A 57671-nucleotide genomic window follows, 5' to 3' on the forward strand; every position below is an offset into this window, starting at 1 on the left:
CAAACATCAATGGAGCGTCTAGCTTCTGGCTCAAAAATCAACAGCGCAAAAGATGACGCTGCGGGTCTACAAATCTCGAACCGTTTGAACGTTCAAAGTCGTGGTCTTGATGTTGCTGTACGTAACGCGAACGACGGTATCTCTATTGCACAAACTGCTGAAGGTGCAATGAATGAGACGACTAACATCCTGCAACGTATGCGTGATTTGTCTCTACAATCTTCAAACGGCTCAAACTCAAAATCTGAGCGTGTAGCGATTCAAGAAGAAGTAACAGCGCTGAACGACGAACTGAACCGTATCGCGGAAACGACGTCTTTTGGTGGCAACAAGTTGCTTAACGGTACTCACGGTACTAAATCATTCCAAATCGGTGCAGACAACGGTGAAGCGGTAATGCTTCAACTGAAAGACATGCGCTCTGATAACGCTCAGATGGGTGGTAAGAGCTACCAAACTGAGAACGCGAAAGATAAAGATTGGAACGTTCAAGCAGGCTCTAACGACCTAAAAATGTCGTTCACTGATAACTTCGGTCAAGCACAAGAAATCGACATCAGCGCAAAAGCGGGTGACGACATCGAAGAGCTAGCAACGTACATCAACGGTCAACAAGACTCTGTTAAAGCGTCTGTAACTGAAGACGGTAAGCTACAAATGTTTACTGGTAACAACAAGGTTGAAGGCGAAGTGGCATTCTCTGGCAGCCTGGCTGGCGAACTAGGCATGCAACCTGGCAAAGACGTAACGGTTGATACTATCGACGTAACATCAGTTGGCGGCGCACAAGAGTCTGTAGCTATTATCGATGCGGCACTTAAGTATGTAGATAGCCACCGTGCTGAGCTAGGTGCTTTCCAAAACCGTTTCGACCACGCTATCAGCAACTTAGACAACATTAACGAGAACGTTAACGCATCTAAGAGCCGTATTAAAGAGAGATGAGCGCTAAACAGACCCAGCTTCGGCTGGGTTTTTTATTGCCTGCAATTTGGAGAAGGGGGGAGTTTTGGTGTTGGTCGTTGATTGGAAAGCGAGATTCCCTATCACGCTCGCTCCTCACTGTAGGGAGTGACGGGAATTGGGAAATGATGGTTTCCTCGCTTACTACATCGAAGCAGTCTTTCGTCACCCCAGAATCGAGTAGAACGAGATATCAGGGATCTCTTCTGACTTTATATTCAACACTACGCTCATTAACTTAAATAATGGGGCAACTTTAGCGAATGTCGCCCTATTAATTGAAGCCCGATCACACTTTCCTTTGTTGTTGAAAAGAATATGAAAAAAAGCGCATTTTTTATTAAAGCTTCTAATTAAGGCGCCGTTAAAGGGATTGAGAGAAATGATATGTACCAATGTAAGGTGAGAGAGACACTGGTGCATAAACAAAATTGATATGTATTTGTGTGAGGTGAGAGTCACATGGGTGCATTAAAAAAATGCCTAAAGGAGATCAACTATGGCGATTAATGTAAGCACAAATGTGTCTGCAATGACGGCTCAGCGCTACCTAAATAGCGCGGCTGAAGGTACTCAAAAATCAATGGAGCGTTTGTCTTCTGGCTATAAAATCAATAGCGCAAAAGATGATGCTGCAGGCCTACAAATCTCTAACCGCTTAACGTCGCAAAGTCGTGGCCTAGATATGGCTGTGAAAAACGCGAATGACGGTATCTCTATTGCACAAACAGCTGAAGGTGCGATGAATGAGTCAACCAACATTCTGCAACGTATGCGTGACCTTTCTCTTCAATCTGCAAACGGTTCAAACAGCAAGTCTGAGCGTGTTGCGATCCAAGAAGAAGTCTCTGCTCTAAACACAGAACTTAACCGTATCGCTGAAACAACCTCTTTTGGTGGTAACAAGCTTCTTAACGGTACTTACGGTAGCCAATCTTTCCAAATCGGTGCTGACTCAGGTGAAGCGGTAATGCTTTCTATGAGCAACATGCGTACTGACACTCAAGACATGGGTGGTAAGAGCTACGGTGTTACTGAAGGTAAAGATGCATCTTGGCGTGTAGGTGCGGGTGCTGATTTAACAATCAAATACAACGATAAGTTTGGTGAAGCGCAAGAGCTATCTATCTCTGCTAAAGAAGGCAACGATATCGAAGAGCTAGCAACTTACATCAATGGTCAAAGCCAAGACGTTAAAGCGTCTGTGGGTGAAGGCGGTAAACTGCAACTTTTCGCTTCAAGCCAAAAAGTTGAAGGTGATGTTGAGTTTGGCGGCAGCCTTGCGGGCGAACTAGGTATCGGTGCTGGTAAAGACGTTACCGTTAACGATATCGACGTAACTTCTGTTGCAGGTGCAAACGAAGCAGTATCTATCATTGATGGTGCTCTAAAATCTGTTGATAGCCAACGTGCTTCTCTAGGTGCTTTCCAAAACCGTTTTGACCATGCAATCAGCAACTTAGACAACATCAACGAAAACGTTAATGCATCTAAGAGTCGTATCAAAGATACCGATTACGCGAAAGAAACAACGGCAATGACGAAGTCTCAAATCCTACAACAGGCGAGTACTTCTATCCTAGCTCAAGCGAAACAATCACCATCAGCAGCTCTAAGCTTATTGGGCTAAACTTACCTCGGTAAGTAGCGGTAAACTCTACTCTGGGTAGAGTTTTACTGTATGGCTCATAAAGGAGGGAGGGAGAGTGTTATGGAAATATCATCCAACGCATCGAACATCCAGCCTTATGGCTCACCTAATGGCATTAAAATTGCAAGCGATGAAGGTAGTAGTGCGTCGAGTCTTTCGCGACTAAAAGAAGCAACATCTTATGACAAGGTAGAGAAATCGAAAGAGGAAGCTACCGAAGCGGCGATTCAATTAGCTCAACATAGACAAGAGTTAAATGATGAAGAGCGAGTCAAAATGGTGGAGAAGGTAAACGAGTTTATCTCCTCTCTCAATAAAGGTGTGGCTTTTAAGGTCGATGAAGAATCTGGGAGAGATGTGGTTACCATTTATGAGACCACAACCGGTGATATTATTCGCCAGATCCCTGATGAAGAAATGCTTGAAATTCTAAGACGCCTAGCAGCCCAAAACTCGAATAGTCGAATATTTGAGGTGAAGGTTTAAGTCGTATTATTGAGGTGATTTAATGAGTTTTGGCCCAATGGGGATTTCGTCTGGCATGGATATCAATTCCATGGTCAGCAAAATTGTTGATTCGGAGCGTGTACCTAAACAGCAACGAATCGACAATGAACGAATGCGAATCGATACCAGCATTAGTGCCTATGGAAGACTCAGAGAATCCCTTGATTCGATGAAAAACCTGATGACAAACTTTCGTCAGGAAAAAGCTTTTGCTGTGCGAACAGTGGAAAGTACCGATGAAGCGCTTGTCTCTGCAACCGCGACTACCGAAGCGATCGCTGGCAAATATGCCATCGATGTGTTGCAGCTTGCCCAAAGCCATAAAGTGGCTTCTGATGTACTGTCAGAGGACATGAAATTTGGCCCAGGTAAGCTGCAGGTTTCGCTTGGTGATGACAGCTTTGACGTGCAAGTTGGCGACAGATCGAGACTTATCGAAGTTGTTCGTGGTATCAACGGTGCAGATAGCAACCCAGGCGTTCGTGCATCTATTATCAACGATGTCGAAGGCCCTCGACTTATTGTTGCCTCGAACCAGTCCGGTTCCGATCAGCAGATCAGTATCAACGTCAAATCTGATGCTGCCAACCCTCTCAAAAAACTTGAATACAAAACCCTAGAAGAGCGTGTTAAAGCGCTAGAGAAAGCGCGCCTTGCCGCTCAAGACGTTCTTGCCCTGACTCCTGCAGGAAAAGCTGCACAACTCGTTGATGACGCGATTTCGAACGATGCCCCTAATGCGAGTGAAACACTCGATAAAGATGGCAATATCATCCCAGCAGCCCAAACCGATTCTACTTCAGATGTTGACGGAGACTCTAAAAGTCTCAGCTACGGTGAGCAAGCAGCCGCCGACGGCCAAGCCGCCCTAGACGCAGCTCAAGCGGCAAAGTCTGTGATGCCTGAAGATAATATCCCTGGCTGGACTGAAACCGCGTCAGGTACGCTTTTAGATTCTTACTACACACCAGAACTTGAGCTTGATGAAAAAGCGATAGAGAAGGCACCCGATGTGCCGGGGTGGTCAAATGCTGCCTCAGGTACTCTGACCGATTCATACGTGACACCGAAAGAAGCTCAGCAAAAGCTTGAGGCTGAGCAAGCGCGTATCGAAGAGAAGATTTCACAAGAAAAAGCGGAGTTGGCTGAGAAAGTTCAAAAAGGCGAACTCACCGCAGAGCAAGCCAAGAAAATTGAGCGTGCCAAATTAGAACCCGAAGAGCGCGAGCTCTTAGAGAAGGTCGATAAAGCGCAAGCAGATCTTGAACAAGCACAGCAATCTTTTGATACCTATAGTGGAATGACTGAAGTTCAGGCTGGCCAAGATTCTATGGTTGTCCTAGATGGTGTTGCTCAACTCTCTAGTAATAACAATGTGATTGAAGATGCCATTGAAGGTATTGATATTACGGTGAAAGGAAAAACGCCAAAAGATAAGCCGCCGGCAGAAATTGGTGTGGAGTACGACCGCAACAGTGTTCGCCAAGATATCGAATCCTTTGTGAGCTCTTATAACCAGTTCTATCAAGTGTCGAAAGACCTCGCGGGTGTTGATCCAACGACTGGTCAAAAAGGCCCGCTCTCTGGTGACAGTACAGTGCGTAACGCCGACTCCCGATTGAAAGGGGTGTTCTCATCAAGTATCGAAGGTGCGCCAGACAATCTAAAGTCTTTGACTGAATTCGGTATCACCACCACAAGACAAGGCTCGCTAGAAATCAACTACGATATGCTTGACCGTCAACTCAACAATAACTTTGATAAGTTGGGTGAGTTCTTTGGTGGCAACAACGGTTTCGCCAAAAAAGTGGAAGATGCGATTCAAGGTATCACAGGTATCACGGGTTCAATCCGTACTAGAGAAAAGAGCTTGGTCGAGCAAAACTACCGTTTGGTTGATGACCAAAGCGCGCTCGACCGCCGCATGGACAGCCTAGAGAGCCGTACCCACTCTAAGTTCACAGCCATGCAAGATGCGACCAGTAAGATGCAATCTCAGCTGGGCAGTATGATGAATGCGTTGGGCTAATAGATGAATAGCCAGCTACAAGAGCTTTGTGAACTCGATCAACTAATTATCTCTAAACTGGAATTTAGTGAAATTAATGCTGAAGAAATAACGCAGCTTGTCGATAACAGAGAACAGTTATTGCAAAACGTGCTTCAAATAATCGACTCACATCCCGACGTTAAGCAAAGTTCTGAATGGTTTGAAGCCATTACCAGAACCAGAAAATTAGTCGAATTGATGCAGTCTGAGACGAGTCGAGTAGGTAAGACCCTACATAAATACCGTCACGGCGCTAAATCAGTTCAACAATACAAAAAGTTTTTATAGAAGAGGTTTACTATGCGCGGTTCTTTACAGGCATATAAAAAGGTATCAGTGGATAGTCAGCTAACGGCTGCCTCACCGCATAAGATTGTACAAATGCTAATGGCCGGTGCTATCGAGCGTTTGATTCAAGGCAAAGCGGCAATGCAAGCAGGCAACATCCCAGTGAAAGGTGAGCGACTTGGTAAGGCTCTAGATATCATTATTAGCCTACGTAGTTGCCTATCTATGGACGATGGTGGCGATATTGCGAAAAACCTAGATCAACTTTATGAGTTCATGATCACGCAAATTTCTGCGGCAAATCACAAAAATGACCCACAGCCTATTGATGATGTTATCGATATTATTCGCGAAATTAAGAGCGCTTGGGACCAAATTCCGAACGAATATCACAACTTGACGTCCGCTGACGTAGGTATTTAAAGAAAAATTGCAGTTTTAACCAATCTCATATCCCTTAATTGGTTGGTTGCCTTATTTTTTTAATCAAATAAAATAGAAGCCATTAGATAGCCTAATGGCTTTTTTCGTTGCTGATTTCCTAAATTTGTCCACGTAGACCATAATCATTGATACTTTTCTCTGTTTTATCGATTACGTCGCTCACCGTTTTTCTGCATCGCACCAAAATAAAGGCAATAATTCCTACTTATGCAAGGTTTGGCAAAACTGCTTGTCGTCGACGATAACGCTCAAGATCGTCACAATTTAAGCACAATATTAGAGTTTGTAGGAGAGAGCTGCGAAGTAATCAGCTCTGAACAAGCACGTAAAGTTGACTGGTCACTACAGTGGGCCGGCTGCATTATTGGTACCATTAAAGGTAAAGGCTTCAACGCATTACTGAATGAGAAGCTTGTTCACGCCAATCACATCCCTTTACTGGTGATTGGCAAAAACAATCACCCGGTTGACGAGTTGACTAACTATGTTGGTGAGCTTGAACTTCCTCTTAACTACCCGCAATTAAGTGATGCATTAAGACACTGTAAAGACTTCTTAGGCCGCAAAGGTGTTCAAGTTGTGTCTTCGGCACGCAAGAACACCCTGTTTCGCAGCCTAGTAGGACAAAGTGCTGGCATTCAAGAAGTACGTCACTTAATTGAACAAGTCTCTTCTACGGAAGCGAACGTGCTGATTCTTGGTGAATCTGGTACAGGCAAAGAAGTCGTAGCGCGTAACATTCACTATCACTCTAAACGTCGTTCAGGGCCTTTTGTTCCTGTAAACTGTGGCGCGATTCCACCTGATTTGCTTGAAAGTGAACTGTTTGGTCATGAGAAGGGCGCATTTACTGGGGCGATTACCGCACGTAAAGGCCGTTTTGAATTGGCTGAAGGTGGCACACTGTTTCTTGATGAAATTGGCGATATGCCGATGGCGATGCAAGTTAAGCTGCTACGAGTACTGCAAGAGCGATGCTTTGAGCGTGTAGGTGGCAATAGCACCATACAAGCTGATGTTAGAGTGATTGCGGCAACCCACCGCAACCTTGAAGATATGATCGACGATGATTCGTTCCGTGAAGATCTTTACTACCGCTTAAATGTATTCCCGATTGAAATGCCGGCGCTTCAAGATCGTAAAGAAGATATTCCACTGTTGCTTCAAGAGCTGATGACTCGAATGGAAGCGGAAGGCAGCATGCCTATCTGTTTCACGGCTCGTGCTATCAACTCTTTGATGGAGCATTACTGGCCAGGTAACGTTCGTGAACTAGCGAACCTGGTTGAACGAATGGTTATCTTGTATCCAAACAGCTTGGTTGATGTGAATCACCTGCCAACTAAATATCGATACAGCGATATCCCTGAGTTCCAGCCAGAGTTTAATAGCTTTGGATCTGAAGAGGAGCAAGAGCGTGATGCACTTGCTGACTTATTCTCAGAAGATTTCAGTTTTGATCAGCAAGATGATATTGCCGACAATGCTAATGCGCCTCAAGAGTTACCGCCAGAAGGGGTTAACTTGAAAGAGCTACTCGCGGATATGGAAGTGAATATGATCAATCAAGCGTTGGAAGCGCAGGGCGGCATTGTTGCTCGTGCTGCTGACATGCTTGGAATGCGTAGAACCACTCTGGTTGAAAAAATGCGTAAATATAACTTGCAGCGATAGTGTCCAGTTTTCGATGAAAACGAAAAACTAGCACACACTTTTTAGCTATTTGGTAACTCTAGCTAAGTGAACAGATAAACCATAGTCGAGTTGTTGCTTGCTTAACTATGTGATAAATATAGCAAATAGCCTGACTCGTGTTGTACGTCTCAGGCTGTTTTAGTATTTGAGGCAAATTTTTGACATGCGCGTATCTAACGAACCAGAAAATCAATCACACCTAGATTCTGTTGAACAGCAGGTTGAGCGCTATAAGCAAGTACTCGACGTGATGCCAGCTGGGGTTATCTTGTTAGATACACACGGCGAAGTGAGAGAAGCGAACCCTGAAGCGCATCGTATTCTTGGTGTTGAGTTGGTTGGCGAGAAGTGGTTTTCAGTGATTCAAAGTGCCTTTGACCCAAAAGACGATGACGGTCATGAGATCTCATTGAAGAACGGGCGAAAAGTGCGTTTGGCGATTTCAGCCTCTACCACGGGTCAGCTGATTTTGATTACCGATCTGACCGAGACCCGACTATTGCAGTCTCGCGTGAGTGATCTTCAGCGTTTGTCTTCATTAGGTAGAATGGTGGCCTCGCTTGCCCATCAAGTGCGAACGCCGCTTTCAAGTGCGATGCTGTATGCATCAAACCTTGCCGCGCCAAATCTGCCGCCGGCAACAAAAACGCGTTTTCAATCTAAGCTTATGGATAGATTGCATGACTTAGAGAAGCAAGTGAACGACATGCTGTTGTTTGCCAAAGGTGGTGACAACAAAGTCGTTAAGCCATTTACTGTGGCTGAATTGATCACTGAATTTCACCCTATGGTGGAAGCGGCATTGAAAACTAACCAGATTGATTATTGCCAAGAAGTTGAGGGCGAACAGACTCAAATGTTCGGCAACGCCAATGCTATCGCCTCAGCGTTAAGCAACCTAGTGTTGAACGCGGTTCAAATTGCGGGTAAGGAATCGCAGATCGATGTGTTTTTTAGGCCCGTAAATGGCGAGCTTAAGATATCAGTGCAAGACAGTGGCCCCGGCGTACCGAAAGAGCTTCAAGGTAAAATAATGGAACCCTTCTTTACCACTCGTTCACAAGGTACAGGTCTAGGCTTAGCGGTTGTACAAATGGTATGTCGAGCACATGAAGGCCGACTGGAATTGATATCAGAAGAAGGCGACGGCGCATGCTTTACCATGTGTCTACCGCTTGAAAGAAGTGCTTCTTCTGAAGACTAATAAGTTTTAACTGAATTTACACTGGAGAATCCTATGGCTCAAAGCAAAGTGTTAATCGTCGAAGATGATGAAGGTCTACGCGAAGCCCTTGTCGACACACTCGCGCTTGCTGGCTATGAATGGCTGGAAGCGGATTGTGCGGAAGATGCTCTGGTCAAATTAAAATCGAACTCCGTTGATATTGTCGTATCTGACGTGCAGATGGCGGGCATGGGTGGCTTGGCACTATTGAGAAACATTAAGCAGCATTGGCCAAATTTGCCGGTATTGCTAATGACAGCGTACGCCAACATCGAAGATGCCGTTGCTGCAATGAAAGAGGGCGCTATCGACTATATGGCAAAGCCATTTGCGCCAGAAGTGCTGCTCAACATGGTCAGCCGTTATGCGCCTGTAAAGTCGGATGACAACGGCGACGCTATCGTTGCTGATGAAAAAAGTATCAAGCTAATGATGCTGGCTGATAAAGTTGCGAAAACCGATGCCAACGTCATGGTGTTGGGCCCGAGTGGTTCTGGTAAAGAGGTGATGTCTCGCTACATTCACAATGCTTCTAGCCGAAAAGATGGCCCGTTTGTCGCGATTAACTGCGCGGCGATCCCAGACAACATGTTAGAAGCGACCCTGTTTGGTTATGAAAAAGGCGCATTTACTGGCGCTATTCAAGCTTGCCCGGGGAAATTCGAGCAAGCGCAGGGCGGTACAATTCTGTTGGATGAGATCAGTGAAATGGATCTTAGCCTACAAGCCAAACTACTGCGTGTTTTGCAAGAGCGCGAAGTTGAGCGATTAGGTAGTCGTAAGAGCATCAAATTGGATGTTCGTGTATTAGCGACCAGTAACCGAGACCTTAAACAGTATGTTTCTGACGGGAATTTCCGTGAGGATTTATACTACCGCCTGAATGTATTCCCAATTTCTTGGCCTCCATTGTGCGAGCGTAAAGGCGATATTGAGCCTTTAGCCAAGCACTTAGTCGAGCGCCACTGCACCAAACTTGGTATGCCTGTACCCGTTATGTCAGCGCAAGCGATCAGTAAACTCGTCAATTATCCGTGGCCGGGCAATGTTCGCGAATTAGACAATGTGGTACAGCGTGCGTTAATATTGAGCGAACAAGAGAACATCTCTGGTGAGCACATTCTTCTTGAAGGTGTCGATTGGCAAGACGCAAGCAGCCTACAACAAATCGTTGAAGGCACTGACGTAGCTGCGCCAGAAATCAAGCCGATTGCCGAAGCAAACCCAATCAATAAAATCGCGGCTAGCAGCGAAGGGTTAGGTAATGAGCTTAGAGATCAAGAGTATGCGATCATTCTTGAAACCCTGATTGCATGTAATGGCCGACGCAAAGATATGGCTGAAAAACTGGGCATTAGCCCTCGTACACTGCGTTACAAGTTGGCTAAAATGCGCGATGCTGGAATAGATATCCCAAACTGAGGATAGATTAGTAGTGTCAGCTTTCTGACTAGTGTAATACGATATCTAGTCAATTAAATGTGTGGCACGCTAATTGCTCTGTCAATAATATAGCTAAATAGATGGTCATAATTTTGACTCCTGAGGTAGTAGATGAGAATAGATGGTTTACAAGGCGAAATGCAGGCAATGATGGTCGAAGCTGCCAGCGCGCGTCCCGCAGCAACGGGGCAAGCGGTCGGTGCAGATTTTGGCAACATGCTGACTAATGCCATCAATAATGTGAACTCATTACAAAAGACCTCAGGTGATCTTCAAGCTCGTTTTGATAGTGGCGACCAAAGCGTATCCCTAGCGGACGTGATGATTGCTCGTAATAAATCTAGTGTGGCTTTTGAGGCGACGATCCAAATTAGAAATAAATTGGTCGAATCGTACAAAGAGCTGATGAATATGCCGGTATAAGTTGGGTAGTTAAATAGTGGCAGATAATAGTCAAACAACAGATTTAACCGTAAGCGATAGCAACGACCATGCACTTATTGCAGGCTCTGAGCTAGACGGAGAAGGGCAAAATCCCGATCTAGGTGAACGCAGTTCATCGAAGTTCGATATGGCTGTCGGTGATCTTGATTTACTTCGTCAGGTCGTCTTAGTCCTTTCTATCTCTATCTGTGTAGCGCTGATTGTGATGCTGTTTTTCTGGGTAAAAGAGCCAGAAATGCGTCCATTAGGGGCTTACGAAACAGAAGAATTGATCCCCGTTCTTGATTACTTAGATCTGCAAAAGATCGATTACACGCTTGAAGGCAATACCATCTCAGTACCGGCGAGTGAGTACAACTCATTAAAGCTTAATATGGTACGAGCGGGTTTGAATCAAGAGCGAAACGCGGGTGATGACATCCTCATGCAAGACATGGGTTTTGGTGTATCACAACGTTTAGAACAAGAACGCCTTAAATTAAGCCGCGAAAGACAACTTGCCAAAGCCATTGAGCAGATGAAACAGGTGCGTAAAGCTCAGGTTTTATTGGCCCTGCCGAAGCAGAGTGTTTTTGTACGTCATAATCAAGAAGCCTCTGCTTCTGTATTCCTAACTCTAAAAACAGGTACTAACCTCAAGCAGCAAGAAGTTGATTCTGTTGTGGATATGGTGGCAAGTGCCGTTCCGGGAATGAAAACCTCACGTATTACGGTGACCGATCAGCATGGCCGATTGTTGAGCTCAGGCTCTCAAGACCCTATGTCAGCGGCGCGTCGTAAAGAACACGAGTTAGAGCGCAATCAAGAACAAGCGCTGCGTGAAAAAATTGACTCCATCCTGATTCCTATTCTTGGGTTTGGTAACTACACCGCTCAGGTTGATATCCAGCTCGATTTCAGTGCTGTGGAGCAAACCAGAAAACGTTTTGATCCGAATACACCGGCGACTCGAAGTGAATACACCTTAGAAGATTACAACAATGGAAATACGGTGGCGGGTATTCCGGGTGCGTTGAGTAACCAGCCTCCAGCGGATGCCTCAATTCCACAAGATGTGGCTCAGATGAAAGACGGCGCGATGACAGGTCAAGGCTCTGTTCACAAAGAAGCGACTCGAAACTTTGAGCTAGACACCACCATCAGTCATGAACGTAAACAGAGCGGCACGGTTAATCGTCAGACGGTTTCTGTTGCGATCAAAGACCGCCAATCCTTGAACCCAGATACGGGTGAAGTGGTTCATACGCCAATCCCGGCGAGCGAAATCAATGCGATTCGCCAAGTACTGATTGGTACGGTGGGCTTTGATGAAACTCGTGGTGATTTGCTCAACGTATTAAGCATGCAGTTTGCACCTCAAGTAACAGATGTTGTTGCTGATGTGCCAATCTGGGAGCATCCAAACTTCAATGATTGGGTTCGTTGGTTTGCAAGTGCCTTGGTTATCATTGTGGTGGTGTTGGTACTTGTTCGCCCTGCAATGAAGAAACTGCTTAACCCAGCAGCAGACAACGATGAACAGATGTACGGACCTGATGGCATGCCAATTGGTGCCAACGGCGAAACCAGCTTAATTGGTGGTGATATTGAAGGTGGTGAGCTGTTTGAATTTGGTTCAAGTATCGACTTACCAAACCTTCATAAAGACGAGGACGTGCTGAAAGCAGTACGTGCACTTGTAGCGAATGAACCAGAGCTAGCAGCTCAAGTAGTTAAGAATTGGATGGTAGATGGCTAACGAAATAGTTCCACAACAAACTGAAGGCGGTGAAGTGCTTGATGTCTCTAGCGTGGATATCGGCTCTATCTCAGGCGATGAGCGCGCTGCGATCTTGTTGCTCAGTTTAAATGAAGAAGATGCTGCTGGTATTATTCGTCACCTAGAGCCAAAGCAGGTTCAGCGTGTGGGTAGTGCGATGGCGCGAGCTACAGACCTATCCCAAGAGAAAGTAGGCGCTGTGCACCGTGCTTTCTTAGATGATATTCAGAAGTACACCAACATTGGTATGGGCAGCGAAGACTTCATGCGTAATGCGTTAGTTGCTGCTCTGGGTGAAGACAAGGCGAATAACCTTGTTGACCAAATCCTTCTCGGCACAGGTTCGAAAGGTTTGGATTCGCTTAAGTGGATGGATCCTCGTCAGGTGGCGAGCATTATCATCAACGAGCACCCTCAAATTCAAACTATTGTGTTGTCGTACCTCGATGCCGATCAATCGGCTGAGATCCTGTCTCAGTTCCCAGAGCGAGTTCGTCTGGATCTGATGATGCGTATTGCCAACCTTGAAGAAGTTCAACCTTCGGCGCTTGCTGAACTGAATGAAATCATGGAGAAACAGTTCGCGGGTCAAGCGGGTGCTCAAGCTGCCAAAATTGGTGGCCTGAAAGCCGCGGCTGAGATCATGAACTACATGGATAACAACGTGGAAGGCGTCTTGATGGATCAAATCCGTGACCAAGACGAAGACATGGCAACACAGATTCAAGATCTGATGTTTGTCTTTGAAAACCTTATTGAAGTTGATGACCAAGGTGTTCAACGACTACTACGTGATGTTCCACAAGATATTCTACAGAAAGCACTTAAAGGTGCAGATGAAGGTCTACGTGAGAAGATCTTCAAGAACATGTCTAAACGTGCTGCCGATATGATGAGAGACGATATTGAGGCGATGCCGCCAGTCAAAGTCTCTGATGTTGAAGCGGCTCAGAAAGAGATTTTGGGTATCGCGAGGAAGATGGCAGACAGTGGCGAAATTATGCTGTCTGGTGGCGCCGACGAGTTCCTTTAATACAGAAATCTCAAAAGCCCCACACTGTTGGGGCTTTTCTTTATCCAATCTCGAACCACAGATTAACTCAGTTTAACTGCTTGAATTCACAATACAGTTAAGCCACTCATAGATAGGTACTGATATGTCAGGTGATAGAAAACGCGGCTTCCTTCGCCCTGAAGAAGATAATACGGTTGCCCAACCTCAGAAATGGGGGCTGCCTGACTACACCTCTGACGTGAGCAAACAAGCCAAAGAAACCGCTTTTAACTACGACCCTAGTTGGATGCCAACGGTTGAAGAAGCCATTGAAGATGAAGAGCTGGTTCTGACTGAAGAGCAAATCGAGCTGATTAAACAAGGCGCTTATCAGGAAGGGCTGCATCAAGGCCAAGAGGCGGGCTTTAAGCAAGGCTATGAAAAAGGCAAAGAAGAAGGTTTTGCTGCCGGTCACGAAGAAGGCAACGAAGCCGGCAAGCTTGAAGGCGTAACCGCGGGTCAAGAGTACATTCAACAGCAGGTGGCCGTCTTCATGGGGCTGGCAAACCAGTTCGCTCAACCATTAGAGTTGATGAACGCTCAGGTGGAGAAGCAATTGGTCGACATGGTGCTTACCATGGTCAAAGAAGTGGTTCATGTTGAAGTGCAAACCAACCCACAAATCATATTAGATACCGTTAAAGAATCGGTAGAGTCGTTGCCGATTTCTGGTCACGCAATCACATTGAAACTCAATCCGGAAGATGTGGCGATCATTCGCTCTGCGTATGGCGAGACTGAATTGGACTGCCGTAATTGGACGCTGGTCGCAGAGCCAGCACTCAACCGTGGTGATGTACAAATTGAAGCGGGTGAGTCGAGCGTTAACTACCGCATGGAAGATCGTGTAAAGAACGTTATTCAAAATTTCTGCGGCGCAAATCGTCACCAAGGTCATGAGTAATGCTTGAGTTAGCGAATCGTCTCAGTCAGTACAAAGTCGAGGGGCTAAAATCGCGACCAATTGCCTCTGGTAAATTAGTACGCGTTGTTGGCTTAACGCTTGAAGCGACCGGCTGTAAAGCGCCAATCGGCAGTTTGTGTTTAGTCGAAACCATGTCTGGTCAGATGGAAGCCGAAGTCGTCGGTTTCTCTGGCGATAACCTATTTTTGATGCCGAGTGAGCAAATCACCGGGATCTTACCTGGCGCTCGCGTCACGCCAATGACTACCGAAAGTGGTATCCCTGTTGGAATGGAACTGCTCGGTCGAGTGATCGACGGCGTAGGTAATCCACTCGACGGTTTAGGTCCAATCTATACAGAGCAACGCGCTTCATTTAATGCGGAGCCAATCAACCCGTTAGCTCGTAAACCGATTTCTGAACCACTCGATGTCGGCTTGAAAGCCATTAATGGTTTGCTAACCGTGGGTAAAGGGCAACGTATCGGTCTGTTTGCTGGCTCTGGTGTCGGTAAATCCGTAACTCTGGGCATGATGACTCGAGGCACAACTGCGCAAGTAGTGGTCGTAGGCCTAATCGGTGAGCGTGGACGAGAAGTTAAAGAATTTATTGAAGAGATTCTTGGTGAAGATGGCCGTAAGCGTTCGGTTGTTGTTGCCGCTCCTGCCGACTCATCACCATTGATGCGCTTAAAAGGCTGTCAAACCGCGTTGGCTGTCGCCGAGTACTTCCGCGACCAAGGCTTAGATGTTCTGCTACTCATGGATTCATTGACCCGTTTTGCTCAAGCTCAGCGTGAAATTGCTCTGTCTGTGGGTGAGCCGCCAGCAACCAAGGGCTATCCGCCATCAGTCTTCGCTAAGCTTCCTGCGCTGGTGGAACGAGCAGGTAACGGCAATGATGAACAAGGTTCTATCACGGCTTTCTTTACCGTGTTAACCGAAGGCGATGACTTACAAGATCCGATTGCGGATGCGTCGCGAGCAATTCTCGATGGTCACGTTGTGTTATCTCGTGAGATGGCCGATGCCGGTCACTACCCAGCGATTGACGTTGAGAAATCCGTCAGTCGTGTTATGCCGCAAATCACCACTGAAGAACATGTCTTGATGTCGAAAGCGGTAAGGCAAGTGCTGTCTATTTGCCGTAAAAACCAAGATTTGGTGTCGATTGGTGCTTACAAGCCAGGAACGGATCCAGCAATCGATAGTGCCTTCACGTTGAAACCAAAACTGGATGAGTACTTGCAGCAGAAGATGAAAGAGACCGTCCCATACGACATGTGCGTCAACATGTTGAAACATGTATTGGGTGGCTAACGGGTGAATAAGGTTAGTCATGGATAACGCATTAGAATTTTTGCTCGATCAAGCCAAAGATCAAGAGAACCAAGCGGTACTTGCGCTCAACAAAGCGAACTCTGAGCTGCAAGGCTACTATGAGCAGGTTGCGCAGATTGAAAAGTATCGACTGGATTACTGTCAGCAGCTCGTTGACCGCGGCAAGGCAGGCTTAACGGCGAGCCAATATGGTCACTTGAACCGCTTCTTAACTCAGTTGGATGAAACATTATCCAAACAGAGAGAAGCCGAGCACCACTTTAAAAATCAAGTCGACAACTGCCAAAGCTACTGGATGGAGTTACGCAAAAAACGTAAATCCTACGAGTGGTTGATGGAGAAAAAGCAGAAAGAGAAAGCAAAGCTGCAAGATCGAAGAGAACAAAAGCAAATGGATGAGTTCTCGACTCTGTTATACAGCCGAAAGAAGATGTGATCCTAAGCCACGAACGACGTAGGTGCTGTTCTTGATATTGTGAGAACCGAACTTATAGGCATGTTTCTTGCTCCGTTTTATATAAAATTGCGCGTTATGCCCACCAAAGGCATGAAAAGCATCCGACTTTCTTTTTGTTGCCTGATTCATGGCAGCAAAGCTAGTAGATAGAGCTTGTATATATGAATGTTAGTCTTTCCTCAAATTCAGCGACCAACAAAATGTCATCGTTGTTGGACACCGGTTCTGCCTCTTCCAAGGTAGAAGAAACCGGCGACTCTAAAGGTTTCTTTGAGTCCTTTAAAGAAGCGCTCGGCTTTGAAGAAAGTGACAGTAAAGTCGCAGCAAAAGACACAGAAAGCACTGCGAAACCTGATACTAAACAGACATCTACCGAAGGTGAAGCGTCAGCCGAAGCGAACAAAGGTGATTCCGCTGAATCAAAGGCTACTGACGAAGTGAGCGAAGCGCAAAGCAAGCAAGCAGCTTCAGAAGTAGAAGGCGAGAAAGCTGCTGATAAAACATCAGCAGAGGCTGCGTCTGGATCTGAGGCTCAGCTCAAAGCCAATTCGGGCACTGATAGCACTGTCGCTGATAAGACTGTTGCAGATAAGGCAGATGGTAAAGATGCGCAGGATACGACTAACGAATCTAAAGAACATATTGCTCAATCCCAAACTCAGGGTCCATCAGCGGTAGATGGTGCTACGCAGGCATCGCAAGCCAATGCAGCGATGAGCGAAGGCAATAAATTGCTTGGTCAATTGGATGAGGCAAACAAAACCCTAAATCAAGCGCCAAACGGCAAAGGCTTGCCTCAGCAAGGTCAGGTAGAACAAGCCCAAGGTAATATCACCGGTGCTTCTGTTGCAGGAGTTTCCGTTACGGATAAGGCGACACAACAAGCTAAGGCTGCAAATCAGGAGAAGAGCCTTGAAGTCGATTCTGAAATCGCTGTACTTACCGGAGGTAAGGGTGTTTCTCAGCTAACTGATACTGAAATTCGACAGTTGATGGATAAAGGCGTCACTCCAGAACAAATTGAAGCCAGTATGAGCCGAGAGCTGAGCCAAAAGAATGCAGCTAGTGCGGTTGCTGCCGAGCAGAGCCAAGCATTGTCAGCCGTGGATATTGAACTGGCAAAGCAAGTAGATGCCCATACCAAAGCGCTAAACCAATTGAATGGACAAATCGAATCAGAGCAGTCTGTTGTCGATAGCTTGCTTGATAAGCAACAAAGTGGCGCTAAGTTGACGGTTGATGAGCAAGCCGCTTTGGCTAAAGCGACCTCTAACCTAGACCTGTTGAATCAACAGCTCGCTAACGTTCAACAACAAGTAACAGCTTTGCTAAGTCAAGCTCCGGCTGCGAACAGTGCGTCTGGTGAACCCACTGCTATCGATTGGGATAATACGGATTCAAGCGAAACTAAAGCCTTAGCTGCGGCAGCATCAACAGCAGCTGTAGCGACGGCTACACAACAAGTGTCAGCGCAGGCCGCTTCTCAATCAGCAAACAATGCTCTTACGGACAAGGCGGCAATGCTGCACGCCAATAATGCACATGCAGCCCAACAGGCCGCAGCTCAACAAGCTAATGTGGCTTCACCTCAGCAGCAAGCAACGTTGGATCCAGCTTTAACCGCGCAAGGAATGGCGATGAATGCAACGCCAGCTGCCACAAAAGCAGGCTCGACTGATACGCTTCTTAAAGCGGGCGCCGGTGCAGCAGCACTGTCTGGTTTGGGTAAAGCGGGTGCTAAAGAAGATTCTAAAGATTCGACCTTTGCTCAGCAGATCGCTTCTGCGGCTGGTGCACAAGGTACGGCAACGGTGGGTTCAGCACCTACGCGAGCTGAAATTCAAGCTGCTCAACAAGCGCCCTTACAGCTCACCAAAGAGCTAGCCAATGAGCAAGTGGCTGAAAAAGTACAAATGATGATGTCTAAGAACCTTAAGAACTTGGACATTCGTCTCGACCCACCAGAATTGGGCCAAATGAAAATCCGCATGACGATGAATAATGACGTGGCAAACGTGCACTTTACGGTGAGTAATCAGCAAGCGAGAGATGTGATTGAACAAACCTTACCTCGCTTGAGAGAGATGCTTGCTCAGCAAGGTCTGCAGCTTGCCGATTCGTCTGTTCAACAACAGAACTCCGGTCAGGGACAAGATAGATACAACAATGGTGAGCAACAATCCGGCGCTAACCGCACAAATGATACGCAAGGTGATGAAAACCTTGATAGTGGCAGCAATCTTGAATTGAATGTCGCATCAAAGCGTGATGGAATTAGTTATTATGCCTAATATCAGGCTAAGAACGCTTGGTTAATAGAAAAAACCAGTTAATAAAAAGAACCATCAGTTAATCGCAAGAACAGGAAGTTAGAGTAAGATATGGCCGAAGAACAAGATGCACCTAAAGGGAAGAGCAAGCTCCTTATAATTATTATTGCCGTAGTTGTGTTACTGCTTGGTATAGGTGGTGCGCTGTACTTTTTCTTAGGTTCTGACGATAGCGCCTCTGAATCTCAGTCTCAGCCAGCAACGGCTGTGGTCGCTGCAGAGCCGGTTATGTATGTTAATATTCCTCAGCCCTTCTTGTTTAATGTGACAGGTGACAAAAAAGATCGCCTAGTTCAGATAAAAGCACAGCTCATGGTACGTGGCAGTAAGAATGAAGACCTGGCTCGTTACCACTCTCCACTTGTAGAAAGTACGCTACTGGCCACGTTCGCTTCGGCAACGGTTGATCAATTGCGCTCACCAACAGGCCGCGTGGAACTGCGTAATAAGGCAACAGAAGATATTAAAGCAAGCCTGGCTCAAGCTGTTGGCCAGCCTGTGATTGAAAAAGTGTTATTCACTGACTTCGTAATTCAATAGGTAATTTGTGACCGATTTATTAAGCCAAGACGAAATTGATGCGCTGTTACATGGCGTTGATGATGTTGAAGAAGTTGAAGATGTCTTAGAAACCGAAAATGACAATGCGGTCAATTTCGACTTCTCATCTCAAGATCGAATCGTCCGTGGTCGAATGCCGACCCTTGAACTTATTAACGAGCGCTTCGCACGTCATATGCGTATCAGCTTGTTTAATATGTTACGTAAAACGGCTGAAGTGTCGATCAACGGCGTACAGATGATGAAGTTTGGTGAGTACCAAAACACATTGTATGTACCCACCAGTTTAAACATGGTTCGTTTCCGTCCATTGAAAGGTACGGCACTCATCACCATGGAAGCTCGTCTGGTTTTCATTCTCGTAGAGAACTTTTTTGGCGGTGATGGTCGTTTCCACGCCAAGATTGAAGGTCGTGAATTCACGCCTACTGAAAGACGAATCATTCAGTTACTGCTGAAAATTGTTTTTGAAGATTACAAAGAAGCTTGGTCGCCAGTGATGGGGGTTGAGTTTGAATACTTGGATTCCGAAGTGAACCCAAGTATGGCGAACATTGTGAGCCCAACCGAAGTGATTGTTGTGAGTTCGTTCCACATTGAAGTGGATGGCGGTGGTGGTGACTTCCACGTTGTCATGCCTTACTCCATGGTTGAGCCGATCCGTGAACTGCTTGATGCGGGTGTTCAATCAGACAAGATGGAAACCGATGTTCGTTGGAGTACCGCACTGCGTGATGAGATCATGGATGTGCCCGTCAATTTCCGCGTGAATTTGCTAGAGCAAGATATTTCCCTTCGTGATCTGATGGAGCTGCGCCCTGGTGATGTTATCCCAATGAACATGCCTGAGCACGCAACCATGTTTGTCGAAGAACTGCCGACTTATCGTGTGAAAATGGGCCGTTCTGGTGAGAAGCTTGCAGTACAGATTTCGGAAAAAATTCAAAGACCACATGTGGTTAAAACTGATCTCGCTTTTCTAGGTAAAGACTTATTGTCTGAGCTCGAAAACAGTGATGATGACGACGAATAGTAAAATAGATAAAAGTATAGGAATTGGTAATGGAACCTAGTGAAGATCAAAAGCTAGCAGACGAATGGGCTGCAGCACTTGGTGAAGATCCTTCAGCGCCGTCAATTGATGTTGATGATGTGCTTGCGGCACCACTTGATGAGCTAACCGATTCATCATCTCCGATTTCTGAAGATGAGCGTCGTAAGCTGGATACCATTATGGATATCCCCGTGACTATTTCGATGGAAGTTGGCCGCTCTCAGATCAGTATCCGTAATTTACTTCAGTTGAACCAAGGTTCGGTTGTTGAGCTAGATCGAATCGCTGGTGAGTCACTGGATGTGATGGTAAACGGTACCTTGATTGCTCATGGTGAAGTGGTTGTGGTGAACGACAAGTTTGGTATTCGTTTGACTGACGTTATTAGCCAAACAGAACGAATTAAGAAGCTGCGTTAATGAGCTTTTTGTCTCAAAGACTTGCGGGCTCTTTTCTCGGAATGACAGGTTTGTTACGAGGAATCTTGGGAGTAGGGCTATTAACGGCTCCTTCCATTGCCTTTGCAGCAACACCGCCTTCTCTCGATTTAGCGACCACCTTTGGGTCGCTAATTTTCGTTATAGCCTTCATTTTATTTATTGCTTGGCTACTCAAGCGAATGCAAGTACCTGCGATGTCGAATCAACAAGGTTTGGCGATTGTTAGGCAAATCCCTGTTGGTACTAAAGAGCGTATCGCTATTGTGCAAGCGGGTGATGAACAGTTCTTGGTAGGGATTACCACACAATCGATTCAGCTGATCTCTAAGCTCGATAAACCTCTTACTCAGGAGATGCTGGAAAAAAGTACATTTTCAAGTCAGCTTTCCCAGCTAATAAAAAAAGATGCAAACAAGTAACGGACTTTTGAACTCCTCTTACTTTCACCAAGCCGGAGCTTTCCGAGCGGTGAAAGTGTGGTTGGTTCAGCTTATTCTCCTATGCTCAATCGTATTCAGTGTGTCGGTATTTGCACAAGCTGAAGACGGCACCGTCATTCCTGCGAATACCGCTGGCTCGGAATCGGTCACTATCAGCACGATGGAACAAGACCAAGCCAAATCGACAACCATGACCACGGGCAGCTTGACTGGCAATGGTGGCGGCATACCTGCCTTTACCATGACAACCAATGCCAATGGCGGTGAAGACTACTCGATTAACCTGCAAATTCTCGCGTTAATGACCATGCTTGGCTTCTTGCCGGCGATGGTGATTTTGATGACATCGTTCACTCGTATTGTGGTTGTGATGTCTATCTTGCGTCAGGCGATGGGTCTACAACAAACACCGTCTAACCAAGTCATTATTGGTATCGCGATATTCTTGACCTTCTTCATCATGTCGCCAGTGATTAATCAAGTTAACGAACAAGCAGTTCAGCCTTATCTTAATGAACAGATATCGGCACGACAGGCATTTGATGTTGCCCAAAAACCGATTAAATCCTTCATGCTCAAGCAGACTCGAATCAAAGATCTTGAAACCTTTGTTGAGATTTCTGGCGCGGAAGTGACTAACCCTGAAGATGTTTCGATGGCGGTTCTGATTCCAGCATTTATCACATCGGAATTAAAAACGGCTTTCCAAATCGGATTTATGCTGTTCTTGCCTTTCCTAATCATCGACTTGGTGGTGGCATCGGTATTGATGGCTATGGGTATGATGATGTTGTCACCGATGATTGTATCGCTGCCGTTTAAGTTGATGCTGTTTGTTCTTGTTGATGGCTGGAACTTGATACTCTCCACACTCGCCGGCAGTTTTGCCTTGTAGCTGGGGGAATAATGAATCCTGAAATATTCGTAGAGTTGTTCCGAGATGCCCTTTGGATGGTATTAATCATGGTTTGCGCCATCATTATTCCTAGCCTGCTGATCGGTTTGGTTGTGGCTGTTTTCCAAGCTGCGACCTCAATCAACGAACAAACCCTGAGTTTCCTGCCGCGTTTGATAGTAACTTTGTTGGCGTTGATGCTATTTGCACACTGGATGACCCAGATGATGATGGAGTTCTTTTTCGAACTCATCGAACGCTTGCCGCAAGTTCTGTATTAGACCGATATGGAATACCCAACGAGCCTTGTACTAGAGTGGTTAGCCAATTATTTTTGGCCATACACTCGCATCTCAGCGATGCTGATGGTGATGACGGTAACAGGGGCACGCTTCGTGTCGCCGCGTATTCGTCTGTATTTAGGTTTGGCTATCACCTTTGCCGTGATGCCCGCAATTCCTGCTGTTCCCAAAGAGATCGAACTGCTCTCTTTCCAAGGGTTCTTAACGGTGTTTGAGCAAATCGTGATTGGTGTTGCTATGGGCTTTGTTACTCAGTTTATGATTCAGACCTTCGTCATGCTCGGCCAGATCTTGGGTATGCAATCTAGCTTGGGCTTCGCCTCAATGGTTGACCCCGCTAACGGACAGAATACGCCAGTACTTGGTCAGTTGTTCATGTTGCTTGCGACCATGTTTTTTTTGGCGACCGATGGTCACTTGAAAATGCTGCAGTTGGTGGTGTTCAGTTTTAAGACTTTGCCGATTGGCAGTGGCTCTCTGACTTCGGTCGATTTTCGAGAACTCGCGTTGTGGCTCGGTATCATGTTCAAAACGGCATTAGCAATGTCGTTGTCGGGCATTATCGCGCTACTAACGATTAACCTTTCTTTTGGTGTAATGACGCGTGCTGCACCTCAGTTAAACATCTTTTCTTTGGGTTTTGCATTTGCGCTACTCGTGGGTCTGTTACTTTGTTGGTACATCCTTGGCGGCTTGTATAGTCACTATGAGCTATTCTGGATGCAAGGCGAACAACAGATATGTCGTCTAATCCGGTTAGATTGCTAGGAGACTGAAATGGCAGAGTCAGACGGTCAAGAACGCACAGAAGACGCCACGCCCAAACGCTTGCAACAGGCCAAAGAAAAAGGGCAGGTTGCAAGGTCGAAAGAGCTAGCGTCGGCGTCGGTACTGATAGTAGGTGCGATTGCATTAATGTGGTTTGGCGAATCGATGGCGAAGGCGTTGTTCGAGGCTATGCAACGTCTGTTTTCTCTGAGCCGCGACGAGATTTTTGATACCAATAAACTCTTCGAAATTGCCGGTGGTGCACTGGTGAATTTGCTGTTTCCGCTGTTTTTGATCCTGATAACCTTATTCGTTGCAGCAGTCATTGGTGCGGCGGGTGTCGGTGGGATTAACTTTTCAATGCAAGCCGCGATGCCAAAGGCGTCTAAGCTCAATCCACTCAGTGGTATCAAGCGTATGTTTGGCCTACAAAGTTGGGTTGAACTGCTCAAATCTATTTTGAAAGTAGCTCTTGTATCAGGCATGGCCATTTATCTGATTCAGGCCTCTCAGCATGATTTAATGCAGCTGAGCATGGATGTTTATCCGCAGAATATCTTTCATGCTTTGGATATCTTGCTCAACTTTATTCTTTTAATCAGTTGCTCTCTGCTTATTGTGGTGGCGATTGATATCCCGTTCCAGATCTGGCAACACGCCGATCAATTGAAGATGACCAAACAAGAAGTCAAAGACGAATTTAAAGATACTGAAGGTAAGCCGGAAGTGAAAGGGCGAATTCGTATGCTTCAAAGGGAAGCGGCTCAACGTCGAATGATGGCTGATGTTCCTCAAGCGGATGTGATTGTGACCAACCCAGAGCACTTTTCCGTGGCATTGCGCTATAAGCAGAATCAAGATAAAGCGCCGATTGTGGTTGCCAAAGGTGTCGACCACATGGCGATGAAAATCCGAGAAATTGCGCGCGAAAACGACATCTATATTGTTCCAGCGCCACCATTGGCGAGGGCGCTTTATCACACCACTGAGCTAGAACAACAAATTCCTGACGGTCTGTTTACGGCAGTTGCGCAGGTACTTGCATATGTTTTCCAGCTTAAGCAGTACCGAAAACGAGGAGGGGAGAGGCCAAAACTGCAAGATTCTAATATGCCGATCCCACCTGATTTACGTCATTAGATCAATTGCTTGAGCTCTGCGTGATGAACCTTGATAATAGCGAGCTAGCTAATCTTCTTTTTATTGAGGTGATGGCGATAATTTGACGTGAGATGTTGGTACAGTGTTTGCTGTAGTAAGCCTGAACATTATAAGCCCATAGCAAAACAGCCCTGACTAAGATCTAATCCACTTCTTCAGAGAGCTACAACATAGCGAAACTGTCTAGATTTATGAAATTCTCCCTGCCTTTTGCGGACAAGCTACCTAAAATCCCTAACCGTGCCATGCCTGCGATTGGTGCGCCTGTTATGGTACTTGCCACGCTTGCTATGGTGGTGTTGCCCATTCCAGCTTTCTTGTTGGATATGTTCTTCACCTTTAATATTGCACTGTCTATGGTTGTGCTATTGGTTTCGGTTTATACCCGTAGGCCTTTAGACTTCGCTGCATTCCCGACCGTGCTGCTTATTGCGACTCTGCTTCGATTGGCCTTGAACGTTGCTTCAACACGTGTGGTATTGCTCCATGGCCATGAAGGTGGTGACGCTGCTGGTAACGTGATCGAAGCCTTCGGTAATGTGGTTATCGGTGGTAACTACGCTGTCGGTCTAGTGGTGTTCTTGATTCTGATGATCATCAACTTCATGGTTGTAACCAAAGGTGCGGGCCGTATCTCGGAAGTAAGCGCGCGTTTCACCTTGGATGCGTTACCGGGTAAACAGATGGCAATCGATGCCGACTTGAACGCAGGTTTGATCGACCAGGACCAGGCGCGTCTGCGACGTTTTGAAGTAACCAAAGAAGCCGACTTCTACGGTTCGATGGACGGTGCATCTAAGTTTGTTAAAGGCGATGCGATCGCTGGTATCTTAATCTTGTTCATCAACATCATTGGCGGTTTGAGCATTGGTATGGCTCAGTTTGACCTTGGTTTTGGTGAAGCAATCGAGATCTACACGCTACTGACTATCGGTGATGGTCTGGTTGCACAAATCCCGTCACTGCTCCTTTCTATAGCAGCTGCAATGATGGTAACGCGTCAAAATACTGATGAAGACATGGGGCAACAGCTCGTCTTCCAGATGTTCGACAATCCAAAAGCCTTGATGATCACCGCCGCTATCCTTGGCATCATGGGTATTGTTCCGGGTATGCCACATTTCTCATTCTTGAGCCTTGCTGTTATTGCGGGCGCGGGTGCGTATTACATCGATAAGAAAAACAAAAAGAAGGCGGAAGAACCTAATCTTCCGGCAACCGTTGAAGCGAATGGAGAAGTAGGCTCTCAGAAGGAGCTTTCTTGGGATGATGTTCAACCTGTCGATATTATTGGTTTAGAAGTGGGTTACCGTTTAATTCCTTTGGTTGACAGAGACCAAGGGGGCGAACTGCTTGAACGCGTTAAAGGTGTGCGTAAGAAGTTATCTCAAGACTTTGGTTTCTTGATCCCAGCGGTACACATTCGCGATAACCTAGAGCTGACACCAAACAGCTACCGAATTACCCTGATGGGTGTCGCAGTAGGTGAAGCTGAGATCAAGCCTGACATGGAGCTCGCGATCAACCCGGGCCAAGTGTACGGTATGATCGATGGTGAGCCGACAATCGACCCTGCATTTGGATTAGAAGCGGTATGGATTCGTGAAGAGCAGCGTGAACACGCACAAGCTCTAGGTTATACCGTTGTAGATTCTTCTACAGTACTGGCGACACACCTTAGCCAGCTGCTAACCAACAACGCATCGCAGCTCATTGGCCACGAAGAAGTTCAGAACTTACTTGAGATGCTCAGCCGCTCAACACCTAAGCTGGTGGAAGGTTTTGTACCGGATCAATTGCAGTTGGGTGTGGTTGTGAAAGTGCTACAGAACCTGCTGAATGAAGCGATTCCAATTCGTGACATTCGAACCATAGTCCAAACTTTGTCGGAGTATTCAGGTAAGAGTCAAGAACCTGACATACTTACTGCGGCGGTTCGCATCTCATTGAAACGATTAATTGTTCAGGAAATCAATGGTATAGAGCCCGAGTTACCAGTGATAACCTTGATTCCTGAGCTGGAACAAATCTTGCATCAAACCATGCAGGCATCCGGCGGAGAATCTGCTGGTATTGAACCTGGTTTAGCCGAACGTTTACAGACCTCTCTCAGCCACGCTACACAAGAGCAAGAGCTGAAAGGTGAGCCCGCGGTACTATTGACCTCTGGCGTGTTGCGTTCGACTCTGGCTAAGTTCGTGAAGAACACGATCCCAAGCTTGCGAGTCTTGTCTTACCAAGAAATACCGGACGAAAAGCAGATACGTATAGTACAAGCTGTTGGTAATTAAGCCGCCTAATTAGAACGGACAATCGAATTGAAAATTAAACGATTTTTTGCAAAAGATATGCGAACGGCTCTGCTCCAAGTTAAAGAAGAACTTGGTTCAGAAGCGGTGATCATGTCTAACAAAAAGGTCGCAGGTGGCGTGGAAATTGTTGCCGCTATTGATGGCGAATCCAGCCCGTCGACAGCGAGCCAGAGATTAAATAAACCTCAGCAGCCTGCACAAAGCCAATATACGCAAATGGCCGCGCCCGCAGCTCCTGCTGGGCGACGTCAACTAGACGATGACAAGGTTAGCCTACAGTCGAATGTTGAAGGTGGACGCTCAATGACTAAGCGCTTTGCGAATATGCTTAAGCAATACAGTCATGGCGCCGATGATGAGCCACAGCATCGTGCAGAAAATGAAGATTCATTGTCAGCATTGCTCAATCGCCAATCAAGCACGGGCCATAAGCCTCATAGTCATCAGACTCAAAGCAATTTGCAGTCTCATGGCCATCAGCAATCTCACGGTAACCAACAGTCTCACGGAAATCTTGATTCTGCATTTGCTCGTGAAACGGGTTTGTCTAAGTTGATTGCTGAAGACCGCAGAGTAGAGCGCCCGACACCTCGCTTGGATCCTACCCGTTATGATCGTGGTCGAGAGAACACTCAGTCCAAAGGTTCTGATACTGAAATGGAAACGATGCGCGAAGAGATGACCTCAATTCGTCGTCTGTTAGAGCATCAAGTTTCTGGGTTGATGTGGCAAGAAGTTGAGCGCCGTGAACCACTGAGAGCCATGCTTATTAAGCGCCTTGAACGTATGGGTGTATCTGCAGAGCTTGCCGATCAAATGGCTTGCTACATTCCTGAAGATACTAAACCTGCACGTGCATGGAAGGCTCTGTTAGCTCTGGTTGCTGACCAAATCTCCGTTACACAAAAAGATATTTTAAAACGCGGCGGTATTGTGGCTCTACTTGGCCCAACCGGGGTGGGTAAAACAACGACTGTTGCAAAGCTAGCTGCACGTGCTGCCATGGAATATGGCGCTGATAACGTCGCACTAGTGACAACTGACACATATCGTATAGGTGCACATGAGCAGTTATCGATCTACGGCCGAATTATGGGTTGTCCTGTAAGAGTTGCTAAAGATTCTAGCGAACTGGCCGATGTAATATATCAGTTACGTAATCGTCGCCTGATTCTGGTCGATACTGCAGGCATGGGACAACGAGATGTTCGTCTATCTGAGCAGTTAGACACATTGATGCAAGAGAGTGGTTCCGTTATCAATAGCTACCTTGTGTTGCCTGCAACCGCGCAACGCAAAGTGCTGCAAGAAACAATTGAACACTTTAGAAGAATCCCGTTGTCGGGATGCATCATGACTAAGCTGGATGAATCCCTAAGTCTAGGTGAATTCATCAGTGTCGTAATACAAAATGCATTACCAGTTGCTTACATAGCAAATGGTCAACGAGTTCCTGAAGATATCGTTATAGCTCAGCCAAAGTACATGATTGCTAAGGCTAATGAGCTATTAGAAAAATCTACAGAGAATGAACCTCATTACTGGAATAGCGATTCTGAAGGGCTCTAGGCGGCGGATAAATATGAATGAAAATATGATACATGACCAAGCTAGCGGCCTCCGTCGCTTAACCAAGCCTTCACTCACAAAAGTTATCGCTGTAACCGGTGGTAAGGGAGGCGTTGGTAAATCTAATGTGACGTTAGGTATGGCTATTTGCATGGCGCGCCAAGGCAAAAAAGTCATGGTGCTAGATGCCGATTTAGGACTAGCGAACGTCGATATCATGCTAGGTATTCGTTCTAAACGAAACCTTGGGCATGTGTTGGCTGGCGAATGTGAACTTAAGGATGCGATTGTCGAAGGGCCGCACGGAATTAAAATTATTCCAGCGACATCGGGCACTCAAAGCATGACTGAACTTTCACACGCACAGCATGCTGGTTTGATTCGCGCATTCGGTTCGCTTGAAGACGAGATGGATATCTTGTTGGTTGATACCGCAGCCGGTATTTCGGACATGGTGATCAGCTTCTCAAGAGCGGCGCAAGACGTGGTTGTCGTGGTATGTGATGAACCTACCTCGATCACGGATGCATATGCTTTGATTAAGCTTTTAAGCAGAGAACACCAAGTTCAGCGATTCAAAGTTGTTGCAAATATGGTCAGAAGCTACCGCGAAGGCCGAGAATTATTTGCAAAGTTGACTTTGGTCACAGAGCGCTTCTTGAATGTGAGCCTCGAACTCGTAGCATGTATTCCTTTAGATGATAAAGTACGTCAATCAGTCAAGAGACAGAAAATCGTAGTCGATGCGTTTCCTCGCTCTCCAGCTGCATTGGCAATCAGCTCTTTGGCTAACAAAGCCTTGACCTGGCCAATACCAAAAACACCGAGCGGACACTTGGAGTTCTTTGTTGAAAGGCTGCTGAATCGTACTGAATTTATAGAGGAACCATTTGGTGAATAAAGCGCTTACTTACGACCAACACGCTAATCACAATAGCCAACAGGCTTTTTTTGAGAAGTACTCTGTGTTGGTTAAACGTATCGCTCATCACTTGTTGGGGCGATTACCGCCTAATGTATTGGTTGATGACTTAATTCAAGCTGGCATGATCGGCTTGATTGAAGCGCAACAAAACTATGATGGTACCAAAGGCGCAAGCTTTGAGACGTATGCTGGTATTCGGATTCGCGGGGCAATGTTGGATGACATTCGCCGTGGGGACTGGGTGCCGAGATCGGTTCATAAGAACAATCGAGAAATCAGCAGTGCAATTGCGGAATTAGAGGGTATCCTCAACCGCGACCCGAGTGATGCCGAAGTGGCAAAACACATGGGGCTCAGTTTAGAGCAGTATCACAGTGCTTTAACTGACATTAATTGCTCAAGACTGGTTGGAATTGAAGATTTAGGTGTCTCAGATGATGTAATATCTCCGAATGAAGACTCTCAAGATAATACGCCTTTTCAAGGGGTTGCTGATGAGTCATTCCGCCAAGCTTTGATCGATTCGATAAAACAACTTCCGGAAAGGGAAGGCCTTGTGCTTTCGCTTTATTACGACGAAGAACTCAATTTAAAAGAGATTGGGGAAGTGTTAGGTGTCAGCGAATCTCGTGTCAGCCAAATACTGAGCCAATCTATGCAGCGTTTACGCACTAAGTTAAGTGCTTGGACACAGAACGACTAACAACACTGATCCTATTCAGTGGAGGCTAATTTGAACAAAAACATGAAAATTCTCATTGTTGATGATTTTTCAACGATGCGCCGAATTGTTAAAAACCTACTTCGCGATTTAGGTTTCAACAACACTCAAGAAGCAGATGATGGCTTGACCGCGTTACCTATGCTGAAAAAAGGCGAATTTGATTTCGTGGTAACTGACTGGAACATGCCAGGCATGCAAGGGATTGACCTGCTTAAACACATTCGCGCAGACGCAGAACTTAAGCACCTTCCAGTGCTTATGATCACAGCTGAAGCGAAGCGTGAGCAGATCATCGAAGCTGCGCAAGCGGGTGTTAATGGTTACATTGTGAAGCCTTTCACTGCTGCAACGCTGAAAGAGAAACTTGATAAGATTTTTGATCGCTTATAAGCATCAATAAATTTAGGCACTTCTAGGTAAACACTGACTGATAAGTTATCTGTTTATCTCGATAGCCTAAGCGCACAAAGTATGCGGAGTAAGGCCGAATTCAGGATGATTTCATTAGAACAAGCAAAAAAATTAGTAGAGCTGCTTGAGAACGATGAGCAGCAAAATGCTGATTCTCTTGTGAGAAGCATTTATGAAGATAACTTTAGTCTTCAAGACAATCCAATGCTTCAAGAAATAGGAAGTCTGACACGCGACCTCCACGACTCTTTGACTCAATTCAATTTCGATGAACGCATCAGCGTTATCGCAAATGACGAAATCCCTGATGCAAGGGATCGCCTTCAGTATGTCATTGATAAAACGGAAGTTGCGGCAAATAAGACGATGGACGCTGTCGATCGCTGTATGCCAATCGCAGACAACCTACACGAGTGTTTACTTCAAGTAAGGCCTCAATGGAATGAACTGATGCATGGCCGCATTGAGCTGGCACAATTTAAAGCTTTATGTCACCGCATTGATGGATTGCTTGTCCAAGTAGAAGGCGACAGTACTGAACTACGCGGACAATTGACTGAAATCTTGATGGCTCAGGATTTCCAAGATTTAACTGGGCAGATAATCAGCAAAGTTATTACCTTGGTGAATGAGGTGGAAGGACGTTTGGTCGAGATTCTCACGGTATTCGGTGCGAATCAAAAAGAGCCAACTCCAGAGTCAGAGAAGAAAGCATCGATTGCGCCTGAAGGTCCAATTATGAACCCAGAAGAGCGCGAAGACGCTGTCGCATCTCAAGATGAAGTCGACGATTTGTTATCCAGTCTTGGATTTTAAAGGTAACGTATGAGCTACGATTTAGACGAAGATATTCTTCAGGACTTTTTAGTCGAAGCAGGAGAGATCCTTGAACTCCTATCAGAACAACTGGTAGAGCTTGAGAATAACCCTGACGACAAAGACCTATTAAATGCTATTTTCCGTGGTTTCCATACAGTAAAAGGTGGTGCTGGTTTCCTAGCATTAACTGAGCTGGTGGATACTTGTCATGGTGCTGAGAATGTGTTCGACATTCTGCGAAACGGCCAACGCAGCGTAACATCAGGTTTGATGGATACCATGCTGCAGGCGCTAGATACAGTCAATGTACAGTTTCGCGCCGTGCAAGATCAGGAACCTTTAGTGCCAGCCGACCAATCTTTATTGGATGAACTTCACCGTCTCTGTAAACCAGAGTCTGCGGATGAAGTGGCACCAGTAGAAGCGCCTGCACCTATTATCCCTGAACCTGTTGTTGCAGCGCCTGAGCCTGTTATTGCTCCGGAACCTACTGCTGAAAGCTCAAACATCAATGCATCTTCAGTCGATGATATCTCTGAAGATGAGTTTGAACGCTTGCTTGATGAGCTTCACGGTAAAGGTGGTTCACCAACAGCGCCTTCTGCACCAACACCGCCGCCAGCACCCGCTGCACCTCAGTCTGTTGCTGACAGTGGTGATATTACTGATGACGAATTTGAAAAGTTATTAGATGAATTGCACGGTGCGGGTAAGAGCCCGACAGCGGCAAGTTCAACGCCTCCTCCACCGCCAACGCCGCCAGCAGCACCTGTTTCGGCGATGTCTGAAGGCGATGATCTGATGACTGACGAAGAGTTCGAGAAGTTACTTGACCAACTACATGGCTCAGGTAATGGACCTTCGATTGAAGAATTGGATGCCGCGACTAAGCCAGCAGAAGTTAAGGCAGTAGCACCTCAAGCTGCGCCTAAACCTGCTGCGCCAGTTGCCGTTAAAGCTGATCCAAAACCGAGCGCTCCAGCAAAAGCTGAAGTTAAAGTGCCGGCTAAGAAGCAACAAGCTGAAGCGACAGTTCGTGTTGATACATCAACACTGGACACCATCATGAACATGGTGGGTGAACTGGTATTGGTGCGTAACCGACTAGTCAGCCTAGGCCTCAACAGCAACGACGAAGAAATGTCGAAAGCTGTCTCTAACTTAGATGTTGTTACTGCAGACCTTCAAGGTGCGGTAATGAAGACTCGTATGCAGCCGATCAAGAAAGTATTTGGTCGCTTCCCACGAGTTGTCCGTGACCTTGCTCGTAGCTTGAAGAAAGACATCGTTCTTGAAATGCGTGGCGAAGAAACGGACCTTGATAAAAACTTAGTAGAAGCACTTGCTGATCCCCTGATTCACTTGGTGAGAAACTCTGTCGATCATGGTATTGAAATGCCAAACGACCGTGTTGCTGCGGGTAAATCACAAACGGGTAAGGTGATTCTGTCTGCCTCTCAAGAAGGTGACCACATTGAACTGGCTATCGTTGATGACGGTGGCGGTATGGACCCTGATAAGCTTCGTGCTATCGCGGTTAAACGTGGCCTGATGGATGAAGATGCAGCGTCTCGCTTATCAAATAAAGAGTGTTTCAACCTGATTTTTGCTCCTGGCTTCTCAAGCAAAGAGCAGATCTCGGATATCTCTGGTCGTGGTGTGGGCATGGACGTTGTGAAAACAGCGATCAACACACTGAACGGCTCTATTGATATTGATTCAGAAATGGGACAGGGCACCAAGATCACCATCAAGGTTCCACTAACCCTAGCGATTCTACCAACCTTGATGGTCGGTGTTGCCGGTCATCCATTTGCATTGCCATTGGCTTCTGTAAACGAGATCTTCCACCTAGATTTAAGCCGCACAAACGTGGTTGATGGCCAGCTGACGATTATCGTTCGCGATAAGTCTATTCCGTTGTTCTACTTGCAAAACTGGCTTGCTCCTAAAGCGGGTATTGTTGAACTGCGCAAAGGACACGGCCATGTTGTTATCGTGCAACTTGGTAGCCAACGTGTTGGTTTTGTTGTCGATACGCTGATCGGTCAAGAAGAAGTAGTCATCAAGCCGCTTGATAAGCTTCTGCAAGGCACGCCAGGAATGGCAGGCGCGACAATTACAAGTGACGGACACATTGCATTGATTCTAGATGTGCCGGACTTGTTGAAGCAGTACGCAGCAGCGTCAAGAATTTAATTTAAGGATAAATATGGCGATTAAAGTATTAGTCGTTGATGATTCGAGTTTTTTTCGTCGTCGCGTTAGCGAGATCATCAACTCAGAGGCTCGCCTAGAAGTCATTGATGTTGCAGTAAACGGTAAAGAAGCCGTTGAGAAAGCGAAACAGCTAAGACCTGACGTAATCACTATGGACATTGAAATGCCTGTCATGGACGGTATCACTGCCGTTCGTGAAATCATGGCCGCGTCTCCAACGCCTATTTTGATGTTTTCATCGTTAACGCATGATGGAGCGAGAGCAACGTTAGATGCGTTAGATGCAGGTGCTCTCGACTTCTTACCTAAGAAGTTTGAAGATATTGCACGTAACCGCGACGATGCAGTTGCATTGCTTCAACAGCGTGTGATTCAGATTGCGGCTAAACGTGCTTTCATGCGTCGTGCACCAATTGCACCGAGGGCGACAGCAACGACTTCAACATCTACGCCATTACGCCAACCGATTTCAACAGCAGCTGCGACTTCGACAGCGAAGCCAGCGGTTGCATCAACGGCAAAATTCAGAGCGTCAGGTAAGAAATATCAATTAACGGCAATTGGTACGTCGACTGGTGGTCCGGTTGCGCTGCAGAAGATTTTAACGCGTATCCCTGCGAACTACCCGCACCCTATTGTGCTAGTTCAACATATGCCTGCGACTTTCACAGCGGCTTTTGCTAGCCGCTTGAATACCTTGTGTAAGATCGAAGTTCGCGAAGCTCAAGACGGAGACGTGTTGAAGCCTGGCGTTGCTTATCTTGCTCCAGGCGGCAAGCAGATGATGGTTGATGGTCGTGCTGGATCGGCTCGCCTAAGAATCATCGATGGCGGCGATCGCATGAACTACAAACCTTGTGTGGATGTCACTTTCGGCTCTGCTGCGAAGATCTACGGCGACAAAGTGTTGTCTATGATACTGACAGGTATGGGTGCCGATGGTCGAGAAGGTTCACGCATGTTGAAAACCGCAGGCTCGACAATCTGGGCACAAGACGAAGATAGTTGTGTTGTATATGGTATGCCTCAAGCTGTAGCAAAAGCTGGCATTTCTACTGAAGACCTCCCTCTAGACCGCATCGCGGAAAGGATCTTGGTTGAAGTTGGGTTAGCTTAGGTAAATCGAAATGATTGTTTGGAGTGTTGCAAACCAAAAAGGTGGTGTTGGTAAAACGACCACGACCGTGACTCTAGCAGGTTTACTTGCGTTGAAGGGGCACCGTGTTCTGTTGGTTGATACTGACCCACATGCATCACTGACCACCTATCTGGGTTACGATTCAGATACGGTGGAATCGAGCCTGTTTGATCTGTTCCAGTTGCGTGAGTTTAACGTGCAGACGGTAAGACCTTTGCTTTTACAAACAGAAGTCGAAGGTATCGATATTATCCCTGCGCACATGTCTTTGGCGACATTAGACCGTGTAATGGGAAATCGAAGCGGCATGGGGTTGATCTTGAAGCGTGCTTTAGCCGCTTTGAAAGACGACTATGACTATGTATTGATCGATTGCCCGCCAATTCTGGGTGTGATGATGGTCAATGCATTGGCTGCTAGCGATCGTATATTGATTCCGGTACAGACGGAATTTTTGGCGATGAAGGGCTTAGAGCGCATGATTCGCACTTTGACCATCATGCAGAAGTCTCGCAAAACACCGTTTAAGGTTACGATTGTCCCAACGATGTACGACAAGCGAACCAAAGCCTCACTGCAAACATTAACGCAGCTCAAAGATGATTACCCAAACCAAGTTTGGACGTCTGCTGTGCCGATTGATACCAAGTTTCGAGACGCGAGCCTAAAACGCTTACCAGCATCTCATTTTGCATCGGGTAGCCGTGGTGTATTTGCTTATAAACAGTTGCTTATTTATCTCGAAAGGTTGGCGATAAATGAGCGCGAATAAAGAATCAACAATGGCGCAGCCAAGTCTCTCTAGTGAACAAGCACTGGATGATTACTTTACTGCGTTATTAGGCGATGAAAGCTTTGAATCTGACGATTTTTTTGTTGACGAGTCGAGCGACGAATCACAATCTGAAGAGCCAGAGCCAGAGCCAGAGCCAGAGCCAGAGCCAGAGCCAGAGCCAGAGCCAGAGCCAGAGCCAGAGCCAGAGCGCCAATTTTCGAGTCACCACTCAAGCTACGCAGAAATACGCGCGGCTGAGTTTGAGGTTCCTAACCTTGAGGATGTTCAGAAACTACTGAGTCGTTTAGAGGCGACCAATGTTGTTGATGAACTGAACCTTGATGAGTTGATGGATCAGAACACCCAGAAAATCGCCCAGCAAGCTGACATGCAAATGTTTGATGCTGCGGTTGAGTCTGTTCAAGTGTTTGAAGAGCCAGAGATTCAAGATTGGAATCTTCCAGAACCCGATTTATCAATTGCTGCAGAGTCATCTGTTGAACCGCAGCAAATTGAAGAGTTACAAGCTGAATCGCTGGAGACGGAACAAGTAGAAGTTAAGGCTGTTGAGCCTGAACTTGACGTTCCTGATCCCGAGACAGTTATTGAACCCGAAACTCAAGCCGGAGGTGCTGACCAGTTTACCTCTTGGGAAAGTACGGTTCGCAAAGAAGACTTTCAAGTCTTGTATTTTGATGTAAACGGCGTGACCTTTGCGGTGCCACTTGATGAGCTTGGCGGCATCCATCGCCTTGAAGAGTTAAGTCATATCATTGGTAAGCCAGCTTGGTATTTGGGTTTACAAACCAACCGTGATAGTCAGCTAGATGTGGTCGACACCGCAAAATGGGTGATGTCTGAGAAACTATCGAGTGACGAATACAAAGAAAACTATCAATATATAGTGATGCTTGGAGAGAGCTTGTGGGGTCTGGCGGGCACAGAGCTCAAAGGCACCGAGCTACTTAATACAGACAAAGTACGTTGGCGAGAAATGGCAGGGAAACGCCCATGGCTCGCTGGTATGGTAAAAGAAAAAATGTGTGCTTTGATTCATGTTGAAGCATTAATCGCCATGCTAAACGCAGGGCTAGATGTAAAAGCATTAAGCTAGTAATAAGCATTGGGCTAACAATAAGCATCAAGTTAATAATAGTGGTCGGTAACGACGGCAAGAGGATTATCTATGTCTCATATGAGTGAAGTTGAAGTAAGAAAAGAGCAAACGAATGATGAAGTACTTCAATGGGTGACTTTCCAGCTAGAAGAAGAAACTTACGGCATCAACGTAATGCAAGTACGTGAAGTACTACGTTACAGCGAAATTGCTCCAGTACCGGGTGCTCCAGATTACGTTCTAGGTATTATTAACCTACGTGGTAACGTTGTTACTGTTATCGACACTCGTTCTCGCTTTGGTTTGATGCAAGGTGAAATCACAGACAACACTCGTATCATCGTTATTGAATCTGAGCGTCAAGTAATTGGCATTCTAGTAGATAGCGTTGCTGAAGTGGTTTACCTGCGTTCTTCTGAAATCGACACAACGCCAAGTGTTGGTACTGATGAAAGTGCTAAGTTCATCCAAGGTGTAAGTAACCGAGATGGCAAGCTACTTATCTTAGTAGATCTAAACAAACTACTAAGCGAAGACGAATGGGATGAGATGGCTCACCTGTAATGTTTGAAGCGCTTCCTTTAAGCCCTGTCGCTCTAATTGCCGGAGTAGGGTTTTTTACGTTATTCATCCTGATTTTGATTAGCAAAGTAAAACGTGCGATTCAAAAGCAGCTCGATCAGTCACGCCTGCAAGTTCGTAACTTGGACAAAGAGCTTCAAAAATCGAGTAAGCAATTACTTGAGGTTCGCTCTGTTGTGGTTGGCCTTGGCCAGAAAGTGACTGAACAACAAGATCTTATCAAACATTTGACTGAACGTATTGTTGAGCTGGAACATGCGGATACCGATGGACGTTTGTACACACGTGCAACGAAAATGGTTCAGCTTGGCGCTGGGATTAACGAGTTAATTGAAGAATGTGAATTACCCAAAGCAGAAGCTGAGCTGATGATGTCTCTGCAGAACAAGCTTGCTGGTAAAGAGAAAATTCCTTCATTACGAAGCGACCCTTCATCGTACGATCAGCAACCCGATGCCTCTCGCGATCGCAGAGACCCGCCTCGACGTCGTTAAATTGAGCGCTTAAATCGTATTGAGCAATTGATGTTTATTACGTATTCCTCTTAAAAGAAGCTTCGGCTTCTTTTTTTATGCCTGTCCGATCTATATAGAACGATGTTTATAAGTGCTTGTATCTACGACAATATCTTGTTTGTTGATGAAAATGTGTAAATTGTGATGAGGTGGTAACAGTTTCTTACCGACTTTGTTCTATCGAAAACGCCTAGTCCTGTTTTGTCACCATGTTGGTGTGCTACTATAGTGCTCTCATTACTCGACTAAATTTACCTATGCTAGAAGTCTCAAATTTAACTGCTATTCGTGACGACAGGATTCTGTTTGAATCGTTGTCTTTTCAATTGAAACCAGGTGAGCTGGTTCAAGTTGAAGGTCGTAACGGTACCGGGAAAACGACACTCCTTAGGATTATTACTGGCTTAGGCGATCGCGATGACGGCACTATCTCTTGGGACGGTGAGTCTATTGAATCGAGTCGAGATGTTTATCATCAAAATTTACTTTTTCTTGGTCACCAAACAGGCGTAAAGCGCGAGCTTAGTGCTTATGAGAATCTGAGCTTTTATCAGTCGATTCACAGTGGCGGTACCAGCAAAGAAGAGCTTTATCACGCGCTGGCTCAAGTCGGGCTTGCGGGCAGAGAAGACGTACCTGCGGGGCAACTTTCAGCAGGCCAACAACGCCGAGTTGCGTTGGCTCGCCTTTGGTTGAGCAAGCAAATGTTGTGGATTCTTGATGAGCCGCTGACTGCCATTGATAAGCAGGGCGTGAAAGTTCTCGAATCTCTTTTTTCTCAGCATGCAGACAACGGTGGCATTGTGTTGTTAACCACACACCAAGATATGTTTGCTGATAGCCCGAAACTAAGAAAAATAAAGTTGGGTGAGTAATATGATCTCTTCAATGACCACGATTATCCGACGCGAACTGCTTATCGCGTTTCGACGTCAAGCGGATATCTTTAACCCTTTGTGGTTCTTCATCATTGTTATCACGCTTTTCCCTTTGAGTATTGGCCCAGAGCCAAACCTACTTGCGCGTATTGCTGCGGGTATTGTTTGGGTGGCCGCTTTGCTCTCTGCATTGCTCTCTTTAGAGCGTCTTTTCCGTGATGATTTTCAAGATGGCGCCCTTGAACAGATGATGCTGATGCCAATCCCGTTGCAGTTGGTAGTATTGTCCAAAGTCATAGCACACTGGTTGTTGACCGGGTTACCATTGATTTTAATCAGCCCATTATTGGCTGTTTTGTTGTCTTTAGATTTTGATACATGGCTCTCAGTTGTGTTGACCTTGCTGGTAGGAACACCCGCATTGAGTTTTATTGGTGCGATTGGTGTTGCGTTAACCGTTGGGTTACAGAAGGGCGGAGTCCTGTTAAGCCTGTTAATCTTGCCGCTTTACATCCCCATTTTAATCTTCGCGACGTCAGCAATTGACGCTGCGGCTTTGGGCGTTGCATACAACGGTCAATTGGCGGTGCTTGGGGCAATGTTAATGGGTGCGATGACTATGACGCCTTTTGCGATCAGTGCCGCACTTAGAGTAAGTGTGAACTGATTGGGGTTCCGTTATCGTATAGCCAATGTGAACCAAATGTGTCGATTGGACTCATAGAGTCAATAAAACTGAAAGCAAGACAAATAAAATTATTATAATTATAGCTTTAATAGCTGTAAGCAATATGAAGTAAGAGTGAGATTACAACATGTGGAAATGGCTCCATCCCTATGCCAAAGCAGAAACCTCTTATCAGCTTGCTGGTAAACTTTTGCCATGGTTTTCGATCCTAGCGCTATTGTGTCTATCCGTCGGTACCGTGTGGGGGCTTGCATTTGCGCCTTCTGATTACCAACAAGGCGATAGCTTCCGTATCATCTACATCCATGTTCCGTCTGCAATCTGGTCGATGGGCGTTTACATGTCGATGGCGATTGCTGCCTTTATCGGTTTGGTATGGCAGGTAAGGCTATCAGACATGGCCGCACTGGCGATGGCACCGATTGGCGCTGTGTTTACCTTCATTGCGTTACTAACTGGCGCAGTTTGGGGTAAACCAATGTGGGGTGCTTGGTGGGTTTGGGATGCGCGTTTAACCTCAGAGCTGATTCTTCTATTCCTATACTTGGGTGTGATCGCACTACACCACGCTTTTGACGACCAAAAAACAGCAGCGAAAGCGGCGGGTATCTTGGCTATCGTAGGCGTGATTAACCTCCCTATCATTCACTTCTCTGTAGAGTGGTGGAATACACTTCATCAAGGCGCGACCATTACTAAGTTCGCAAAACCTTCGATCTCAAGTGACATGCTATGGCCGCTTCTTCTTAACATCTTCGGCTTCGCCTTTTTCTTTGGTGCTGTGACTATGGTTCGTTTCCGTAACGAAATCATCAGTAAAGAGAGTCACCGTCCATGGGTTCGCAAGCTTGCGGCCGAAAAAGCGTAGTAGGGTAGGTAATTATGTATTTTGAATCTTTGAGTGATTTCTTTGCCATGGGGGGCTACGCCTCATATGTATGGAGTGCATTTGGAATCACATTTCTCGCGATGATCATTTTACTGGTCGTAAGCGTTCGTCGTGGTAAGCAATTACTAAATGAAGTACAAGCTAAGATTGATCGTCAGGCTCGTATCGATGCAGCAAAAAATATGGAGAACACTCTATGAACCCAAGACGTAAAAAGAGGCTGGGCATTGTCTTAGCGATCTTTTTTGGTATCAGTGCGACTGTTGGATTGATGGTTTACGCACTTAACCAGAACATGGATCTGTTCTACACACCAACTGAGCTGGTCAACGGCAAAGATGGTAAAAAACCTGAAGTTGGTCAACGCCTACGTATTGGTGGCATGGTCGTAGTCGGCTCTGTAAGCCGTGACAATGAATCACTACGTGTAAGCTTTGATTTGCAAGATGTAGGCCCTAAAGTAACGATTCTATACGATGGCATCCTTCCTGATCTTTTCCGTGAAGGCCAAGGTATTGTTGCTCAGGGTGTCCTTAAAAATGCAACGACAATCGAAGCGTTTGAGGTGTTGGCAAAGCACGATGAAGAGTACATGCCTTCTGAAGTTGCGGAAGCAATGAAGAAAACCCATGAGCCTTTGCAATACACGACTGAACAAAAAGAAGGAAATGCTCAATGATAGCCGAGATCGGCCATTTTGCGATGATCCTGTCCTTGGGACTTGCATTGCTGCTAAGCGTGCTCCCATTGTATGGAGCCGCTCGAAATAACACATTATTGATGAACAGCGCACGACCGTTGTCGTGGGGTATGTTCGGATTCTTAGCGATTTCGTTCTTTATCTTGTGTTACGCGTTCTACACCAATGATTTTACGATTCAATACGTAGCAAGTAACTCGAATAGCCAACTGCCTTGGTACTACCGAATTACGGCGGTTTGGGGCGCTCACGAAGGTTCATTACTGCTTTGGGTTCTCATCCAAGCGGGTTGGACTGTAGCAGTAGCGACATTCAGTCGTGGTATGCCTCAAGAGTCTGTGGCTCGCGTACTGGCTATCATGGGTTTGATTACTGTCGGCTTCTTGCTGTTCATTATCGTAACGTCTAACCCGTTCCTACGTACATTGCCTTTCTTCCCTGTAGATGGTCGCGACTTGAACCCACTACTGCAAGACCCGGGTTTGATTATTCACCCGCCAATGCTTTACATGGGTTATGTAGGTTTCTCGGTAGCGTTCTCTTTCGCCATCGCTTCTCTAATGAGTGGTCGTTTAGATACGGCATGGGCTCGTTGGTCTCGTCCTTGGACAATCGCAGCTTGGTTATTCCTAACAGTAGGTATCGCACTAGGCTCTTGGTGGGCTTACTACGAACTTGGCTGGGGTGGCTGGTGGTTCTGGGATCCAGTAGAAAACGCTTCATTCATGCCTTGGTTGGCTGGTACTGCGCTGATGCACTCACTAGCGGTAACAGAAAAGCGTGGCACATTTAAAGCTTGGACAGTATTGCTGGCTATCTCTGCATTCTCGCTAAGCTTACTAGGTACATTCTTAGTTCGTTCAGGCATCTTGGTATCGGTTCACGCGTTTGCGTCGGATCCTGCTCGCGGTATGTTTATCCTAGGTTTCCTAGTCTTCGTTATCGGTGGTTCACTGCTGTTGTTTGCTATTAAAGGCGCATCGGTTCGTGTTCGCGGTAACTTCGATCTGGTTTCTCGTGAAAACGCACTGCTTGGTAACAACATCTTACTGATTGCAGCGCTTGTCGTTGTGTTAGTCGGTACGCTACTGCCATTAGTTCACAAACAGTTAGGCTTGGGCTCGGTATCTATCGGTGCACCATTCTTTGATATGTTGTTCTTCTGGTTAATGATCCCGTTCTCGTTCCTGCTTGGTATCGGTCCTCTGATCCGATGGAAACGTGACAACCTGTCTAAGCTTGTTAAACCAATGCTGATTTCAGGTGCACTCTCACTTGGCTTGAGTGCGCTAATGGTTGCTCTACTGGCTGACCGCTTCAGTGGTACTGCGTTTGCTGGTTGGGTAATGGCGTTCTGGATCATCTTCATGCACGGCTTTGAGCTGCATGAGCGTGCGACTCACCGTCATACATTCTTGAAAGGTCTAACTAAGCTACCTCGTAGCCACTGGGCAATGATGTGTGGTCACATAGGTTTAGCCGTGACAGTGATTGGTATCGCGATGGTGCAAAACTACAGCATCGAACGTGATGTACGTCTGGCGCCAGGTGAAAGCTACCAGCTTGAAGAATACAGCTTCCTGTTTACAGGGGTTCGTGACAAAGATGGTCCTAACTACGATGGTTACATTGCTGACTTTGAAATTACTAAAGAAGGCAAATACATCAACACGCTTCACGCTGAAAAACGTTTCTACACCACAGCTAAGTCTATGATGACAGAAGCAGCGATTGACCGTGGCGTAACGCGCGACCTTTACATTGCAATGGGTGAACGTTTAGACGACAACAAATCTTGGGCTGTACGTATCTACTACAAACCATTTGTACGTTGGATCTGGGCAGGTTCTTTGATTATGTCGATTGGTGGCGCTATTGCTATCAGTGACCGTCGTTACCGTTTCCGTAAGCCAATCAAAAAGTCGGCTGAAGAGCAGGAGGCTTAATTCGAATGAACAAGAAGATTTTATTCATTCCATTGATTGCGTTCATGGTTCTAGCTGGAATCTTTGCAACGCAATTAATGCGCAACCAGTCGGGCGATGACCCAACTAAGCTAGAATCCGTATTGATTGGTAAGCCTGTTCCTGAGTTTGGTCTAGAAGACTTAGAACAACCAGGTAAGTTTCATGATCAAGCGATCTTTAAAGGCGAGCCACTGCTTCTTAACGTGTGGGCGACTTGGTGTCCTACTTGTTATGCAGAGCACTCTTACCTGAACAAGCTTGCGGATCAAGGCGTTAAGATCATTGGTCTTAACTACAAAGATGATCGCAACAAAGCGGTTGGTTGGCTAAAAGAGTTGGGTAACCCGTACCTAATTAGCCTGTTTGATGGTAATGGCATGCTAGGTCTTGACCTCGGCGTGTATGGCGCACCTGAAACTTTCCTAATTGATGCTAACGGTGTGGTTCGTTACCGCCATGTTGGTGATGTGAACCCGACCAACTGGGCATCGACGCTTGAGCCGATGTATCAAGAGTTGTTGGAGGAATCGAAATGATTAGAAAGGCATTGATTACTCTATTTGCTACGTTCGCAATCTCAGCGACGGTTTCTGCTGCACCTATCGAATTTCATGAATTTGATACCGTAGATCAAGAGCAGCAGTTCAAAGAGCTAAGCAATACATTACGCTGCCCTAAATGTCAGAACAACACGATTGGTGATTCGAACGCTGAGTTAGCGGTCGACTTACGTCAAAAAGTGTACGAGATGACAAAAGACGGTAAGTCGAAGCAAGATATCATTGATTACATGATTGCTCGCTACGGTAACTTTGTGACTTACAATCCACCACTGACACTAGCAACATCGATCCTTTGGATTGGTCCGTTTGCGGTTGTTGTGTTTGGATTTGGTTTGATTATTTTACGAAGCAGAAAGTCAAAATCAAAAGCAGCAGTAGAGTCAGATCAAGACTGGGATGCAGACAAAGAAGCTCGCTTAAAAGCGTTACTCGATGAAGAGAACGACGGAGATAAGAAGTAATGACTCTATTTTGGATTTCTACCATTATCCTTTCGCTAGCGGCAATTTTCTTAATTGTTCTGCCCTTTATTAACAAGAAGGCAAACAATGACGAGATGCTTCGCGACGAGTTGAACAAAGCATTCTATAAAGATCGTCTTGTCGAGTTAGAAGTAGAAGCAGAGGAAGGTCTTGTTGATAACCAACAAGAACTGATCGCTGATTTGAAACAGTCTCTGCTTGATGATGTTCCTGCACAAGAAGAGGTGAAGAAAACTCAAATCTCTACGCTTGGTGTGGTTGTACCGTCGATCATTCTTGTCGTCGTTGTGACTTATGGTTTGTACTTTAAGTTCGGTGCACTGGACAAAGTTCAACACTGGCAAGAAGTGAGCTCGAACCTTCCTGAATTGTCTAAAAAGCTAATGTCATCGGAAGGTGGTGCACTAACGGATGATGAACTGGAAGATTTGACTCTGGCGCTTCGTACTCGTCTGCATTACCAACCAAAAGATTCAACAGGTTGGTTGCTACTCGGTCGTATTGCACTGGCTAACCGCGACGCTGAAACAGCAAAAGATTCTATGGAACGAGCTTACAAGCTTGAACCTAAGAATGAAGATGTTCAGTTAGGTTTCGCACAAGCACTGATGCTTTCTCCTGATGAAGCTGATCAAAACCAAGCTCGTTTGATTTTGAGCCGTTTGATTCAAAACGATTACGTTGACCTTCGTGTGTTCTCACTGCTTGCGTTTGATGCGTTTGAGCGTCAAGACTACCCAGGTGCGGTGAAGTACTGGAGCATCATGCAGCAGATGATTGGTCCACAAGACAGTCGCTATGAAATGCTTTCGCGCAGTATTGAAAGTGCTCAGAAGAAAATGGGCGACAATATGGGTGTCGACCAAGGTAAGACTGTTGCTGTAACGCTCGATCTATCTGCAGACGTGAATGCTGACCCTAACTCAGTGTTAATTGTTTCAGTACACAGAGCAGATGGTTCTCCAATGCCTATCGCAGCCGCTCGTTACCCACTAGGGACTTTCCCTCGTACGGTTGTGCTAGATGACGGCAACAGCATGCTGGAAGGACAAGAGCTGTCTAGCCTTGAAACTCTGATGGTTAGAGCTAGGCTTGATACAGACGGCAACGTTTCAACTCGCGAAGGCGATTGGTACGGTGAAAGTGAAGTGGTTGAACTGGGTGCTCCAGTTACCATTGATATCAATAAGCAATATTAATCATCACTTTGCATAGGTGTTAGCTATTCCGATTTGCAGATAAACGGTATAGACTTAGCCAAACAATTGAGGCCAGCGATTGCTGGCCTTTTTTATTATTTGAATTCCTTATGGAAAAGGTGATATGTCTGTCAGTGTTTTAAGACTCTCGAGTTTACTTTTTATCGCAAGCTTAACGGTTGGGTGTTCAAGTGCGCCGGACGAAAGTGTTGACGATGATAACCTCGAAACCTCTGAATACGTCGAAGAGTCCCACCCGAATGATCCTTTTGAAGGCTTCAACCGAGCGATGTGGGATATCAACTACGAATATCTAGATCCTTATTTAGTTCGCCCTGTTTCCCTCGCTTATGTTGACTACACCCCTGTGCCAGTACGTTCTGGTATATCCAATTTTCTAGCCAACTTAGACGAACCATCAAGCATGGTGAATAACCTTATTATGGGCAATGGTGAAAAAGCACTCGACCATTTCAATCGTTTTTGGATTAACTCAACGATTGGTTTGTTAGGCTTAATCGATATTGCCAGCGAAGCGGGGATCACCAAATACGATGATAAGTCGTTCTCTGATGCGATTGGTCATTACGGGGTAGGGAATGGTCCCTACTTCATGGTGCCGGGTTATGGCCCAATAACAACGCGTGAAGTAACTGAAACCGTTGATGGTATGTATGTGCCTCTGTCTTTCTTGAACTTCTGGGCTAGCTTAGGTAAGTGGGCATTTGAAGGTATGGAGACTCGCGCTCAGTTAGTGTCACAAGAATCACTATTGGACGACTCGCCAGATCCATATGCTTTGACTCGTGAGGTCTACATTCAACGTCGTGACTTTAAAGCCGAAATTGAACCTGAAGAGTTTGATCTCGAAGAAGAAGACTTCATTGATGGTTATCTAGAAGATTACTAGAAATACGTTTTAGAAAATCGACAAAAGAAAGGCTCGATGTTGATACAACATCGAGCCTTTTTAATGCTTGTTACTTTAGATTAAGTAAAACAGATTAGAAGCGGTAGTTAGCTTGTACACCAACTAGCCAAACATTACCCGTTGTTGTACCAATAAATTGGCCGCCAACAGCTTCGGCTGCATCGTCAGATGCGTAACCGCGAGATTCTGTGATGGGAGCATCTTTAGCAATGATGTAAGTAAAGCCAGCATCCAATGAAAGCTGTTCAGACCATTGGTAACCAGCACCAACACTTAACCATGTGCGGTCAGTTTCTGGAATAGTGATAGTACGGTTTTTATCGCTAACTGCAGAAGTATCGTAAGCCACACCTGTACGTAGTGCCAGTTTAGGGTCAATTTGGTAAGTTGCGCCTACAGCAAAGCGATAGTTATCTTCCCAATTCTCAACCTTAACTGTATGGCTACCATATGTATCTAGCTCAGCTTGCAATTTTTCGAAAGAACTCCAGTCAGTCCAATTAAAACTAGCATGGATTGCAAGTGCTTTAGTGAGTTGATGGAAACTTGCAAGCTCTGCTGTTGCAGGAAGTGCTAACATCATATGTCCATTGTCACGTTGACCAGGTGTCATGCCAAAGCCGATGCCTTCTGCGTGACCTTCTAACTTCAGCTCAACCTCAGACTTGTAGGCAAAACCGATACGGTGGTCTTCGTTGATCTGCCACGCTGTACCTACTTGCCAACCCCAAGCGGTGTCTTCACCTTCCATATATTTCAGTGTAGTGCCTTCTGGAGCTGAGATCGGCATTTGGTTTGAATCTAGACCAATTGCATTTTTCGCTGGTGCTGTTGCACCGAAGCTGCCTTCACCCATAACGTAACGGATACCGCCACCAATGCTTACTTGCTCAACAACTTGATAAGCGAAGTTTAAGTTAGCTTCTTTAGTGATTACGCTTGCTTCGTTACCGAAATGAGATGCGTTGAAGTCGTCACCTAAATTCGTTTCCATTCCGTAATTCGTGCCAAATGCAAAACCGATAGCAAACTTTTCGTTGTAACGGTGAGAAATGTAAAGATTCGGGATAATAGCGTCATCTGCGAAATCGTTTGAAGATGCTTGGCTTGTACCTAACGCTGGGTGAGCGTGGTTTACTTCACCTTTAACATCAATGTTAGGGTTAACGTAAATACCACCAACAGAAACTTGTGTACCTTCTAGGTAAGTCAGCATTGCAGGGTTACGCCATTGAGCATCTGCACCGTCTGCCATTGCTGCTTCACCAGCGTATGCGCGGCCTAGGCCTGTTGCCGAGTATTCTGCTAGTTGAAAACCTGCCGCGTGAGTTACGGTAGAAGTCGAAAGTAGTCCAACTGCCACAGCAGCAGATAGAAGAGTCTTATTCATTTTCATTATTATGTTCGCTGAATCATAAGTATTTAGTGGCGTGATTCTACTTTTAGAGTCATTACTTTAAAAATGAAATTCGAATAAAACAGTGTTTTAGGGATTTAATGAGTAAATGTGTTTAATTATTAGAGAAATAATCTAAATGTTTCGGCTGTGTTGCGAAGTTTGAGCGTACACTTGTAGTCATATATTGGTCTTGCAGGCTACAGCTGTAAGCTTAAATTGAAGTGGGTCAGTGGTTTAGGTAATAAAAAAGGGTCGCATAATGCGACCCTTTGGGGATAAATTATTAGCTTATATTAGAAGCTACGGCTGTACTGCAGACCCATCAGGATTGCATCAGCATGTGTTGTTGCGTTAACACCGGTTGAAAGCCCAGGAGCGACTGGCGTAGTTTCTGATACATCTACATCATCACCCATTAGGTATGTGAAGCCGAAGTCAACATTAGAAACTGTGTCAATGTGGTATGTGAAACCAGCAGAGAACCATTGACGATCAGAATCTGGAACAGAAATTGAAGTCAGTTCATCCTGTGCACTTGTGTCGTACATGTAACCTGCACGAAGAGTCCAATCAGAGTTTAGGTAGTATGTACCACCAATAGCGTAGTGCCAGCCATCTTGCCATTGGTATTGTTTCGCATACGACGAGCCAAGAGGTGAGCCTTGTAAGTTTTCAAAGTCGATTTGATCGAATGCACCCCAACCAATCCATTGTACAGAGTAGTGAACTGCGAATTTAGTATCTTCGATTTTGTGGTAACCCGAGAATTCAGCGATATCAGGTAAAGGTAAGGTGATTTCTTGGCCTTTATCATCTTTAGCTGTGATCTCTGGACTGTAGCGGTAAGCTAAGCCGAAGCGGTTGTTTTCGTCTAGTTCATATACAGTACCAACATTGAAGCCCACAGCCCAACCATCAGCCTCATCAACATCGACTAATGTTGTTCCGGCAGGAACTAAACCGCCACTAGCTACACCTAGAGCTGCACTAGTTTCTCTTTTCATGGTGCCTTGACCGTAAATAAGGTCTAAACCTGCACCAAAGCTCCATTGTTTATTCAGTCGGTATGAACCAGCAAGGCCAAAGTTAATGCTCTGAACATCTGTTAAGCCGCCGTATTCAGCTGCAGTATAACTATCATCAAACTCTGTCTTAGTACCGAAGTTTGAGTACGCATTAACACCCCAAGCGAATTTATCATTTACTGGAACGATAAGGTGGATATTTGGCGCGATAGATGTATCACCAACATCATCCGTGTCGGCAACCGGAATTGGACTGCCATTAATATTGTATTCAGCATCGTTTACTTCAATCATTGAAGTAATGCTTTCAAAACCAAGCGAAAGCTCAGTTTTGTCAAATAGTGCCATTGCTGCAGGGTTACGTGCCATTACTGACGCGTTATCTGCGATTACTGCATCACCAGCGAAAGCACGGCCGATGCCGGTTGCTGATTGTGCGTTAAGTTGGAAACCTGCTGCCATCGCTTGCGAAGACGCCAGTGTAATTGTTACTGCTAAAAGAGACTTTTTAAACAGACGCGTGTTGTTGGTAGTCATTCATTTATTCCTTTATATATCCGCCTCTACAGGGCGATTAATTTGAGCAATTGCTCAATGGTGGCTGATCCTATTCGCAAGTATACGATATACAAATCCGACCATTGGGAATTTTGAGTGGAAAATTATGGAAATGACGCCTATCTGGCACGAAAATGGTGTGAAATGCTGTTTTTTAGAGTTTTAACTCTAGAGGTATTGGTGGTGTGAATGGTTTTGTGGTTTATTTATAAATAAAGCCCAGCAATATCAGTAATATAATTGCTGGGCCTTTTGTGACGGGGCTTTAAGAGCGAATTAGCTCATTGGTTTGATCATTTTTGTCAGCTTTTCGGCGATTTTGGAAACATCCTCACCATTTTCACCCACAAGGATTAAGCTGCTGCCATCTACGGGTGTTACCGAGCCGGACATGCCTTTTTCATCAAAATCGATAGGTTTGTCTGTTGGAATACCGGTTAAAAACAGTGTTACTTTGCCTTTTGCGCCTTGGAAGACCATATGTACTGCGTTGGATTTACCAAAGCCACAGTGGTTTAGGTAATAAACATGGTAAGGGAAAGCGTCATCAAACTGAAAAGCAAATGGGTTCATTTTTGCGTTGATCTGCTGCGATGTAACCTGTTCATCGATGCTACTAACAAAGCTCTTCTCATCAACAACATGCTTCATCGCTGTATCAACTAAACTAGCTTGCGCAGGTGAAACGAATGCATTTCCCCAATTCACTTGGCCAACTAATAAACCTGCAACGAATGCTACTGAGGCGGCCATTGCCATTGCTCGTCTCGCAAACGTTGGCCTTACTACTTTGCTTTCTTCGCTTGAGGTCTGATTGAACAGAATACGATCAGCAAGATCGTCTGGCACATCCACATTCATCGCAGAGTGGATCTGTTTATCAAGCGCTAGTACATCGTCTAAGAAGTTACTATTGGCTTCGCTATTCGCGGTCGCATCAACAATATCTTGTGTACGTTGTTTAGGTTCCGACAATACACGACGACGAAATTCCAAATCATCCATTATGTTGCCCCCTCTCTGCCTCTTCTGTATCCAACAGCTCTTTCAACTGATTTCGAGCTCTGAATAAACGTGTCATCACCGTGTTTTTGTTGAGATCGAGAATATCGGCAATCTCATCACCACTAAAACCACCAATCACTTGCAAGAAGAGAGGTTCACGGTAATCAATTTCAAGTTTCATGATCTGGGCTTGCAACCACTGATGCTGATGGTGCGGGTCATCACTGACACTAGCATCGTTACCGTGATCGTCGATATCAACCAGATCAAACTGTTTGCGTTCAAAACGTCGAGCGTTCTCGCGTCTCAAGATGGTAATCAGCCAAGATTTGGCGGCTTTTTCATCTTGAAGGCTATCGAGTGACTTCCATGCACGAAGGCAAGTTTCTTGAACTAAGTCTTCGGCAATGCTTTTGTCTTTGCATAACCAATAGGCGTAGCGAAAGAGGTCACGATGATAGGCGCGCACAAGTGCTTCGTATTTTCTTTGTTTGTCCATATCAGAGTTGACCGGACGCTTGGCTGTTTTCTTTCCAAACATTTTTATTATTGACACACGAGCCTCCATAATTGCTCTGCGTATAGCTGTCCTCTATACGTTGTGCTTCGTTTTTATATTTTTAGAGCTAACGATCGGCAGGAAATCGTAAAATCACATTAAAATTGATCTACTTCAAAATCTAAGGCCTCGAACTCGTTATAGTACACCTTGTCGTCTAGTTAGTCATTCGTGGCTAGCATGTTGAGCAAGACGACACTTCCTTTTGAAGGCTGACTTTACTTTCTCCTAATCAGGAAACTGATTATTTCAATTGGCGCTAAGTTAATTGCTTTATATACATTCCGACCACACAGCTTTGTGTGGTTTTTTTTGCCTCAAGAAAACCATTCCCTACACAGCGATAACAGTCTTTGCTTACAATAGTTTAGTCTCTTACGACAACCTTTCCCCCAAAAAGGTTCGCCTGAATGCGCAGTTATATTTTCAAACAGTGAGATACTCGTATCACGTTTATTTAAACGCTCGTTTGATTTAATTAACAACTTCTTTACAATGCTTCAGGTCAGACCTCTTAACTTTAAGGAGAAACCATGGGCAAACAGGAAGTCAAAACGCGTTCTGGAGAACGTGTTGCCGTTGTCGCTGGATTACGAACCCCATTTGCTCGTCAGAGCACAGAATTTAGCCAAGTGCCTGCGGTTGACCTAGGCAAAATGGTTGTGAGCGAAATGCTTGCAAGAACGGATGTCGATCCTGCGCTTATCGAACAAGTTGTGTTCGGCCAAGTAGTGCAAATGCCAGAAGCGCCGAACATTGCGCGTGAAATCGTGTTGGGCACAGGCATGAACATCAATACCGATGCCTACAGTGTCACACGAGCATGTGCGACCAGCTTCCAAGCGGCAGTTAACGTGACCGAAAGCATTATGGCTGGCACGATTGATATCGGTATTGCGGGCGGTGCGGACTCTTCTTCTGTATTGCCTATCGGTGTTTCGAAAAAGTTAGCGGCAAATCTATTAGCGCTGAGTAAAACGAAAACTATGGGTCAAAAGCTGAAGATTCTTAAAACGCTTTCCGTAAAAGATTTGATGCCAGTACCACCTGCAGTTGCTGAATACTCGACCGGTTTATCCATGGGACAAACGGCTGAGCAAATGGCTAAGACGCATGGTATTACTCGCGAAGCTCAAGATGCACTTGCTCACCGTTCTCACTCTTTGGCTTCTCAGGCATGGAAAGAAGGCAAGATTAAAGACGAAGTGATGACTGCATTCCCGGCGCCTTACAAAAAGTATCTAGCGGAAGACAACAACATTCGCCACGACTCAACGGTTGAAGGTTACGCTAAGCTGCGTCCTGCTTTTGATAGAAAGTACGGCAGTGTAACGGCAGCCAATGCTACGCCTCTTACCGATGGCGGTGCAGCAGTGATGTTGATGCGCGAAGGTAAAGCGAAAGAACTAGGCTTAGAAGTGCTTGGTTATATTCGTGGTTATGCGTTCTCAGCGATTGGTGTTGAAACAGATATGCTGATGGGCCCGACTTACGCGACCTCACAAGTATTAAAGAACACCGGTTTAGAGTTGTCAGACCTAACACTGATCGAAATGCACGAAGCATTCGCTGCCCAAGTTTTGGCTAACGTGAAAATGTTCGCAAGCGATGAGTTTGCACAGAAGAATCTTGGCCGCGACAAAGCGATCGGTGAGATTGATATGGAGAAGTTCAACGTGCTGGGTAGCTCGATTGCTTACGGACATCCGTTTGCAGCGACTGGCGCACGCATGATGACTCAAACATTACGTGAACTGAAACGTCGCGGTGGCGGCTTGGCACTGAACACAGCGTGTGCGGCTGGTGGTTTAGGTGCAGCAATGATCTTGGAGGTAGAATAATGTCTACGACTCTTGATGCAACAACAGAAAAAGAAACAGTCGCTCAACCAGATTCAACCTCTGCGACTGAATCAACCAAAAAGAAAGCGACAGCATTTACTCTCAATATCGATGAGCAAGATATTGCTTGGTTAGCGATTGATGTACCAAACGAGAAAATGAACACGCTGCAAGCGGCTTTTGCTGAAGAAATGAAAGCCATCTTCGAGCAACTCAAAGAAAAGCAAAGCCGAGTTAAGGGCCTAATCGTTCATTCTCTTAAGCCAGATAACTTTATCGCTGGTGCTGATGTAAGAATGCTTGATGCGTGTAAAACGGCTGACGAAGCACAGTCTCTGGCTCGCCAAGGGCAGGAGATGTTCCAAACGCTTTCTGAACTACCGTACCCAGTAGTCGCAGCGATTCACGGCCCATGTTTAGGTGGTGGTTTAGAGCTTGCACTGGCGTGTGATTACCGTGTATGTACCGATTCAGATAAGACTCGCGTTGGTCTGCCAGAAGTACAGTTAGGTCTGTTACCAGGCTCTGGCGGTACACAGCGTCTACCTCGCCTTATTGGTTTGTTGCCATCTCTTGACCTAATCCTTACGGGTAAGCAACTGCGCGCTAAGAAAGCGAAATCGCTCGGTGTTGTCGATGCTTGTGTGCCTGAAACTATCCTGCTTGAAGTCGCTAAAAGCTTTGTTGAAAAGAATACGGGCAGTAAAAAAGGTAAGCGCCTTGCGTCGAAAAGCCAAGCGTCGACCAAAGAAAAGCTGATTTCACGTAACGGCCTTGGTCGTAAAGTGATTTTTGAACAAGCTTCTAAGAAGACCAATCAGAAAACACGCGGCAATTACCCAGCAGCGGATGCGATTTTAGACGTGATTCGTTATGGCCTTGAGAACGGCTTTGATAAAGGTCTTCAGTATGAAGCGAAGCGTTTCTCAGAACTGGTTATGACTTCAGAGTCTAAAGCCCTTCGTTCGATTTTCTTTGCAACCACGGAAATGAAAAAAGAACACGGCGCAGACGCAGAACCCAAAGCGGTTAAGCGTGTTGGTGTGCTAGGCGGTGGTCTTATGGGCGCAGGCATCAGCCATGTCAGTGTTGCTAAGGCGAAAGTGCCTGTACGCATTAAAGACGTATCAAATGAAGGTGTACTGAACGCGCTTAACTACAACTTCAAGTTGTTCGATAAGCAGCGTAAGCGTCGCATTCTGAGCCGAGCGGGCCTTGAAAGTAAGATGCTTCAACTGTCTGGTGGTATCGACTTTACGAGCTTTAATCACACCGATGTGGTGATTGAAGCGGTATTTGAAGACCTCGACCTTAAGCAGTCAATGGTTGCGGACATCGAAGCCAATGCCAAGCCAGAGACTATTTTCGCGACGAATACGTCTTCATTGCCGATCCATAAGATTGCGGAGAAGGCGCAGCGACCAGAAAACGTGGTCGGTCTTCACTACTTCAGCCCAGCCGAAAAAATGCCGCTAGTAGAAGTTATCCCTCATGAAACGACGTCAGAAGAGACGATTTCTACGGTTGTTGCATTAGCGAAGAAGCAAGGTAAAACGCCGATTGTTGTGAAAGACACGGCTGGTTTTTATGTGAACCGTATTCTTGCTCCGTACATGAACGAAGCAGCGCATTTACTGCTAGCGAACGAGCCGATTGAAAAGCTCGACAGTACGTTATTGGACTTCGGTTTCCCGGTTGGTCCTATCACTTTATTAGATGAGGTGGGTGTTGATATCGGTGCGAAGATCATTCCGATTTTAGTGAATGAGCTTGGCGATCGTTTCCAAGGTCCTGATGTGTTCGATATTCTTTTGAATGACAATCGTAAAGGCCGCAAGAGTGGTAAAGGTTTCTACACTTACAAAGGCAAGAAGAAGGAAGTGGATAAGTCAGTTTACAAGCTGCTTAAGCTGCAACCAGATCCTAAGTTGAGCGATAACGATATCGCGATGCGCTGTGTGTTACCTATGCTAAACGAAGCGGTTCGTTGTCTAGACGACGGCATTATCCGCAGCCCTCGTGATGGTGATATCGGTGCGATTTTCGGTATCGGTTTCCCGCCATTCCTAGGTGGTCCGTTCCGTTATATGGATCAAATCGGCATTAAGTCACTGGTTGAGATGATGAACGATTTCGCTAAGAAGTACGGTGATCGTTTCGCGCCATGTGATGGCCTACTGACACGTGCTGGATTGGGTGAGTCTTTCTACAAGTAACTCTCTAACTCATTGATTAAGAAGCCCGTATCAAGCAATTAATGCGGGCTTTTCTGTTTTATGAACGAGTGTGAAAGGAATGAGATTCCCGACTCAGTCGTTCCTCCTTCTCGGGAATGATGATTGATAGATAAAAAGTAAGTTATTGCGTTGATTAGAAAGGTGGTCAAACACACGTCAATCAAAACTACCGTCATCTCCTAAAGCGACGAAGGAGCGTAATAGGAGATCTGCTTTTGGGCTGCATCCAATAAAAAAGGTTGATGCTTTCACATCAACCTTATGATTTTCATTCCAGCTTTATCAGCCTAGCTCAGTATCTTTCGGGCGTAACTGAAACTCATCAATAGAGCCAATTTCAACACCTGCTGACAGCTTCTCTTCCTCATTATGAGCATTACCGTGAGCATGCATAATCAGGCGATTTGCCGTGCGTGGTTTTAGCTGGCTAACCACAAAACGCATCATGTCTGAGCGAGTTAACCCCTTAAGGTCTTCCAATACGCGCTCTCTCTGGTTGAACTCAACATCCTTATTGCCTATCGCAACCCATAAGCGCTGAGCACGCCCTCGCAAAGTCGTATCTGGTGTCGAAATCTGATTCCAGAGGCCGCGTTTACTGCTGTGCCATTGGTAGTCGTTAAGCTCTAACAACACCATATAAAAGGCGTTGAGAAACTCGTCTATCGAGGTTAATAAGTCTGCTGGAGCAGCATTAGGTGATTGTACATACAACACAATACCTGGGTGTCGGTTGAGCGGCATGTTGCCTGTGCCGACCATGTAACCTAGCTGCTGCTTGGTTCGTATCTCATGGAAGAAAGTGGCTGACATTAAGTGGTTTGCCAGTGAATACAGCGCAATGTTTTTAGGCGAGATATCCGGGCACTGGTAATAAACAACGATTGCCGAATCATCTTGGTTGCACACCACCTCACGTTGGAAGCTGCCGTTTTCACCCAGCATAATTAGCGGACGCAGCGACTCTTCGTAAGCCTGATCTTGAACGCGCAGTGCATCTTTTAGCGTTTCTGCCATTTTGTGTGCATCGGCTTTCTTCCAGTCGCCATACACAAACATCTCAACATGCAGTTCCGCTAAGATTGCTTGAACGAAAGAAGAGAGCTCATCGACTTCTATCGTTTCCAGAGCTTCAATTAACACCGAATAGGGCGGATTATTTGGCTGAAGTATCCCAGTCATCGCATTAAACAGCTGTGAAATAGGGCGATCTTGCGACGCGTTATTCCAGTTTCTGAGTAATTGATGCTTAATCGTTTCGAAGCGTGCTGGACTAAAGTCGCGTGCTTGGAAGCGTTCAAGAATCATATTGAGTAGTTGTGGCTGTTTCTCGCTAAATCCAGACAGAGTGAGAGTTACCCCGCCTTGATGGGTATACATGTTGTAACCCATACCGGCGATTTCAGCCTGATAGGTGTCTTTTTCCAGAGAGTCTAGGAACATCTCTACACACAAGCGTGTTTTTACGATATTTCTCGGGCTGGCGACTGAGTGCGGGCTGTCGATAGCGACATATACCACACCTTTAGGTACTCGAAATTGATGGTCTTGCAGGTGCCATAGCTTAAAGCCGTCGAGCTCTTCTAAAAGTTGTGGGTATTTAGCATCACCTTCGAGCTCAGTTGGGTCTAGATCGTAGCAAATAAATGGGTTCTTACTTGGGAGCTCAAACTGCCAACCGGGGTTAATGCACGTAAAGCATTGAACTTGTTCTGCGCTAAAAGGCGTGACTGAGTAGGGCGTAAAATACCATTTTGCTTCTCTGTCATACTCGAAACCTTGAGCAACAATGGTTGCACGCATATTGTCGACGTTTAAATAAGGAAGCAAAGAACGTTGTAATTCGTCATCGAAATGCGACATTTTGTAATCGCCATACACTACATCTTGTTCTTGGTAGTGTTGCATGTTGATAACAAGGTGGCTGACGACATCAAGCGGCTTTGCTGGCTCTTGAAAGCGGAAAGCTGACTCTAAAACGGCACGTTTTTCTAGGTAACGCCACTCTTCTATGCCTTGTTGTTCTACTAATTTGATGTACTGAAATATCGCTTGGATGATGTTATCGGTTTTGGTTAAACCTTCGATGGTCAATGAGCAGCTGACCGTGAAATCACGGTAGTTACTGCCGCTCGCCCCACCACCCGCAGAGAGGGATGTTATCCAACCTTTCTCTTTGAGTTGCATCATCAAGCTACCTTCTCCTTCGTAACCCAATAGGTGTGCGAAGAATGACAGTGGTTTAACACCGTAGTGTTCGTCCATGCTTGGCATCGGGAAGGTTAAGATAAGTTTTCGCACTTCTTTAATCGGCTCAACACGGACTTGAACGCCCGTGCTTAACTCGCCGATAATCGGTACTTCAACCTTCTTGCCTTGCAGGTTGTGATTGGTAATCGAGCTAAAGCGATCCTCAACCCAGCCTTGCATCTCATCTAAGGGTTGATTGCCAGACAGAGTCAGCGTCATCAGGTCTGCAGAATATTGTTGCTGGTGGAAAGTTAAAATCTCTTGTCGAATCGTCTCGCCGTTTCTGTCGCCCAACGTATCGATATTACCGACAGAAAACTTCGAGAATGGGTGATTGTGATTCACCAGTTCTTTGGTAACTTGGTACAAGCGTCGCGAATCGTCGTTGAGTTTCATCTTATATTCGGAATCAACGGCTTGACGTTCTTTATCTAATGCCTCTTCGTTGAACAGCGGAGCGGTAAAAAATTGGCTGAAGCGATCGAGTGCGGTTTCAAACGCATTCAATTCAACATCAAAAAAGAAGCAGGTGTGCTCTGTTCCTGTCCAAGCATTGTTGCTGCCGCCATGCTGGCTGATAAAACTTTGGAACTCTCCGACCTTTGGATACTTTTCAGTTCCTAAAAATAGCATATGCTCTAAGTAGTGAGCTAAACCCTCTCGGTCTGTAGGGTCATCAAAATGCCCCACATTGACGGCTAATGCGGCTGCTGCTTTTTGAGCATTTTGGTCCTGAACTAACAGTACACGTAACCCGTTATTTAAGGTTATGTAGCGGTATTGATGTTCATCATTTGGGCTTAAGTGCACAGGAGCATCTCCAGAGAAGGTGGTTTTTAAATTATGTACCCGATGATTCGGCGTGCAAACCTTGTAATCATATTTTGGGATATGAAGTGCTTTTTGGCGATTTCTAAATCACTTTTATCGATTTTTATCAGTAATTTATTTTCTTTTAACAAGATTGTTAAGAAAGTCGAACTCTTTGGCAAGTGACTTGATATAATTATTTATATTGACTGCGGTTTCTCTGGATTGAGAGCCAAACCTAAGTAGCGTTTCGCTGATATATGGGATATATCGACTTTCGACATGTTACGAAGACAGGATTGAACATGAAAATATTCATTATGCGCCACGGTGAAGCAGAACATTTTGCGGATTCGGATGCAGAACGAGCGTTGACCAAGCGCGGGAAAATGGCTTCTCTTGCAGTGG

Annotated in this window: 53 protein-coding genes and 1 pseudogene (1 of these 54 running past the window's edge); 49 read left to right on the forward strand and 5 right to left on the reverse strand. The window is 45.8% G+C overall.

Annotated features, from left to right (window positions below; translation table 11 throughout):
* The 46 genes and pseudogenes from F0229_RS11980 to F0229_RS12205 all read left to right on the forward strand — a co-directional run.
* Nucleotides 1–939, forward strand: a pseudogene (locus tag F0229_RS11980) (flagellin); the annotation flags it as partial.
* A gap of 523 nt (nt 940–1462) precedes the next feature.
* Entirely contained in the window at nt 1463–2593 is a 1131-nt protein-coding gene (locus tag F0229_RS11985) for a flagellin (RefSeq protein WP_017071200.1), read from the forward strand.
* Nucleotides 2594–2674: 81 nt separating this feature from the next.
* Nucleotides 2675–3100, forward strand: a complete 426-nt coding sequence (gene flaG / locus F0229_RS11990; RefSeq protein ID WP_017066380.1) for a flagellar protein FlaG — start codon at nt 2675–2677, stop codon at nt 3098–3100.
* 22 nt (nt 3101–3122) lie between these two features.
* Entirely contained in the window at nt 3123–5150 is a 2028-nt protein-coding gene (gene fliD, locus F0229_RS11995) for a flagellar filament capping protein FliD (RefSeq protein WP_171732940.1), read from the forward strand.
* A 3-nt stretch (nt 5151–5153) separates the two neighbouring features.
* Nucleotides 5154–5459, forward strand: a complete 306-nt coding sequence (locus F0229_RS12000) for a flagellar protein FliT (protein WP_017060688.1) — start codon at nt 5154–5156, stop codon at nt 5457–5459.
* Between the two features lie 12 nt (nt 5460–5471).
* Complete coding sequence (fliS, locus tag F0229_RS12005) at nt 5472–5882, forward strand: flagellar export chaperone FliS (protein ID WP_004736194.1); 411 nt, start codon at nt 5472–5474, stop codon at nt 5880–5882.
* A gap of 228 nt (nt 5883–6110) precedes the next feature.
* Nucleotides 6111–7577 carry a sigma-54 dependent transcriptional regulator gene (locus F0229_RS12010; protein WP_017064122.1) on the forward strand — a complete coding sequence of 489 codons (1467 nt, stop codon included), beginning with the start codon at nt 6111–6113 and terminating at the stop codon, nt 7575–7577.
* A 184-nt stretch (nt 7578–7761) separates the two neighbouring features.
* Nucleotides 7762–8802 carry a PAS domain-containing sensor histidine kinase gene (locus F0229_RS12015; protein WP_017060686.1) on the forward strand — a complete coding sequence of 347 codons (1041 nt, stop codon included), beginning with the start codon at nt 7762–7764 and terminating at the stop codon, nt 8800–8802.
* 33 nt (nt 8803–8835) lie between these two features.
* A complete protein-coding gene (locus tag F0229_RS12020; RefSeq protein ID WP_171732941.1) occupies nt 8836–10245 on the forward strand; it encodes a sigma-54 dependent transcriptional regulator in 1410 nt (469 codons plus the stop codon).
* 132 nt (nt 10246–10377) lie between these two features.
* A complete protein-coding gene (fliE, locus tag F0229_RS12025; RefSeq protein WP_171732942.1) occupies nt 10378–10689 on the forward strand; it encodes a flagellar hook-basal body complex protein FliE in 312 nt (103 codons plus the stop codon).
* Nucleotides 10690–10705: 16 nt separating this feature from the next.
* On the forward strand, nt 10706–12448 hold the full coding sequence (gene fliF / locus F0229_RS12030) for a flagellar basal-body MS-ring/collar protein FliF (protein ID WP_017068985.1): 1743 nt from the start codon (nt 10706–10708) through the stop codon (nt 12446–12448).
* A complete protein-coding gene (fliG, locus tag F0229_RS12035) occupies nt 12441–13502 on the forward strand; it encodes a flagellar motor switch protein FliG (protein WP_017060682.1) in 1062 nt (353 codons plus the stop codon). The genes fliF and fliG overlap by 8 nt, the downstream gene beginning before the upstream one ends.
* Before the next feature lie 124 nt (nt 13503–13626).
* Complete coding sequence (gene fliH / locus F0229_RS12040; RefSeq protein WP_017060681.1) at nt 13627–14427, forward strand: flagellar assembly protein FliH; 801 nt, start codon at nt 13627–13629, stop codon at nt 14425–14427.
* Complete coding sequence (gene fliI, locus F0229_RS12045; RefSeq protein WP_017060680.1) at nt 14427–15746, forward strand: flagellar protein export ATPase FliI; 1320 nt, start codon at nt 14427–14429, stop codon at nt 15744–15746. The genes fliH and fliI overlap by 1 nt, the downstream gene beginning before the upstream one ends.
* A gap of 19 nt (nt 15747–15765) precedes the next feature.
* A complete protein-coding gene (gene fliJ / locus F0229_RS12050) occupies nt 15766–16203 on the forward strand; it encodes a flagellar export protein FliJ (protein WP_017060679.1) in 438 nt (145 codons plus the stop codon).
* Between the two features lie 182 nt (nt 16204–16385).
* Nucleotides 16386–18515 (forward strand): flagellar hook-length control protein FliK, encoded by a 2130-nt coding sequence (locus tag F0229_RS12055; protein ID WP_017060678.1) that lies wholly within the window; start codon nt 16386–16388, stop codon nt 18513–18515.
* 90 nt (nt 18516–18605) lie between these two features.
* A complete protein-coding gene (gene fliL, locus F0229_RS12060) occupies nt 18606–19094 on the forward strand; it encodes a flagellar basal body-associated protein FliL (protein WP_017060677.1) in 489 nt (162 codons plus the stop codon).
* A gap of 7 nt (nt 19095–19101) precedes the next feature.
* Entirely contained in the window at nt 19102–20148 is a 1047-nt protein-coding gene (fliM, locus tag F0229_RS12065; protein WP_017060676.1) for a flagellar motor switch protein FliM, read from the forward strand.
* Between the two features lie 29 nt (nt 20149–20177).
* Entirely contained in the window at nt 20178–20588 is a 411-nt protein-coding gene (gene fliN / locus F0229_RS12070) for a flagellar motor switch protein FliN (protein ID WP_004739851.1), read from the forward strand.
* Nucleotides 20588–21028 carry a flagellar biosynthetic protein FliO gene (gene fliO, locus F0229_RS12075; protein WP_017060675.1) on the forward strand — a complete coding sequence of 147 codons (441 nt, stop codon included), beginning with the start codon at nt 20588–20590 and terminating at the stop codon, nt 21026–21028. Before fliN ends, fliO begins: the two co-directional genes overlap by 1 nt.
* Nucleotides 21015–21944, forward strand: a complete 930-nt coding sequence (gene fliP / locus F0229_RS12080) for a flagellar type III secretion system pore protein FliP (RefSeq protein WP_017064117.1) — start codon at nt 21015–21017, stop codon at nt 21942–21944. Before fliO ends, fliP begins: the two co-directional genes overlap by 14 nt.
* A gap of 11 nt (nt 21945–21955) precedes the next feature.
* Nucleotides 21956–22225 carry a flagellar biosynthesis protein FliQ gene (fliQ, locus tag F0229_RS12085; protein ID WP_029235191.1) on the forward strand — a complete coding sequence of 90 codons (270 nt, stop codon included), beginning with the start codon at nt 21956–21958 and terminating at the stop codon, nt 22223–22225.
* A 6-nt stretch (nt 22226–22231) separates the two neighbouring features.
* Nucleotides 22232–23014, forward strand: coding sequence for a flagellar biosynthetic protein FliR (gene fliR, locus F0229_RS12090; protein ID WP_017060672.1), 783 nt, complete (start codon nt 22232–22234; stop codon nt 23012–23014).
* 9 nt (nt 23015–23023) lie between these two features.
* Nucleotides 23024–24154, forward strand: a complete 1131-nt coding sequence (flhB, locus tag F0229_RS12095) for a flagellar biosynthesis protein FlhB (protein WP_048661512.1) — start codon at nt 23024–23026, stop codon at nt 24152–24154.
* A 212-nt stretch (nt 24155–24366) separates the two neighbouring features.
* On the forward strand, nt 24367–26466 hold the full coding sequence (flhA, locus tag F0229_RS12100) for a flagellar biosynthesis protein FlhA (RefSeq protein WP_048664306.1): 2100 nt from the start codon (nt 24367–24369) through the stop codon (nt 26464–26466).
* Nucleotides 26467–26493: 27 nt separating this feature from the next.
* A complete protein-coding gene (gene flhF / locus F0229_RS12105; protein ID WP_029235190.1) occupies nt 26494–28056 on the forward strand; it encodes a flagellar biosynthesis protein FlhF in 1563 nt (520 codons plus the stop codon).
* Between the two features lie 13 nt (nt 28057–28069).
* On the forward strand, nt 28070–28957 hold the full coding sequence (locus F0229_RS12110) for a MinD/ParA family protein (RefSeq protein WP_017060668.1): 888 nt from the start codon (nt 28070–28072) through the stop codon (nt 28955–28957).
* Nucleotides 28950–29684 (forward strand): RNA polymerase sigma factor FliA, encoded by a 735-nt coding sequence (locus F0229_RS12115; RefSeq protein ID WP_017060667.1) that lies wholly within the window; start codon nt 28950–28952, stop codon nt 29682–29684. The genes F0229_RS12110 and F0229_RS12115 overlap by 8 nt, the downstream gene beginning before the upstream one ends.
* A 42-nt stretch (nt 29685–29726) precedes the next feature.
* Complete coding sequence (gene cheY, locus F0229_RS12120; RefSeq protein ID WP_016767062.1) at nt 29727–30095, forward strand: chemotaxis response regulator CheY; 369 nt, start codon at nt 29727–29729, stop codon at nt 30093–30095.
* Nucleotides 30096–30200: 105 nt separating this feature from the next.
* Nucleotides 30201–30932: a protein phosphatase CheZ gene (locus F0229_RS12125; protein WP_017064113.1), complete on the forward strand. Its 732-nt coding sequence runs from the start codon at nt 30201–30203 to the stop codon at nt 30930–30932.
* Nucleotides 30933–30941: 9 nt separating this feature from the next.
* Nucleotides 30942–33134 carry a chemotaxis protein CheA gene (locus F0229_RS12130; protein ID WP_171732943.1) on the forward strand — a complete coding sequence of 731 codons (2193 nt, stop codon included), beginning with the start codon at nt 30942–30944 and terminating at the stop codon, nt 33132–33134.
* A gap of 13 nt (nt 33135–33147) precedes the next feature.
* Nucleotides 33148–34272: a chemotaxis response regulator protein-glutamate methylesterase gene (locus tag F0229_RS12135; RefSeq protein WP_048616090.1), complete on the forward strand. Its 1125-nt coding sequence runs from the start codon at nt 33148–33150 to the stop codon at nt 34270–34272.
* 10 nt (nt 34273–34282) lie between these two features.
* On the forward strand, nt 34283–35065 hold the full coding sequence (locus tag F0229_RS12140; protein WP_017071206.1) for a ParA family protein: 783 nt from the start codon (nt 34283–34285) through the stop codon (nt 35063–35065).
* Entirely contained in the window at nt 35052–36182 is a 1131-nt protein-coding gene (locus F0229_RS12145; protein ID WP_171732944.1) for a chemotaxis protein CheW, read from the forward strand. Before F0229_RS12140 ends, F0229_RS12145 begins: the two co-directional genes overlap by 14 nt.
* Before the next feature lie 72 nt (nt 36183–36254).
* Nucleotides 36255–36749 carry a chemotaxis protein CheW gene (locus F0229_RS12150; RefSeq protein WP_017064109.1) on the forward strand — a complete coding sequence of 165 codons (495 nt, stop codon included), beginning with the start codon at nt 36255–36257 and terminating at the stop codon, nt 36747–36749.
* A complete protein-coding gene (locus F0229_RS12155) occupies nt 36749–37261 on the forward strand; it encodes a DUF2802 domain-containing protein (protein WP_171732945.1) in 513 nt (170 codons plus the stop codon). Before F0229_RS12150 ends, F0229_RS12155 begins: the two co-directional genes overlap by 1 nt.
* A 278-nt stretch (nt 37262–37539) precedes the next feature.
* On the forward strand, nt 37540–38157 hold the full coding sequence (gene ccmA, locus F0229_RS12160) for a cytochrome c biogenesis heme-transporting ATPase CcmA (protein ID WP_017060659.1): 618 nt from the start codon (nt 37540–37542) through the stop codon (nt 38155–38157).
* A gap of 1 nt (nt 38158) precedes the next feature.
* On the forward strand, nt 38159–38827 hold the full coding sequence (gene ccmB / locus F0229_RS12165) for a heme exporter protein CcmB (RefSeq protein ID WP_017060658.1): 669 nt from the start codon (nt 38159–38161) through the stop codon (nt 38825–38827).
* Nucleotides 38828–38975: 148 nt separating this feature from the next.
* Complete coding sequence (locus F0229_RS12170) at nt 38976–39716, forward strand: heme ABC transporter permease (RefSeq protein WP_102332830.1); 741 nt, start codon at nt 38976–38978, stop codon at nt 39714–39716.
* A 14-nt stretch (nt 39717–39730) separates the two neighbouring features.
* On the forward strand, nt 39731–39937 hold the full coding sequence (ccmD, locus tag F0229_RS12175) for a heme exporter protein CcmD (RefSeq protein ID WP_009848525.1): 207 nt from the start codon (nt 39731–39733) through the stop codon (nt 39935–39937).
* Nucleotides 39934–40416: a cytochrome c maturation protein CcmE gene (ccmE, locus tag F0229_RS12180; RefSeq protein WP_017064106.1), complete on the forward strand. Its 483-nt coding sequence runs from the start codon at nt 39934–39936 to the stop codon at nt 40414–40416. The genes ccmD and ccmE overlap by 4 nt, the downstream gene beginning before the upstream one ends.
* Nucleotides 40413–42383, forward strand: a complete 1971-nt coding sequence (locus tag F0229_RS12185; RefSeq protein ID WP_136979573.1) for a heme lyase CcmF/NrfE family subunit — start codon at nt 40413–40415, stop codon at nt 42381–42383. The genes ccmE and F0229_RS12185 overlap by 4 nt, the downstream gene beginning before the upstream one ends.
* 5 nt (nt 42384–42388) lie before the next feature.
* Complete coding sequence (locus F0229_RS12190; RefSeq protein ID WP_017060653.1) at nt 42389–42940, forward strand: DsbE family thiol:disulfide interchange protein; 552 nt, start codon at nt 42389–42391, stop codon at nt 42938–42940.
* On the forward strand, nt 42937–43428 hold the full coding sequence (locus tag F0229_RS12195; RefSeq protein ID WP_171732946.1) for a cytochrome c-type biogenesis protein: 492 nt from the start codon (nt 42937–42939) through the stop codon (nt 43426–43428). Before F0229_RS12190 ends, F0229_RS12195 begins: the two co-directional genes overlap by 4 nt.
* Nucleotides 43428–44648, forward strand: coding sequence for a c-type cytochrome biogenesis protein CcmI (gene ccmI / locus F0229_RS12200; protein WP_171732947.1), 1221 nt, complete (start codon nt 43428–43430; stop codon nt 44646–44648). Before F0229_RS12195 ends, ccmI begins: the two co-directional genes overlap by 1 nt.
* Before the next feature lie 124 nt (nt 44649–44772).
* Nucleotides 44773–45558 (forward strand): VacJ family lipoprotein, encoded by a 786-nt coding sequence (locus F0229_RS12205; RefSeq protein WP_102332828.1) that lies wholly within the window; start codon nt 44773–44775, stop codon nt 45556–45558.
* A 94-nt stretch (nt 45559–45652) separates the two neighbouring features.
* Here the strand turns inward: F0229_RS12205 and F0229_RS12210 are convergent, their stop codons facing one another.
* From F0229_RS12210 to F0229_RS12225, 4 genes are all read right to left on the reverse strand, one after another.
* Nucleotides 45653–46975, reverse strand: a complete 1323-nt coding sequence (locus F0229_RS12210; RefSeq protein ID WP_010439423.1) for an outer membrane protein transport protein — start codon at nt 46973–46975, stop codon at nt 45653–45655.
* Nucleotides 46976–47271: 296 nt separating this feature from the next.
* Nucleotides 47272–48540, reverse strand: a complete 1269-nt coding sequence (locus F0229_RS12215) for an outer membrane protein transport protein (RefSeq protein WP_069597167.1) — start codon at nt 48538–48540, stop codon at nt 47272–47274.
* A gap of 297 nt (nt 48541–48837) precedes the next feature.
* Nucleotides 48838–49566 carry a DUF3379 domain-containing protein gene (locus tag F0229_RS12220; protein ID WP_017060647.1) on the reverse strand — a complete coding sequence of 243 codons (729 nt, stop codon included), beginning with the start codon at nt 49564–49566 and terminating at the stop codon, nt 48838–48840.
* Nucleotides 49559–50107 carry a sigma-70 family RNA polymerase sigma factor gene (locus tag F0229_RS12225; RefSeq protein WP_017060646.1) on the reverse strand — a complete coding sequence of 183 codons (549 nt, stop codon included), beginning with the start codon at nt 50105–50107 and terminating at the stop codon, nt 49559–49561. The genes F0229_RS12220 and F0229_RS12225 overlap by 8 nt, the downstream gene beginning before the upstream one ends.
* A 551-nt stretch (nt 50108–50658) precedes the next feature.
* Between F0229_RS12225 and fadI the strand changes: the two genes are divergently transcribed.
* Together fadI and fadJ are read left to right on the forward strand one after the other, a co-directional pair.
* Nucleotides 50659–51966: an acetyl-CoA C-acyltransferase FadI gene (gene fadI, locus F0229_RS12230; protein ID WP_017060645.1), complete on the forward strand. Its 1308-nt coding sequence runs from the start codon at nt 50659–50661 to the stop codon at nt 51964–51966.
* On the forward strand, nt 51966–54182 hold the full coding sequence (fadJ, locus tag F0229_RS12235; protein WP_102332825.1) for a fatty acid oxidation complex subunit alpha FadJ: 2217 nt from the start codon (nt 51966–51968) through the stop codon (nt 54180–54182). Before fadI ends, fadJ begins: the two co-directional genes overlap by 1 nt.
* Nucleotides 54183–54485: 303 nt before the next feature.
* Here fadJ and F0229_RS12240 read toward each other — a convergent pair whose 3' ends face one another.
* A complete protein-coding gene (locus F0229_RS12240) occupies nt 54486–57263 on the reverse strand; it encodes an insulinase family protein (protein WP_171732948.1) in 2778 nt (925 codons plus the stop codon).
* A 305-nt stretch (nt 57264–57568) separates the two neighbouring features.
* Between F0229_RS12240 and sixA the strand changes: the two genes are divergently transcribed.
* Nucleotides 57569–57671: the 5' end (the start) of a phosphohistidine phosphatase SixA gene (gene sixA / locus F0229_RS12245; RefSeq protein WP_019824826.1), read on the forward strand. The gene runs 362 nt beyond the window's last position; the window shows 103 of its 465 coding nt (coding positions 1–103); the start codon lies at nt 57569–57571; the stop codon falls past the right edge of the window.

The sequence above is a fragment of the Vibrio sp. AIC-3 genome (genome assembly GCF_013114515.1).
In the GTDB taxonomy this organism is placed as follows: Bacteria; Pseudomonadota; Gammaproteobacteria; order Enterobacterales; family Vibrionaceae; genus Vibrio; species Vibrio crassostreae_C.

What these genes read in the sequence shown, in the direction of transcription:
- flhB (WP_048661512.1), top strand. Translation starts at nt 23,024, where the DNA reads ATGGCAGAGTCAGACGGTCAAGAACGCACAGAAGACGCCACGCCCAAA.
- F0229_RS12140 (WP_017071206.1), top strand. Translation starts at nt 34,283, where the DNA reads ATGATTGTTTGGAGTGTTGCAAACCAAAAAGGTGGTGTTGGTAAAACG.
- F0229_RS12155 (WP_171732945.1), top strand. Translation starts at nt 36,749, where the DNA reads ATGTTTGAAGCGCTTCCTTTAAGCCCTGTCGCTCTAATTGCCGGAGTA.
- F0229_RS12015 (WP_017060686.1), top strand. Translation starts at nt 7,762, where the DNA reads ATGCGCGTATCTAACGAACCAGAAAATCAATCACACCTAGATTCTGTT.
- F0229_RS12220 (WP_017060647.1), bottom strand. Translation starts at nt 49,566, where the DNA reads ATGGATGATTTGGAATTTCGTCGTCGTGTATTGTCGGAACCTAAACAA.
- F0229_RS12170 (WP_102332830.1), top strand. Translation starts at nt 38,976, where the DNA reads ATGTGGAAATGGCTCCATCCCTATGCCAAAGCAGAAACCTCTTATCAG.
- ccmD (WP_009848525.1), top strand. Translation starts at nt 39,731, where the DNA reads ATGTATTTTGAATCTTTGAGTGATTTCTTTGCCATGGGGGGCTACGCC.
- F0229_RS12000 (WP_017060688.1), top strand. Translation starts at nt 5,154, where the DNA reads ATGAATAGCCAGCTACAAGAGCTTTGTGAACTCGATCAACTAATTATC.
- fliH (WP_017060681.1), top strand. Translation starts at nt 13,627, where the DNA reads ATGTCAGGTGATAGAAAACGCGGCTTCCTTCGCCCTGAAGAAGATAAT.
- ccmI (WP_171732947.1), top strand. Translation starts at nt 43,428, where the DNA reads ATGACTCTATTTTGGATTTCTACCATTATCCTTTCGCTAGCGGCAATT.
- fadI (WP_017060645.1), top strand. Translation starts at nt 50,659, where the DNA reads ATGGGCAAACAGGAAGTCAAAACGCGTTCTGGAGAACGTGTTGCCGTT.
- fliN (WP_004739851.1), top strand. Translation starts at nt 20,178, where the DNA reads ATGGAACCTAGTGAAGATCAAAAGCTAGCAGACGAATGGGCTGCAGCA.
- flaG (WP_017066380.1), top strand. Translation starts at nt 2,675, where the DNA reads ATGGAAATATCATCCAACGCATCGAACATCCAGCCTTATGGCTCACCT.
- flhA (WP_048664306.1), top strand. Translation starts at nt 24,367, where the DNA reads ATGAAATTCTCCCTGCCTTTTGCGGACAAGCTACCTAAAATCCCTAAC.
- cheY (WP_016767062.1), top strand. Translation starts at nt 29,727, where the DNA reads ATGAAAATTCTCATTGTTGATGATTTTTCAACGATGCGCCGAATTGTT.
- F0229_RS11985 (WP_017071200.1), top strand. Translation starts at nt 1,463, where the DNA reads ATGGCGATTAATGTAAGCACAAATGTGTCTGCAATGACGGCTCAGCGC.
- fliE (WP_171732942.1), top strand. Translation starts at nt 10,378, where the DNA reads ATGAGAATAGATGGTTTACAAGGCGAAATGCAGGCAATGATGGTCGAA.
- fliL (WP_017060677.1), top strand. Translation starts at nt 18,606, where the DNA reads ATGGCCGAAGAACAAGATGCACCTAAAGGGAAGAGCAAGCTCCTTATA.
- F0229_RS12215 (WP_069597167.1), bottom strand. Translation starts at nt 48,540, where the DNA reads ATGACTACCAACAACACGCGTCTGTTTAAAAAGTCTCTTTTAGCAGTA.
- ccmB (WP_017060658.1), top strand. Translation starts at nt 38,159, where the DNA reads ATGATCTCTTCAATGACCACGATTATCCGACGCGAACTGCTTATCGCG.
- F0229_RS12195 (WP_171732946.1), top strand. Translation starts at nt 42,937, where the DNA reads ATGATTAGAAAGGCATTGATTACTCTATTTGCTACGTTCGCAATCTCA.
- F0229_RS12225 (WP_017060646.1), bottom strand. Translation starts at nt 50,107, where the DNA reads ATGTTTGGAAAGAAAACAGCCAAGCGTCCGGTCAACTCTGATATGGAC.
- F0229_RS12130 (WP_171732943.1), top strand. Translation starts at nt 30,942, where the DNA reads ATGAGCTACGATTTAGACGAAGATATTCTTCAGGACTTTTTAGTCGAA.
- F0229_RS12150 (WP_017064109.1), top strand. Translation starts at nt 36,255, where the DNA reads ATGTCTCATATGAGTGAAGTTGAAGTAAGAAAAGAGCAAACGAATGAT.
- fliO (WP_017060675.1), top strand. Translation starts at nt 20,588, where the DNA reads ATGAGCTTTTTGTCTCAAAGACTTGCGGGCTCTTTTCTCGGAATGACA.
- F0229_RS12135 (WP_048616090.1), top strand. Translation starts at nt 33,148, where the DNA reads ATGGCGATTAAAGTATTAGTCGTTGATGATTCGAGTTTTTTTCGTCGT.
- F0229_RS12185 (WP_136979573.1), top strand. Translation starts at nt 40,413, where the DNA reads ATGATAGCCGAGATCGGCCATTTTGCGATGATCCTGTCCTTGGGACTT.
- F0229_RS12210 (WP_010439423.1), bottom strand. Translation starts at nt 46,975, where the DNA reads ATGAAAATGAATAAGACTCTTCTATCTGCTGCTGTGGCAGTTGGACTA.
- ccmA (WP_017060659.1), top strand. Translation starts at nt 37,540, where the DNA reads ATGCTAGAAGTCTCAAATTTAACTGCTATTCGTGACGACAGGATTCTG.
- fliG (WP_017060682.1), top strand. Translation starts at nt 12,441, where the DNA reads ATGGCTAACGAAATAGTTCCACAACAAACTGAAGGCGGTGAAGTGCTT.
- fliS (WP_004736194.1), top strand. Translation starts at nt 5,472, where the DNA reads ATGCGCGGTTCTTTACAGGCATATAAAAAGGTATCAGTGGATAGTCAG.
- fliQ (WP_029235191.1), top strand. Translation starts at nt 21,956, where the DNA reads ATGAATCCTGAAATATTCGTAGAGTTGTTCCGAGATGCCCTTTGGATG.
- F0229_RS12205 (WP_102332828.1), top strand. Translation starts at nt 44,773, where the DNA reads ATGTCTGTCAGTGTTTTAAGACTCTCGAGTTTACTTTTTATCGCAAGC.
- F0229_RS12020 (WP_171732941.1), top strand. Translation starts at nt 8,836, where the DNA reads ATGGCTCAAAGCAAAGTGTTAATCGTCGAAGATGATGAAGGTCTACGC.
- fliP (WP_017064117.1), top strand. Translation starts at nt 21,015, where the DNA reads ATGCAAACAAGTAACGGACTTTTGAACTCCTCTTACTTTCACCAAGCC.
- fliD (WP_171732940.1), top strand. Translation starts at nt 3,123, where the DNA reads ATGAGTTTTGGCCCAATGGGGATTTCGTCTGGCATGGATATCAATTCC.
- F0229_RS12145 (WP_171732944.1), top strand. Translation starts at nt 35,052, where the DNA reads ATGAGCGCGAATAAAGAATCAACAATGGCGCAGCCAAGTCTCTCTAGT.
- F0229_RS12110 (WP_017060668.1), top strand. Translation starts at nt 28,070, where the DNA reads ATGAATGAAAATATGATACATGACCAAGCTAGCGGCCTCCGTCGCTTA.
- ccmE (WP_017064106.1), top strand. Translation starts at nt 39,934, where the DNA reads ATGAACCCAAGACGTAAAAAGAGGCTGGGCATTGTCTTAGCGATCTTT.
- fliR (WP_017060672.1), top strand. Translation starts at nt 22,232, where the DNA reads ATGGAATACCCAACGAGCCTTGTACTAGAGTGGTTAGCCAATTATTTT.
- fliJ (WP_017060679.1), top strand. Translation starts at nt 15,766, where the DNA reads ATGGATAACGCATTAGAATTTTTGCTCGATCAAGCCAAAGATCAAGAG.
- fadJ (WP_102332825.1), top strand. Translation starts at nt 51,966, where the DNA reads ATGTCTACGACTCTTGATGCAACAACAGAAAAAGAAACAGTCGCTCAA.
- F0229_RS12055 (WP_017060678.1), top strand. Translation starts at nt 16,386, where the DNA reads ATGAATGTTAGTCTTTCCTCAAATTCAGCGACCAACAAAATGTCATCG.
- F0229_RS12190 (WP_017060653.1), top strand. Translation starts at nt 42,389, where the DNA reads ATGAACAAGAAGATTTTATTCATTCCATTGATTGCGTTCATGGTTCTA.
- F0229_RS12010 (WP_017064122.1), top strand. Translation starts at nt 6,111, where the DNA reads ATGCAAGGTTTGGCAAAACTGCTTGTCGTCGACGATAACGCTCAAGAT.
- fliI (WP_017060680.1), top strand. Translation starts at nt 14,427, where the DNA reads ATGCTTGAGTTAGCGAATCGTCTCAGTCAGTACAAAGTCGAGGGGCTA.
- F0229_RS12125 (WP_017064113.1), top strand. Translation starts at nt 30,201, where the DNA reads ATGATTTCATTAGAACAAGCAAAAAAATTAGTAGAGCTGCTTGAGAAC.